This window comes from Pseudoalteromonas sp. PA2MD11 (assembly GCF_017808125.1).
GTDB lineage: Bacteria > Pseudomonadota > Gammaproteobacteria > Enterobacterales > Alteromonadaceae > Pseudoalteromonas > Pseudoalteromonas simplex.
The window spans coordinates 57,672-102,557 of record NZ_JADKNF010000009.1 but is presented as its reverse complement, the minus strand read 5'-3'; the positions used below and the strand labels follow the sequence as shown (position 1 = coordinate 102,557).

Genomic DNA, 44,886 nt, shown 5'->3' with positions numbered 1-44,886 from the left:
GTTTTAACGCCGAATAGATCTGACCTATTCACGGCTAAAGCCGTTCCTACGAGGTGCGAGGTATTGTAGGCGTGAAATTTATTTCGCGCGATGTTTTTGGATTTGCCGTCAGGGTATTGATGTAAAACGCGCCAAGCAAGCGTGACGCCTACACGGTAGGTGGCGTTTTAACGCCGAATAGATCTGACCTATTCACGGCTAAAGCCGTTCCTACGAGGTGCGAGGTATTGTAGGCGTGAAATTTTTTCACGCGCACTTATAGCTTATCGCTCAAACCTTAACACAAAGATACTTCTCTTCTAGGTACTCATCTAACCCTTGGTGGCCGCCTTCTCGGCCTAAACCAGACTGTTTAACGCCGCCAAATGGCGCTACTGGGTTTGAGATAAGCCCTTCGTTAATACCTATCATGCCGTATTCGAGTGCTTCGCTTACGCGATAAACTTGCTTGATGTTTTCACTATAAAAATACGCAGCTAAACCGTAAGGTACGTCGTTCGCAAGCTGAAGAACTTCTTCTTCATCATCAAAGGCGATGATGCTGACTACAGGGCCAAACACTTCATCATGATAGATATCCATCTCTGGAGTAACATCAGTTAAAATTAATGGCGCTTGAAAGCTACCTTCAAGCTCGCTGTTGTCACCGATTAACGACGCCCCTTTATCAACCGCATCTTGCACAAGCGTTTGAACTTTCTCTTTTGCTTTAGGGTAAATTAATGGGCCAATATCTACCCCATCATCAAGACCATTACCCACCTTTAACTCAGCCACTTTGTCTGTGAGTTTTTCGAGCACCGTTTCAAGCACTGAGCGCTGAACAAAAATTCGGTTTGCGGCGACACAAGTTTGCCCTGCGTTTCTAAATTTAGCCCCCATAAGGCCAGCAACTGCCTCATCTAAATCGGCATTATCGAAAATAATAAACGGGGCATTGCCGCCAAGTTCCATAGACGTTTGTTTAATTGTTGGAGCGCACTGCGATAGTAACTGCTTACCCACACCGGTTGAGCCTGTGAATGTGAATTTACGCACACGCTCAGACTCAGTCATGATCTCACCCACCATTTTAGCGTTTTCAGAGACCACTACGTTCAGCGCTCCTTTTACAAATCCTGCTTTATCAGCAAGGTAGGCTAAGGCAATGGCACATAATGGCGTATGCTCCGAAGGTTTTATGACAAAACTACAACCCGCGGCATAAGCGGGTGCCACTTTACGAGTGATCATCGCAATCGGGAAATTCCAAGGTGTAATACCAGCTACCACACCAATTGGCTGCTTTATCGTTGTTAAACGATGCTTGCTGTCAGTAGCCGGAATGGTGTCGCCATAACTACGCTTTGCCTCTTCACTAAACCATTTAATAAAGCCTGCACCGTATTCCACTTCGCCCAAGGATTCTTTTAAAGGCTTACCCTGCTCTTTAGTCATTAACTCAGCAAGCTGTTGCTTGTGCTTAATAACTAAGTCGTACCAACGGCGCAACGTTTCACTACGTTCGGTTGCAGTTGTTTGCTTTAGTTTGCTAAATGCCTCGTCAGCACTTTTTATAGCCAGCTCAACCCCTGCTTCATCAATATCAGAGACATGGGTGATCGCCTCTGCGGTTGCGGGATTATCTACACTAAAACGCTGGCTCGTAGAGTAAAAGTCACCGTCGATAAACGAATCAGAAAAAACCAAATCAGACATAGAACCTCCAAGTAAAAGCTATCAGCTATCAGCTATCAGCTATCAGCTATCAGCTATCAGCTCTAAAATAAAAAAACCGCTGTAGAGACCAAGCAACTACAGCGGTTTTTACGAAATCAAAGCCGTTAAAAATTAATGCTCTTCATTAACGATATTGAGATTATACTTTGGAATTTCAACCACTAAATCTTCATCTTTGATCACCGCTTGGCAACCAAGGCGTGACTCAGGCTCAAGACCCCATGCTTTATCTAGCATATCGTCTTCAAGCTCATCGCTCTCATCTAAAGAGTCAAAGCCTTCACGGATGACTAAGTGGCATGTTGTACATGCACATGATTTTTCACATGCATGCGGAATGCTAATACCATTCTTTAGCGCAACATCTAATACAGTTTCACCTGCAGGAGCTTCAATAGCAGCGCCTTCTGGGCATAACTCTTCGTGTGGAAGAAAAATAATTTGTGGCATACCTTACCTCGTTAAACTTCGTCTACTGACTGCCCTTGCAGCGCTTTTTTGATTGATGCATCCATTCTGCGAGCAGCAAATTCGCTACTTGCATTGTCTACAGCTTCAATCGCTGCTTTAATTTCTGCAGGTGTTGTTGCACTTTCGCGTACGGCAACAAGTTTAGCAATTTCTGCTTTTAACGCACCTAATTCTTGTTCATCAAGTAATGCACTGTCGGTTGCCAGTGATGCTTCAAGCGCTTCAACAACACGTAAAGCTTCAACTTGCTGCTCTTTAAGCATACGCGCTTGCATGTCGTCTTTCGCGTTAGTCATTGACTCTTTGAGCATATTTGCAACTTGATCATCCGATAAACCAAATGATGGTTTGACCTGAATTTCAGCCTGCACACCCGTTGATTTTTCCATTGCCGATACACTTAATAGGCCATCAGCATCAACTTTAAAGGTTACGCGAATATGCGCAGCACCGGCTGCCATGGCCGGAATACCTTTTAAGCTGAACTTAGCCAATGAACGACAATCGTCAACTAACTCACGCTCACCTTGTAGTACATGCAGTGACATAGCCGTTTGACCATCTTTGAAAGTGGTAAACTCTTGTGCACGTGCAACAGGGATCGTGGTGTTACGTGGAATAATTTTCTCAACCAAGCCACCCATGGTTTCAAGACCTAGCGACAGTGGTAATACGTCTAATAGCAACATGTCTGAATCTGGCTTATTGCCAACCAATACATCTGCTTGCAGTGCTGCACCGAGTGCAACTACGCGATCTGGGTCGATAGAAGTCAGTGGCTCTTTATCAAAAAATGCAGCAACTTGAGAGCGTACAATTGGCATACGAGTCGAGCCGCCAACCATTACAACTTGTAGTACTTCTTCGTTCTCGATACCGGCATCTTTAACCGCACGGCGACAAGAGCGTAGTGTTTTCTTAACCAGGCTAAGAGCAAGCTCATCAAACGTTTCGCGGGTTACTTCAACTTTGTGGCTTTGACCATCAAACTCTAAACCAACATTTACAGTTTGGTATTGGCTTAGTGCTTCTTTACACGCTTTTGCTTTATTGATGAATAAACGCAATACCGATGCAGAAAGCTCGCTCACACCCGTTTGTTTTTTGAAGTAATCAACTAGTAGCGAGTCAAAATCGTCACCACCAAGGCTTGAGTCACCGCCAGTCGCAAGCACTTCGAATACACCTTGGTGTAAACGTAAAATAGAAATATCGAAGGTACCGCCACCTAAATCGTATACGGCGATAATACCTTCTTGGCCTGAATCAAGACCATAAGCAACAGCCGCAGCCGTTGGCTCGTTTAATAAACGTAATACCTTAATACCAGCAAGCTCGGCAGCATCTTTGGTGCTTTGACGCTGTGCATCATCAAAATAAGCTGGCACAGTAATAACTGCACCTAAGATATCTTGACCTGCAAAGCTGTCTTCTGCGCGCAGTTTCAATGCTTTTAAGATTTCACTCGATGCAGTAACAGGGCTAATTGCACCTGCAACTGTGCTGATTGCTAATGAGCCATCATGCTCACAAAATTCGTACGGCAGTTGACCATAGCTTTTTTCGATTTCAGCCTGAGTTTTACCTAAAAAACGCTTAACCGAGATGAGTGTGTTTGCAGGGTCTTGAGTAGCAGCTGCAGCCGCTCGCTCACCAACCACAATGCTATCTGCTTGGTATTGAACAACCGATGGTAGCATCGCATTGCCTGCTAAATCAGTCAGTGTACGCGCTTCGCCGCTTTGCACTGTTGCAACTAACGAGTTAGTTGTACCAAGGTCAATACCGACTGCTAATTTGTGCTCATGTGGTGCCGCGCTCTGCCCCGGCTCAGCAATTTGCAATAATGCCATAATGCTCTTTTTAAACTCTTAAATAGCTGTTGTGTAACAACTAACGATTAATCATCAAATAAACTGTCTTCAATACGCTCTAGTTCATCGCGTAACTTATAAACAAACTTCAATTTACGAATATTGTCAGCGGCAGCTTGCCATTGTTGCTCATCATTACTTGCCAACTGAGCGGCTAATTCACTGCTGTATTGTTTATCGAGCTGTTTAATTTGCGCTTCAAACTGGGCAATTGCTGCATCAGGATCTGCGGCATTTTCAAGTTCTTCTAATTCTTCACGCAGCTCCATTTGCTGCATTAAGAATAGCGGGTCTTGTAATGTTTGTTGCTCGGCGCGAATATCAACACCAAGCTCGCTTAGCATGTACTCAGCACGTTTTACCGGGTGTTTTAAGGTTTGTAATGCATCATTGATTTCTGCTGCATTTTGCACAGCAAGTAATTTATCACGGCTGCTAGAGCTTGCGTGGCGATCTGGGTGAACTGCACGTTGCAGCTCAAGGTAGTGTTTATTAATAGTCGCTAAATCAATGTTGTAATCTACTGGAATTGCAAATAACTCAAAGTAACGCATTACATAGTCCAACTCGGTAAACAGGAAAGAACAAAGCCCTACATAGGCAGGGCTTCAAGCAAAGAAAGTTTTATAAGCTTAAACGGTGAAGCTTTCGCCGCAACCACACTCATCGGCTTGGTTCGGGTTGTTAAATTTAAACCCTTCGTTCAAACCTTCTTTGGTGTAATCAAGCTCAGTACCATCAATGTAGACTAAGCTTTTGGCGTCAACGATCACTTTCACACCACGGCTTTCAAAAATTTCGTCGCCGTCTGCTAACTCATCAACAAATTCAAGAACATAAGCAAGACCTGAACAGCCCGTCGTTTTAATGCCAACGCGTAGGCCAATGCCTTTGCCGCGATTTGCTAAAAATGATTCTACGCGGTTTGCTGCCGCATCTGTCAATGTCACTGCCATGAATTTATCTCTTACTTCGCTTGTTTGCTTTTGTAGTCAGCAATTGCTGCTTGAATCGCGTCTTCTGCTAAAATTGAACAGTGGATTTTCACTGGCGGTAATTCAAGCTCAGCACTGATATCAGTGTTTTTGATTGTTGCAGCTTCATCTAATGTTTTGCCTTTTACCCACTCAGTTACAAGTGAAGAAGAAGCGATTGCGCTACCACAACCATATGTTTTGAATTTTGCATCTTCAATTACACCTTCTGGTGATACTTTGATTTGCAATTTCATTACGTCACCACATGCTGGTGCACCCACCATACCTGTTGCAACTGACGGATCATTTTTGTCTAAAGCACCCACGTTACGTGGATTTTCAACATGATCGATTACTTTATCACTATAAGCCATAATACTATCCTCACTACCTGCTAGCGGCGGCGATCACTGATTAGTGATGCGCCCACTCAACTGAATCTAAATCAATACCTTCTTGATGCATTTCCCATAGAGGAGACATCTCACGTAAACGGCCGATCGAGTTTTTGATTAGTTCAACGGTGTAATCAATCTCTTCTTCAGTCGTAAAGCGGCCAATGCTGAAACGAATTGAGCTGTGTGCTAACTCGTCATTACGGCCTAATGCACGTAGTACATAAGAAGGCTCTAAGCTTGCTGAGGTACAGGCTGAACCTGATGAAACAGCAATGTCTTTAACAGCCATTAATAACGACTCACCTTCAACAAAGTTGAAGCTGATATTTACAATACCTGGAACTGAGTGACTTGGTTCACCATTGAAGTAAACTTCGTCCATATCAGCCATGATGCCATCAATCAGACGCTTACGAAGTGCGCTGATGTGTGCATGGTCTTTTTCGAAATCTTCTTTAGCGATTCTAAATGCCGCACCCATACCAACTAATTGGTGAGTAGCTAGTGTGCCTGAACGCATACCACGCTCATGACCACCACCGTGCATTTGCGCTTCTAAACGTGCACGTGGCTTACGGCGAACATAAAGTGCGCCTACACCTTTCGGGCCATATACTTTGTGGCCAGAGAACGACATGAAATCTACTTTTAACTGTTGCACGTCGATAAGTACTTTACCTGCGCTTTGTGCAGCATCTACGTGGAACATAATTTTGCGCTCACGGCACATTTCGCCGATTGTCGCGATATCTTGGATAACACCTAGCTCGTTATTTACGTGCATTACGCTCACAAGTACTGTGTCGTCACGCATTGCAGCTTCAAGCTTTTTAAGGTCAAGTAAACCGTTTTCTTCAACGTCCATATAGGTAACTTCGAAACCTTGACGCTCTAGTTCACGACACGTATCAAGCACTGCTTTGTGCTCTGTTTTAACCGTGATAACGTGCTTGCCTTTCTTCTTATAGAACTGCGCAGCACCTTTAATTGCTAGGTTGTTTGATTCTGTAGCACCTGAAGTGAAAACAATTTCACGCGGGTCAGCGTTGATCAGATCAGCAATATCTGTACGCGCTTGATCAACGGCTTCTTCTGCTTGCCAACCAAAACGGTGTGAGCGTGATGCAGGGTTACCAAAATTACCGTCCATAGTCAGGCATTGCATCATTTCTTTTGCCACACGTTCATCAACAGGCGTGGTTGCTGCGTAATCTAAATAAATCGGTAACTTCATTTCTCTCTCCGCTTTCGTCAAGCTACAGTTGACAGCTTACTTGAATGTTTTCCAGTTGCTTAATTGCATTGTTGATGCTGTTATCTTGGCGCGATGCGACTTCTTTCACATCTGACTTTTCCACCAATTCAGCAAGGGTAATACTATTTAAAAACTCTTCGATACGTGCGCTTAAGTCCGACCATAAGGTATGAGTCAAACAACGCATGCCGCTTTGGCAGCCACCCGTTGCATTGTGGCAACGTGTTGCATCAACAGACTCATCAACGGCGTTAATCACATCGCCGACAGAAATTTCGTTCGCTTCTCGACCTAGTAAATATCCGCCACCTGGGCCACGCACAGAGGTCACAAGGCCATTTTTACGTAAACGGGCGAATAGTTGTTCAAGGTAAGATAACGAAATCTCTTGGCGTTCAGAAATATCGGCAAGAGGCACTGCACCCACATTTGTATGTAGTGCAACATCCAACATGGCGGTTACTGCGTATCTGCCTTTTGATGTTAACTTCATGGAGCCCCCGATGTTACTGCACGCTAAGGTGTGCAAATTTTAATTACCAGACCAAAATAGTCAAGTATTATCACTTGATAAAAATTGATACTTGCCATTGATAAAACCGAATACTTGACAAAAACAGTCAAGTACTGGGTACATTGTAATTACCTGAGTAATTTAGTCAAGTATTATACTTATAACCTGTGATTATTTAATAGACTTATTAATAGAGGTAAGAATACCGCGTAAAATGTTCATCTCAGCTTCTTCTGGACGTGCGCGGTTAAATAAGCGACGTAGTTTAGTCATCACCATGCCTGGGTGCTGTTTGATGATAAAACCTGTGTTGTTTAGCGTTTGCTCTAGATGCTCATAGAAAAGCTCAGTTTGCTTCGCATTTGGGTAGGTTACTTCGTCTTCTTCTTGTACTTTTGGCTGTTTATTTAAATATGCCATACGTGTTTCATAACACAGTGTTTGCACGGCCATCGCGAGATTTAGTGAGCTGTACTCAGGATTTGCAGGAATACATACGTGGTAGTTACATTGTTGTAGTTCTTCATTCGTTAAACCACTATTTTCGCGACCAAATACGAGTGCAACAGGACCCTGTTCAGCCTCAGCTACTAACTTTTCACCACATTCACGCGGCTCAACCATTGGCCAAGATAAAGTACGTGAGCGTGCGCTAGTACCAATTGTTAAACCACAATCAGCAATCGCATCTGCCAGTGTATCAACAACCACTGTTTTACCTAAAACATCTGTTGCACCGGCTGCAAGCGCACTCGCATGACTATCAATTTCACAAGCAGGATCAACAAGATATAAATTTGATAAGCCCATCGTTTTCATAGCACGTGCCGCTGAGCCAATATTACCAGAATGTGATGTGTTAACTAATACGATACGAATATCATCAAGTGTCATTGCGTTGTTACTTACTGAAAGTCAAAAATTGCGGGGATTATAACATGGCTACAAGCGCTAGGCGATATGCTTTGAACGGTAAGCGGTAAGGCGCGATATTACATCGCGCAATAATTCTATGACTCACAAAGAGGATAAGAGACGCTGCGCTATAGAGGAAGAAAAAACTGTAGTTTTCTCTTTGTCTTCTCGTTCACTTCTCTTTGTGCATATTTTACAAAAACAAATTTGAACCACCGAGAACACAGAGGCGCTGCGCGCTACGCAGAGAAAACCAAATTTTCACATAGAGATAAAGAGACGCTGCGCTATAGAGGAAAAAAATCTGCGGTTTTCTCTTTGTCTTCTCGTTCACTTATCTTTATGCAAAAACATATTTGAACCACTGAGAACACAGAGGCGCTGCGCGCTACACAGAGAAAACCAAATTCTCACAAAGAGATAAAGAGACGCTGCGCTATAGAGGAAGGAAAAATCTGTAGTTTTCTCTTTCTCTTCTCGTTCACTTCTCTTTGTGCATATTTTACAAAAACAAATTTGAACCACCGAGAACACAGAGGCGCTGCGCGCTACACAGAGAAAACCAAATTTTCACATAGAGATAAAGAGACGCTGCGCTATAGAGGAAGGAAAAATCTGTAGTTTTCTCTTTCTCTTCTCGTTCACTTCTCTTTGTGCATATTGTACAAAACATATTTGAACCACAGAGAGCACAGAGGCGCTTCGCGCTACACAGAGAAAACCAAATGTTCACAAAGAGGATAAGAGACGCTGCGCTAAAGAGGAAACAAAAGCATGATTGTCACTTCCTCATTTTCTTCTCGTTCATTTCTCTTTGTGTAAATATTTTCGGCACTAAAGTGCCCCCTACGAAGTAGGTCTTTGGCAAAGACCTAAACATAACACCGTTCGTCTTCAAACTTTAAGCTTACCGCTTGTTGTGTAATAGGATCCCCTTGCATTTCAACCCTGTACAAAAAACAACCTAATTTATTCGAGTTTATTGTTTACTTTACGCTAGAAATCGCTAGAATACGCCGGCTTAAATATATTCGTTCTTTTACAACCCAAAGGTAATGCTATGCATCCAATGTTAAACATTGCGGTTCGCGCTGCGCGTAACGCAGGCAAAATTTTACTTCGCGCAAGTGAAGATTTATCAAAAGTTGATGTACAACAAAAAGGCACTAACGACTTAGTGACTAACATCGACAAAGAAGCTGAAGCCGCAATTCGTGACACTATTTTAAAATCTTACCCAGATCACACTATCGTAGGTGAAGAGCTAGGTGAGCATAAAGGTAAAGATGCAGATTACCAATGGATTGTAGACCCTCTTGATGGCACAACTAACTTCATCAAGGGTATCCCTCATTTCGCAGTATCTATTGCACTTAAAGTTAAAGGTCGTTTAGACCAAGCTGTTATCTATGATCCAATCCGCGGTGAATTATTCACTGCTTCTCGTGGTCAAGGCGCACAGCTTAACAGCAAGCGTTTACGCGTAACTAAAACTAACGAGTTAGCAGGTTCTGTTCTTGCAACTGGTTTCCCATTCAAACAAAAGCACCACTTAGACGCATACTCTGAAGCGTTTAAAGCACTTTTCGTGCACACTGCTGATATTCGCCGTGCAGGTTCTGCTGCATTAGATATGGCTTATGTTGCAGCGGGTCGTGTTGATGGTTTCTTTGAAATTGGCCTTAAGCCATGGGACACAGCAGCAGGCGAGCTTTTAGTTAAAGAAGCTGGCGGTATGGTTGTTGATTTCGCAGGTGGTATTAACTATAACCAAAGCGGCAACATCATTTGTGGTGCACCTAAGTTAACTCAAGCGATCATTCGTGAAATTCGCCCAGTGTTAACTGAGTCACTACTTCGCTAATAGCGGTTGTAATGTAAAAATGCAAAAAAGGAGCTAAGGCTCCTTTTTTTGTGGCTGAAAATAATCGTTGTCGAGTTTTATCTCTATGACTTCACCTTCTTTAAATGGCAACTTAGCTAAGTCTTCAGCAAAGTAACTGGCAAATAATTGCTCAAATTCGCCCGAGCTTTTCATCGTGTTGAGCCCTTTTAATAATACCTCAGCTAGTTCAGGCTTGTGGTTACTGACAAAAAAATAAAATGCTGTTGGATAACTAATATAAAGGTTAGGCACTATAACCAGCTCGTCACTTTTGATTTGTTCAATTTCAGACATGACTTCAATAAACGAACGTGGAAAATAATCAACTCGCCCTCTAATCACTAAGTTAAACATCGCTTGATAATTTGCCAGTGGCCTGACTGTTAAGCCGTTTTGCGCAAGGATTTTTGTATCGGGCCAATCATGGCCTTGAATAGCGTTAAATGGGGCTAAATCTTGTTTCGTTTTTATACCTTTGAAGCGCGGTAAAAACGCCCGTTTAGTGAGTAATGCGCGTTTACCAATATAACCCTTAAACAAAGGGACTGGCACAGCAATGGCTAGGTGTTCACGCTCTGGGCTTGTCATACTCCAAAACACATCGGCCTGCTTTTCATCAAGCATTAGTAAGGTACGTTGTTGATGGGGGTGAACCAACACTTCGTTAATTGCTGCTTGATAATTACTGGCGCGTAAAGCCGCTGCCAGCAATTCATGAAGGTAATAATCGCGTTTATAAAGTGGGCGTTGTTCAATCGCTAAATTGACCACATTTTTAGCTTCTGTGGTAAGGCTGTATCCTAGGCTTAGCAATACTAGGATTGCACTACATAGTCGCTTCATTGTTATTTTGTTTATTGTGTTTTTTTTAAGCTACACCCAGTTAAACAGGGACACAAGTAAAATTAAGCAAACTTAAAATTTCTTCATGAGCGGGCAGATATCGCTTCATCTTTATGGCTGCTTAAACGTACCACTGCGGGGGCTGGTCGGCTACGTTTACATACAAACAAGTGGCTACTCTGATAACGTTTGGCCTCTTTTTTCGCATCAGTTGCCAGCGCTGCGACTTGGTGGCTGTTAATACATAGCTCTAAATCAGGCTTAACTAAACCAATTGATAATGTAAGCAGTGGCACAAACTGCTTTTTACCTTCTCGATTGCTTGCCCAATAACCCCCTTGCTCAATATGTTCTGGTGTGAAAAAGGCCCGAGACTGCAGCTCAAACTTACTAATAATGTTATGGCAAACTTGCTCTGCATCATTTTTATCAAACACCACCATAAAGTCATCACCGCCAATGTGCCCGACAAACCCTTTGCTAGTACTACAGGCCTCGACGATGACTTCAGCAAGTAATTTTATAACGCTGTCACCACTGGCATAACCGTACAGGTCATTGAATTGTTTGAAGTGGTTTAAATCAACGTATGCGAGTGAGAACGGATAGTTATTACGAAGTCTCAGCTCAATTGCTTCGTTAATCGCGACATTACCCGGCAGCATAGTCAGCGGGTTGGCATGTTGTGCATGGCGGATTTTTTCTTCGGTAATGTGTTTTAAGATATTACGCAATGGCGCCAAACCTAAGTATTCACCATTTCGAGTGATCACAATATGGCGTCGAATATCAAACTCAAACTCGGTAATTTGCTGACTCACCGTATCGAGTAACTCGTTTTCGTCAACGATTAACGGCTGTTTATCCATTAAAGAAGTAACTGGCTGCTTATCATAAAGTGCATGGCCATAGGGAGCAGCAAACACTTCAGTGAGTTGATCTCGGTGTAATAAACCAACAGGAATATTGTGCTCTAATACGGCAAGACTAGTTAGCGTTTTATCTTGCTCAAAGATACTGTGGGCATCTTTACAGCGTGTTGTTGATTCAATGCTGGCGTGCTCGACTGCCAACCAACCAATCGCCATAGACTGCTCAAAAGTATTGCTATTGTCTGATGACTCTAAGTGTTTTAAGCAGTGAATATTTATTTCGTAACTTGGCTGTAAGCTCGGCCTTTCAAGTAAAAAGCCTTGTGCATGTTGCACACCTAAGCTTTCGAGTAAACGAAGCTCCTCTGCCCGTTCTATGCCTTCTGCGATAACTTGCGTATTGGTGGCTTTTGCAAGCTCTATAATTGACTTTAAAAACTCTTTTTTAACCACACTCTGATCGCAGTGGTCGATAAAGTAGCGGTCTATTTTTACAAACTCAGGACATAACTCAGACCACTGCTTTAAGCCAGAATAGCCAGCCCCTAAGTCATCAATAGCAATCGAAAAACCTAACTCACGATAATGAGCAATGGTTTTTAACAATAAAAAACCATCATCGACTTTTTCTTGTTCTGTAACCTCAATAACGACCCGATTGGTTGCAAGGCCAAAGTGTTCAACTAGGTGTAATGTTTCACCTGTAGGGTGGCAAGGGTCGAGTAAGGTTTTAGGGCTTACATTTAAGAATAACTTGCCTTGTAAATTGAGTTTCACAAAGTTCTCAATTGCTCTACTGCGGCAAAGTAGCTCCAATTCAGAGATCTTATGGCAAGCAATTGCTGCGCTGAATAATGCACTCGGCATTTCTAATTCAGACCCTTTTGGGCCGCGGCTTAATGCCTCATAACCCAAAATATGTTGATTAGAAATATCAAAGATAGGTTGAAACAAGGTTTCAATTGCACTGTTATCTAAGATCTGCTGTAGTTGTGCGTTCACCTTACACCTAGCGTTAGTAATACAAATAGGTGGGTAAATTATCAACCTTGTATGACAATTTTATGGCAAGGCTATGACGAGTGCAGACTACTCAATAGCGGTGATGAGCTCAAGTTGCTTAATGCGGGCAAAACTATCAGTCATTTTTAATTTAGCATTTTGGTAATCACTCGTAGCTAAATCAGCTTGTTGCGCTAATTTATAAACTGCAAGTGGATTAAGTAATAACTGCTGTGCGTGATAACAGCTTGGCGCCGCAAACTCAGGTAGTTCAGGCTCTACATTAATTGTCATTTCATTCTGCAATGCATCTGCGTCATCACTTTGTTGTTGAAACTCTGTTGCGTCTGCCAGCGCATGCAAACTTGCCTCACACTCTGGCAATTGTGCTTTTAGGTTTAAAAACAAACCTGTTGATGAAGTAATTAACTTGAACGTCAGGTCTTGTAATTGCTGAGCAGTTGATTGATTTTGTAGTGCTTCTACGACTTGCCAAGCCAACCCTTTATAGCTGTCAAACTGCTGCTGAAGTGTTACCTCAGGTATTTGCTGCACATCAGTCTGTTCTGGCTCAGGCTTATCGTCACAAGCACTGAGCATTAAAAGTATAAACACGCTAAACATCAGGTGTTTCATAATGTCTCCCATAAAAAAACCGCCCTAATTAGGGCGGTTTCTTTTTGTATCACTTATTAAGGCATAGGATCGAGATCCGCGCCTTCTTTTTCAATTACTTCAGGAATTAAGTCTTCTTTACTTACACCCATTGCAATTGCTACAGCTGAAGCAACATAAACAGATGAATAAGTACCGATGAACACACCAAACAGTAATGCGGTTGCGAAACCGTGGATCGTTTGACCACCCCAGCCAAATAACGCAATCAATACTAGGATAGTGGTGATTGATGTTACTAGGGTACGGTTTAACGTTTGCGTTAATGAAATATCGATAATTTCAATCGTGTCATCAATGCGCACTTTACGGAAGTTTTCACGGATACGGTCAGATACAACGATGGTATCGTTGAGTGAGTAACCTATTACCGCCAAAATCGCCGCAAGAATCGTTAAGTCAAACTCTAGGCCAAGTACAGAGAATAAGCCTAGTGTGATGATAACGTCGTGTAATAGTGCTGATACAGCACCTACCGCAAAACGCCATTCAAAACGAAACGCAACGTAAATTAAGATACAGATAAGCGCAGTTAACATGGCAAGGCCACCCTGCTCTTTTAGATCTTCACCAACACTTGGGCCAACAAATTCGATACGACGCATTTCTACTGTCGACTCAACTTTTTGTAATGCCGTAATGATTTGGTTGCCAATTACTTCTGCTTTTACGCCAGCACCTTGCGGAGCAAGACGCACTAGAATTTCTTTACTTGAGCCAAACAGTTGCACTGAGAAATCTTCAAAGCCACTTTCAGTGATTGCATCACGTACTTCTTTAAGATCAGGTGCTTGTGTAAAGCCTACCTCAACAGCGGTACCGCCAGTGAAGTCGAGACCAAAATTTAAGCCTTTAGTAAAAAACGACACGAAAGAAGCCAAAATCAACAAAGTTGATAATGTCATGGCAAACTTTCTTAACTTCATAAACGGGAGTGTTTTACCACCGAGTTTTAAAATTTGCATGCTGACTCCTAAATCGACAACTTATCAATACGCTTACCGCCAATGAACAAGTTGATTACCGCACGGGTACCAACAATGGCTGTAAACATAGAGGTGATAATACCAATCGCTAGCGTTACTGCGAAACCAGCAATAGGACCTGTACCCACTGCAAATAGAATCACTGCTGCGATAAGCGTTGTGATGTTAGCATCTAAAATGGTGCTAAACGCGCTGTCGTAACCAAAATGAACGGCTTGTTGTGGACTACGGCCATCAGCAAGTTCTTCACGAATACGTTCGAAGATAAGTACATTGGCATCAACCGCCATACCTACGGTTAATACGATACCTGCAATACCCGGTAACGTTAACGCAGCACCCGGAATAAGCGACATCACACCAACAATTAATACTAGGTTGGCACCCAGAGCGATATTCGCCACCATGCCGAAACCTTTGTAATAAATAAGCATAAATACCAGTACAAACACGAAACCAAGCACAACGGCAGTCATACCCGCTTCGATGTTCTCTTGACCTAGGCTTGGACCTACCGTACGCTCTTCAACGATTTGAATTGGCGCAACCAGTGCACCAGCACGAAGTAATAGGCTAAGGTTATGTGCTTCAGCTGGGTTATCGATACCTGTAATACGGAATGAACGGTCAAGACGCGCTTGAATGGTCGCCACGTTAATCACTTCTTCCACTTTAATTGGCGGAAGTGCTTTACCGTTTTCATCTGTTTTACCTGATGGCTTGTATTCGATAAATACTGTAGCCATGCGTTTACCGATAGCACGCTTAGTGAACGCATTCATTTTTGCGCCACCTTTGCTATCTAGCGTAATACTAACTTGTGGACGTTGATACTCATCCATACCTGATTGCGCGCCAGTGATGTGGCTACCTTCAAGAATGATGCGCTGCTTAAGAACCACTGGGTAACCTTCACGCGCCATGATCATTTCTGTACCAGGCGGTAAACGGCCTTGAAGCGCTGCACTTGCATCTGCGTTTTCGTCAACTTCACGGAACTCTAGAGTTGCTGTTGCACCTAGAATCTCTTTAGCACGCGCTGTATCTTGTACACCCGGAAGTTGCACGATGATACGTTCAGCACCTTGGCGCTGTACGTTAGGCTCTGCAACACCGATTTGGTTAATACGGTTACGGATAATTGTTTCGTTTTGCTTGATAGCGTAGTCACGAATTTCTTTTAGCTTTTGCTCGCTCATGCTCACGTAAAAAGCATTGTCGCTGCTGCTATCATCAATGTAAACGTTTAATGGGTAACGAGTTGATAAGAAACGCTCTGCTGCGCTTTTATCTTCTTCGTTACGCATTTCAACACGTAATCGCTCGCTGTTCGCTACGCGGCGAATGGTGCGATAACGCAGTTTTTCTTCACGTAAGTCACTTTTGAAATCTTGTTCCATTTGCTCAAGCTGAGTATCAACCGCCGTCGCCATGTCGATTTCCATAGTAAAGTGAACACCACCGCTTAAATCTAGGCCTAGTTTCATTGGGTTACCACCCAGTGACTTTAACCACTCTGGTTGAGCAGGTGCCATATTGATTGCAGAGATATAATCTTCACTAAGGGAATCACGCAGTAGATCTTGCGCTTTTAGTTGGTCTTCAACATTCTTAAAACGAACGAGGATTTGTCCATCTTCAAGTTTGCTTGATTTAACAGTAACGTTATGTTCTTTGAAAGTCGCATTTACTTTATCGAGTACGCTGAGGTCAGCATCAGTACCTTTAGTGCCCGATACTTGTATGGCCGGGTCTCGGCCATACAAGTTAGGAGAGGCATATAAAATACCAACGACTAACACTACAAGAACAAGTAAATACTTCCATAATGGAAACTTGTTTAACACGTGTGAGTCCTTATTTTTATTGTTATAGCGACTTCATAGTGCCTTTTGGCAATACTGCAGAAACAGCTGATTTTTGTACTGTTACTTCTGCTTGGTCGTTTAATGAAATCACGATGAAGTCTTTGTCATCAGCGATTTTAGCAATCTTACCTACTAAACCACCTTGCGTTAGTACTTCGTCGCCTTTAGCCATTGCGCTCATTAGGGCTTTATGCTCTTTTACACGCTTAGCTTGTGGACGGTAGATTAAGAAATAAAATACCAGACCGAAAATACCCAACATGATTAGCATTTCCATGCCACCACCCGCTGGTGCTGCACCTGCCGCACTTGCGTGGGCGTTTGAGATGAATAAACTCATTTCACTTCCTCTTTAATTTTTCTAAAAATTTAATCTGATGTATCTGCAAGCTCTGGCACTTCTTGGCCGCGGCGTGCATAAAAATCTGCAACAAATTCGTCTAGTTTGCCATTACTGATGGCATTACGTAAGCCTTCCATCACGCGTTGATAATAACGTAAGTTGTGAATCGTGTTTAGACGTGCGCCTAAGATTTCATTACATTTATCAAGATGATGCAAGTATGCACGTGAATAGTTTTTACACGTATGACAATCACACTCAGGATCCAATGGACCGGTGTCTGTTTTATGTACTGCATTACGAATTTTAACAATGCCGCCAGTTACGAATAAATGACCATTACGTGCGTTACGCGTAGGCATCACACAGTCAAACATATCGATACCACGGCGAACTGCTTCAACTAAGTCTTCTGGTTTACCAACGCCCATTAAGTAACGAGGCTTGTCTTCAGGCATTTTGTAAGCACAGTGGTCAAGAATGTTGATCATCTCGTTTTTCGGCTCACCAACCGATAAACCACCTAATGCATAACCATCAAAGCCGATTTCTTCTAGGCCATTTTGCGATTGTGCACGAAGCTCAGGGTACATACCACCTTGGATAATACCAAACAGCGCAGCTGGGTTATCACCATGACCTTCTTTTGAGCGTTTAGCCCAGCGAAGTGACAACTCCATAGAATCTTTCGCTTCTTTTTCAGTCGCAGGGTATGGCGTACATTCGTCAAAGATCATCACGATGTCAGAGCCTAGATCACGCTGAACTTGCATCGCTTTTTCTGGCGAAAGCATGATTTTTTCACCATTAACGGGTGAACTGAACATCACGCCTTCTTCAGTGATTTTACGCATTGCGCCTAAGCTGAATACTTGGAAACCGCCTGAATCAGTTAGAATTGGACGATCCCAATTCATAAAGTCGTGTAAATCGCCGTGCTGCTTAATGATTTCTGTGCCAGGACGCAGCATTAAGTGGAAAGTGTTACCTAGGCAAATTTGTGCACCAGTATCTTTCACTTCGTCAGGCGTCATACCTTTTACAGTACCGTAAGTACCTACCGGCATAAATGCTGGCGTTTCTACAACACCACGTTCAAAAATCAAGCGGCCGCGGCGCGCTTTACCGTCAGTGCGGTCTAATTCAAATTTCATATTATCCTCAGTGTCGGAAAAACAGTCCAACAAGCTATAATTTAACCGCTCGATTCTACCCTGTTTGCAGGTTTATTACTATTAATTGAGCTAAATTCGAAAATAAAAAGCCCAGTTCAAAAACTGGGCTTTTTAACGTTATTTGCGCGTTAAGAACATCGCATCACCATAACTAAAGAAGCGATACTTCTGCTCAATAGCCGTATGGTAAGCCCCCATTATGTTCTCTTGGCCTGCAAAGGCACTTACTAACATGATTAACGTTGATTCAGGTAAATGGAAGTTTGTCACCATGGCATCAACCACATTGAACTGATAACCCGGATAAATAAAGATATCGGTATCGCCAAAGTAAGTATCTAGTTTGCCGCCGTGCACTTTAGCTGCTGACTCTAATGAGCGGACTGATGTAGTCCCTACAGCGATTACACGACCACCTTTTGCTTTCGTTTCGGCTACCGCTTTAACCACTTCATCTGGTACTTCGATGTACTCTGAGTGCATAACATGCTCATCAACTGAGTCAACGCGCACAGGCTGGAATGTACCAGCGCCCACGTGCAAGGTCACAAAGGCCATGTTAATGCCCTTGTCTTTTAAGGCTGCCATTAATTTATCATCAAAATGCAGGCCAGCTGTTGGCGCGGCTACGGCACCTGGCTTTTCACCATAAACAGTTTGATAACGCTCACGATCTGACTCATTATCAGGGCGGTCAATATAGGGAGGTAATGGCATGTGACCGATCTCGTTTAAGATATCGAGTACATTTTCGTCTTTGGCAAATTCAAGCTCAAAAAGCTCGCCATGACGCGCAACCATGGTTGCTTCTGCTTTACCTTCTAGAATGATTTTTGAGCCTGGTTTTGGCGATTTACTAGCTCGTACATGCGCAAGCACACGGTGTTCGTCAAGTACACGCTCTACTAACACCTCAAGCTTACCGCCTGATTCTTTTTGCCCAAACATGCGAGCAGGGATCACTTTGGTGTTATTAAAAACTAATAAGTCATTTTCATTAACGAGCGATAAAATATCACTAAATACTTTATGCTCAACTTGCCCTGATGGGCCATCAAGCGTCAGTAAACGACTGCTAGTTCGATCTGCTTTCGGAAAACGAGCAATTAATTCATCAGGAAGGTCAAAGCTAAAATCAGCTACGCGCATAGAGCATATCTCTCATTAATAAAAACGCGCCAAGTTTACTCTGATACGTCCACTACCTCAAGCAAAGCCCTAGACCAAGTGAATGGCCGTTTACAGGTTTACAGACTTAAGTACTTATTAACCGCTTTTAGGTAAAGTTTGCTTGTAGATTAGGCAAAATGTCATTATTCTAGCCTATTCAATAAACATGGGTTAGGTAAGAGGTAGTAGCGCCATGGCAAAGCAGTTGAAACTGCTAATTTTAAACGCAAGCGTTGCTGAGCGTGAAACAATTAAGACCACATTAAACAAACTTAATGTCTTCACGTTTATCGAAGCCAGTGACTCTCAAGATGCGCTAAAAATTCTTAAAAGCCACCCAGTGGATATTATCATTACCGGTCTTGAGGTTGGTAAGATTGATGGTTGGCGTTTTTCGCGCATGATCCGTTCAGGGTTATTAAAAACACCAAAAAACACACCTATTTTACTTACTCCACCAATTTATTGTGAACGTATAGCCGAAACCACGGCTCGCAGCTATGGCATTGATGCCGTATTGCCATTTGAACGCCAAGATATGCTGCCGCAAATGCTAGCCAACGTGTTATCAACCCATCTTGAAAAAAGTAGCCGCCTCAATTTATTGCTACTTGAAACCGATAGTCGCAAAGCAAAAGATATTAGCGAGCAGCTTAAACTCAGTTTTGCTATTACTCACACCACGTCTACAAAAGCGACGCTAGCTACTTTTTTACAACAAAAATTTGCCATTGTATTGATTGACGCCACCGAGTCTCATTCTGATACCGCAGCTGGGTTAATTAGCGAAATATTACAACACAACCCAAAACAGGCGATTGTAACCATCATTGATAACAATGATGCAGATTACGCGGAGCAGTTGTTACTTTCTGGCGTTACTGATTTTATTCGCGCCCCTTACGATCACTCGTTATTAAGCAAAGTGTGTGACCACGCTGCTCGTCGTGAAGATTTCATGGTGAGCTACGCAGAGTTTGCACAAAAAGTAGAACAACTAAGCCAAAGTCAAAGCCGTTATAAAGAGCTGTTTTCTGCCCACCAACGTATTTTATTACACCTAAATACGGTGGTACTTGAGTTTAACCAAGAGGGTAATATTCGCTTTATTAACCCAGCTTGGGAGCATTTAACGGGCTATGGCATAAAATCTAGTTTAGCAAAGTCACTAACAGACTTTTGCTTACCGGAGTGCAAAACAAAGCTACAAGATACCATTCAGCGTATTTTGCTTGGTGGTGAGCAACAGCAACAGGTAGAGATCCAGCTAAAACATAAAAATGGTAATGCCATTTGGGTTGAATGTCGCTTACAACTAATAAAAAATAGCCAAAACTCAGCGACTATTACCGCCACTATCGATAACATTCATGAGCGTAAACAGGCAGAGCTACAACTTCGTCATTTAGCCTTGCACGATACGCTCACAGAGCTGCATAACCGTTATTACTTTGACCAACAATTACAACGTATTTGTAAGGCCAAGTACACCAGTAAAGATACCGAGCATGCGCTGATTTATATCGACTTAGATCACTTTAAAATTATCAACGACAGTAAAGGTCACCAACAAGGCGACATCGTTCTAAAAGAAGTTGCTCAGTTATTTACAGCGAATATCAGTGATGAGCACTTGGTGTGCCGCATCGGTGGTGATGAATTTGCCGTGATCTTAAAAAATACTAACTTACTCGATGCACACTTGGTGGCAGAAAGTATTTGTATGGCGATTGAAAAGCACCGTTTTCATTCAGAAGGCCAAGAGTACTCAATTAGCTGTTCAATTGGTTTAACACAAATCACTGAGCAAAATAACGACCCAAGTGAATGTTTAAAACAAGCTGATATCGCTCTTTATGTAGCAAAAAGCTTAGGCCGCAACTTAGTACACTGTTATTCAAAAGAAGATAGTCATCACAATAGTTTACAAGCCGGTCTTGAATGGGGTCATAGCATTCGCCAAGCATTACAACATGATGCTATCGAACTGCACTATCAACCGATTTGGGACTTTAAACGCGGCCACGTCGCCTACTTTGAAGCGCTATTACGCTTAAAGCTTGATAATGAACTCATCTACCCTAATCAGTTTATTCCTGCTTTAGAGCTTCTAAACGATACTTTCTTGATGGACCAATGTGTTATTCGTAATGCCATTAAGAGCGTTGCCGAGTACCCAGAGCTTAATCAAGTCGCAATTAACTTATCAGCACAGTCGTTTTTAGATGAACGCTTACTGCCTCATATAGAGTCGAGCTTAAAAGAATATGCTGTTGAACCAACACGTATCATTTTTGAGATCACAGAGTCTGCGAGTATTAATAACCTCGTTGCAACCCGTGCCATGATCGAGCGTTTGAACGGCTTAGGGTGTCACTTCTCAATTGATGACTTTGGTACAGGCTTTAGTACCTTCAACTACCTTAAACAATTACCGGCTCAACATGTAAAAATTGATGGTTCATTTGTTCGCGACATGCTGAACGACCCAATCGATTTAGCGCTGGTAAAAGCAATTAATGATATTAGCCGTTCCCTTGATAAACGATCTGTTGCTGAATATGTTGAAAATCAAGAGATATTTTTAGCGCTAAAAGATATCGGCGTAGATTATGGGCAAGGTTACTTCATTGCTCGCCCGATGCCTGTTGAAAAAATAACGGCTGAACTTAAAAAAATATCTGAAAATAATCTGTTTAACTAACAATTATCTAGCCTATTTAGAGCAAAGCTTGATACATTTTTAAACATTTTTTCTAAGAAATTTTGCTTCCATACTGACAATACTCATCTATACTTAAATCCACAGCAAGATTAAATGTCGTGCTTTTATAGTGATTATCTATAATAAACATGACATTACTTATTATATTAAACATACTAAGCATAACTTAACATCGTTAAGTCCATGTATTGGCGGTATAATGGAGAAAAGTGATGACACAACTAATCGTTTTGTTGCTGATTGTAAATCTAGGGATAGCGTATCAATGTTACCGTAATGCGAGCTTAAAAGGGTATCCGGTAAAAACCTTTACAGGGTTAGGTTTAGTACCTTACTTTAACTTAGTCGTGTGGGTTTACTTGTTGTTTTTACCCGACTTAAAACCATTTTCAATGAATGAAAAGCAGCCACTTTAGGCTGCTTTTTTAGTTGGGAGAATTTAAAAACTATAACTTGATGCTTTTTCGAGTAATTGCGCGGCTTTTATATCGCCAACCACACACTTTTTAATGTCAGACTTTTTAAACACTTTTACTTGTTCAGTTTTACCTTCGCTAACACCACGGATGATAAAGCTCACATGTTCATCGTTAGGTAAACTTCTTAAACCGCTACCATAATCACATAGAGTCAGAGATAAGCTTTTATCTACTTGCTGTGCTAGGGCTGCTAGCTGTTGCTTTTGCTCTTTTACGCGGGCTTGTTTTTTCTCAGCTAACTCTTTGCGCATTTGCTGCTGCTTTTGTGATAACTTTAGCTGTTGCTTTTCAAGCTCTTTAATCGATGCTTGTAATGCTTGTTTACGTTTTTCGAGCTCTTGCTCTTTGGCATCTTTATCGTGACGACGATCAAATTCAAGGTCGCGCTTTTCACGCTCAAGATCACGAATTTCACGACTTACATCGCGCTCTTGCTCAGCGACTTCACGTACTCGCTCAGCGCTTTCGCGCATCACTTCCATAGCCTGCTGGTAGGCTTCTTGCGTTTTCACGACTACTGCATCGCTGATCACTTGCACATGTTCGCCTAACACTTCGATTTCAGTTAGTTCTTCAAAATCGATATCTGGCATGGGTGGCAGCGGCGCACCGGGTACAGAGGCAAACACGGTAGACCAGCGTGAACTACCTCGTACATCAAAGCTAAACACCACACCTTGATGCTGCAAATAACTCGAAGACACATTTCTTACCTTGTTATCGGTATCTTGTTTTAACGCCGCAGTGAGGATTTTTTCCATAATCCCGACTTCACGCTGAATTTTATCTAATTCATCACTTGCTTGTGCCTGTAAGCTTACTGCTGTGCAAAGCAATAAGGCTGCCGTAGTTGATTTGTATTTTGACATCTTAATACTCCAAATTGTTGGCAACGGTTGGCAATGGTCCGCCTTCCACTTGCTCTGCTAAATCATTTAACTGCATACGTAAGTACGCTTGGTCTTGGGCACGCTGTGTTTTGATATAAGCCAGCACGCTGGCAATATCTTCTTGGCGCTCTACTCGCCCGGTTTTAATCGCTTCTTTGGCCAGTTGGTACATCTGCTGTTGCTGCACTTCGTTTTGCGCAGTAATGATATTTTGTAACTGATCAATTTGCTTTTGTTGTGACTCTAATAAATTGGTTTGCTTGGCCACTTGCTCTAGTAACTGCTGGTTTCCTTGCTGTGGATTACTAACAAAAACCCATGCGCAAAATACTATTGACGCAGCCACTGCCCACACCCCAGCACCAAAAAACAGACTTTGTTTTTGTACTTTGGGCATCGTAGATTCTCGATCCCAATTTGGTACGGGTACCGTTTCATAATGTTGACTTTGTTGTTGCCACTGCATTGCATTGTTCATCATTGATGCATACTCAGCATTGGCTTGTAGCAACGCAATTTGCTCTTCAGTGAGGCTTTCGCCCTCTAACCATGCGGTAAATAATGAATCTAAATTAGCCATCTACGGCCTCCAAATGCACTTTTAACTTGCCTAGAGCACTGTATAGTCTTGATTTAGCTGTATTGGTTGAAATACCTAATTGCTCAGCGATTTCTTCAAATGTACAGTACTGAAAAAACTTTAACTCCACCACCAAGCGTTGCTCCCAGGGTAAATTGTTCATCATTGCTTTGAGTTCATGATGCTGCTCAGATTGCAGTTGATTCGTTTCTAACTCACTATGCTCGCAGCTTTCTTCAGGTATACCATCTAAACCTTGATGCAACTTACGACGACGATAATATTCAACACTGCGCCGGTGCACAATTTGATAGAGCCAAGTATTAAAACTCGATTCACCACGAAAGCTCGGTAAGCTTTTATAAACAGAAATAAACACTTCTTGCATTAAATCCATTGCATCATCAGGGTGACTTAACATCCTTAGGCAATAGTTATATACCTGTGTTTCGTGCTGCTTGACTAATTTCAACCACGCCCGTTTATTGCCCTGTTGCGCTTTAGCAATTAGTGTCTCAAGTGATTGAAAAAACACGTTAGCCTCGTCATCTGATCTGCCTTTAATGGTTTTGTTATTATGTTAGTCGAGGGAAGGAAAAAAATAGTTTGCTTAAATAACAAAAAACCCCAAATATTTTTTATTTGGGGTTTTTTATTATTTATTCGTTGTCACACTGACCGTCTAAGCTACATTGCTTATTGAGAAACAGCTCTAGCTGCTGACTAAACAGCCTAAAGTCTCTGATCCGGCCCGTGGTTTTACGCCACACGATACCAATATCTCGGTATGCATCATTTTGCGATGGTGTTGCGACCATCTCTTTTTTATCTAAAATGCCCGCATTGATAGCCATTTGTGGTAAAAAAGTAACACCAAGCTGGTGTTCAACCATACTTAATAGCGTATGTAAGCTTGCCGCTTCAAATGGGTTAATACAACTTGAGCGATTCAAGTGGCAAGCACTTAGTGCATGGCCAGTCATGCAGTGCTCACGTTCTAGTAAGAACACACTCGCATCCGGTAAAAGATTAAAATCTTCCACACCATCTGCTGGAGTATAATCTTTATGATGCACTAGGCTGAAGTGGTCTTTAGCAAGTACTTGTGTATGAAACTTTTCAGTGTCATACGGTAAAGCCAGCAATGCCATATCAATTTGCCCATGTTCAAGTTTGTCGAGCAGTTTGTCACTGGTGTCTTCAACTAGCACTAGCTCTAACTCGGTAAAGGTCTGTTTGCAGAAATGATATAAAGGTGCAGCAATAAAGCTGGCAATCGTCGGGATCACACCAAGCGTGAGAGTGCCACTCAAAGGCGTTAAAAAACTCTTTGTCAGCTCTTTAAGGCTAAGGGTGTCGTCAATAATCTTACGTGCTTTTTCGACAACCTCTTCACCAATTGCGGTAAACATTAAGCTGCGGTTTTCACGCTCTATAAGTTGGCAACCTAAGGTTTCTTCTAAGTTTTGAATTGCACTACTTAAGGTTGATTGACCGATAAAACAGGCGCTTGCTGCGCGGCCAAAGTGTTGATGTTGGTGGACTGCTAATAAATACTGTAGTTGTTTAATACTTGGTAAGTTATTCATTCTCTACCTGCAAATAAAAAGACCCCAATACCTAAGGCATTGAGATCTTTTCAAGCTAAAAGTCTTTTAGTACTTTTTATACCCCGAAGGCAGTTCTCAGTACATAGAAAATAACAATAGCAAGGGCTGCGCCAACTGGCAATGTAATTACCCAAGAAACTACAATGTTTCTTACAACACCCATGTTAAGAGCCGCAATACCGCGTGCCATACCAACACCTAGTACCGCACCTACAAGTGTTTGCGTAGTAGAAATAGGTAAACCAGTACCTGATGCGATAACAACTGTTGAAGCAGCAGCAAGTTCAGCAGCAAAACCACGGCTTGGTGTTAAGTGTGTGATACCTTCACCGATGGTCTTAATTACCTTCTTACCTAAGATAGCAAGACCAGCAACAATACCTAAACCACCTAGTGGTAAAATCCACCATGCGATAGCCGCTTTCTTAGCGATTTCACCGTTGTGCTCAACAATGTTTACAACAGCAGCTAATGGACCAATCGCGTTAGCAACGTCGTTTGAACCGTGTGCGAATGCCATACAACATGCTGTTAGTACCATAAGTACTGCGAACACTTTCTCAACGTTGTTGAACTGCATTTTCTTATCAGCTTTAGGATCGATTTTAAGGCGAGCAATCGCAATCTTACCGATGATAGCAACTACAACAGCAATCGCGATAGAAAGCGCATAACCTTCAACAGCACCTAAGTTAATACCGATATGCTTCAAGCCTTTCTTGATTGTTACAAGTGACATGATGAAGCCCGCTAGACCCATATAGATAGGTACGAAACGCTTAGCATTTTTAAGTGGTGCATCAGTGTCAAAAATTAGCTTTTGCGCACTCATGAAAATCAAATAAGCAATAAAACCAGAGATAGCAGGGGTAACAATCCAGCTACCTACGATACCCATTACCTTGTTCCATTGGATTGCTTCACTACCTACTGCAACCAATGCGAAACCAATGATGGCACCAATAATTGAGTGGGTCGTAGATACTGGCCAGCCTAAGAAAGAGGCAATTAATAACCAGCTACCTGCAGCGAATAATGCTGCAATCATACCGAGTATCATTAACTCAGGTATGTCCATAAATGGCGTGGCATCGATAATCCCTTTACGGATTGTAGATGTAACCTCACCACCGGCAAGGTATGCGCCAGCGAACTCAAACACCATCGCGATGATGATTGCTTGTTTAATTGTAAGTGCTTTTGAGCCTACTGATGTACCCATCGCATTGGCAACGTCATTTGCACCAATACCATAAGCCATAAAGAAACCGACTGCGGCGGCAGTTAAAACCAATAACGTGCCGTAATTTGCAATGATATCCATTGTGTGAACCTTTAATTTTTTTCGTGTTTGAACTGATTTTTAATTAACGAGCTAACATCAGCTCAAGACGAGAACCTACGCGCTCTGCAATATCTGCAAGCTCGCCCACCCACTCAATGATCTTGTATAAGAACATCACGTCAACAGGGTTAAGTTCATTTTCGATGGCGCGCAATTGACGGCGAATTTTGATCTGCATGTCATCCGTGTCTTGTTCAATAGCGTCCAATTCAACGAGCATTTTTTCAACTAAAGTCACTTCGCGACCTTTGAAGCCCGTTTCAAGCAGCTCATCTAGCTCATTGATTGCTTTTGACGCTTGTTTAGTCGCATCAACACAACGAATTACATAAGCAAGGAAATCTGTTTGGATTTCGGTAGGTATGATCATCTCACGACCAACTACACGACCTGCGATATCTTTTGCTTTATTAGCAATTTTGTCTTGTTGAGTAACAAGCTCTAGCAAATCGGTACGCTCAACTGGCATAAATAAGCCACGAGGTAGTTGAAGGCGGATGTTACGTTTCATTTCATCAGCTTCACGCTCTAAATTACGAATGTTTAAACGGATTTCTTCCGCTTCTTGCCATTCTTCTTTAAACACGTGATTAAAGAAAGGGATCAATGCTTTACTTGCTTGATGTACTTTCTTAATGTGATCTTCCATAGGCTTAATAGGTGATTTAGCAAAAACCCCTAAAAATGCATTTGTAGGCATAACTGACCCTTTATAAATTAGTATGCTTTGGCAGCTGCGAATTTTACAGCATTGTGTTCGATTGTGAACGCTTTTTCTGCCTTACATCAGCAATAAAACACAAAGCGGCCCTAGGGCCGCTCGATTTAATAATGAAAAGTAGCGGCTTAATTACAGCGACTTTTCTATATCTGCTTGAGATGTATGACGAATATCTTTACCGTTTACAAAATAGATGATGTATTCAGCAATATTTTGGCAGCGATCGCCAATACGCTCTAATGAACGTACTGACCACACTAAATCCATAATTTTCGGAATTGAACGTGGATCTTCCATCATATATGTCATGATTTGACGAGTAATTGCTTCGTATTCACGATCAACTTTAGCGTCTTCTTTATGTACTTCAAACGCACATTGCACATCCATACGTGCAAATGCATCAAGTACATCATGAAGCATTTTTGATACTAGACGCCCCATGTTTTCAATGTTTACCAGTAAGTCTTGCTGATCTTTAGTAAATGAGTCTAGCGCAACTTTAGCAATACGCTCAGCTTCATCACCAATACGCTCTAAGTCGGCAATTGTTTTTGCAATGGCAATGACAAGACGTAAGTCACTCGCTGCCGGCTGACGACGAGCGATAATGCGTGTACATTCTTCATCGATGTTCACTTCCATTGCATTTACTTTATAGTCGTTTTCACGAACTTTTTGTGCAAGATCTGCATCACCATTGCTAACAGCATCCAGTGCACTGTTTAATTGTTGTTCAACTAAACCACCCATGTTTAATACATGGTTACGCACATTTTCAAGCTCTTCATTAAAGCGGCCCGAAATGTGTTTATTGATATTATGTTCCATTGTCTACCTCTATAAATTTCGTTTACGGTACCAAGTAACTTTATTAACTAACCGTAACGGCCTGTAATGTAGTCTTCTGTCTTCTTCTTGCTTGGTGTTGTAAATAACGTATTGGTATCTGAATACTCAATCAACTCACCCATGTACATAAACGCAGTTTGGTCGGATACACGAGCAGCCTGTTGCATGTTGTGAGTAACGATTACCACGGTAAACTTATTCTTTAAGTCGTTAATTAGCTCTTCGATAACTAAAGTAGAAATTGGATCTAGTGCCGATGTAGGCTCATCCAGAAGTAGTACTTCAGGCTCGATAGCAATTGAGCGAGCAATTACAAGACGCTGTTGCTGACCACCCGATAGGCCAAATGCACTATCGTGTAAACGGTCTTTAACTTCATCCCATAACGCCGCGCCACGTAAAGATTGTTCAACCACTTCGTCTAGTTTACGCTTTTCTTTAATACCTTGTAAGCGTAGGCCATAAACGACATTTTCGTAGATTGATTTTGGAAATGGATTAGGACGTTGGAATACCATCCCAACATTTCTTCGTAATGCAGCAACATCTACATTCTTATCATAGATATTGTGACCATGTAGTAAGATCTCACCCTCGATACGACAGCTATCAACAAGGTCGTTCATACGGTTTATACAACGTAAAAGTGTTGATTTACCACAACCCGATGGACCGATAAATGCTGTTACCTGACCTTTCGGGATGTTCATATTTACGCCGCTAAGGGCTTGTTTATCACCGTAGTATAGATCTAAGTTTTTAATCTCTAACGCTGTTTGCTCTGCAGTTAGGTTATCTAAATCTAGCTTTGCCGCGCTTTTCGCTTGGTTTACTTGTGGTGCAACTGTAATCATCTCTGTCTACCTATAAAAATTCTGTATTAATGCTCAAGAGCTCTAAACTTTTCGCGTAAGTGGTTACGAATACCAATCGCGGTGATATTCAGGGCGATAATTACTGATACCAGTAAGAATGCCGTGGCATATACCAGCGGACGTGCCGCTTCTACGTTAGGGCTTTGGAAACCAACATCGTAAATGTGGAAACCTAAGTGCATAAATTTTCTATCTAAATGTATGTATGGGAAGTTACCATCAAGAGGCAGTGTTGGTGCCATCTTAACAACACCAACAAGCATGAGTGGTGCTACTTCACCGGCTGCACGTGCAACCGCTAAGATTAAACCTGTCATAATCGCTGGGCTTGCCATCGGAATGATGATGCGCCATAGCGTTTCTGCTTTTGTTGCGCCAAGTGCTAATGAACCATGACGAACCGTACTTGGTATACGTGATAAACCTTCTTCTGTCGAAACAATAACAACAGGCAGCGTTAAAATTGCGAGCGTTAATGCAGACCAAATCACACCTGGCGTACCAAATACTGGGCTTGGCGACGACTCAGGGTAGAATAATTGGTCAATGCTGCCACCGAGCATGTATACAAAGAAACCTAGGCCAAATACACCGTATACAATCGAAGGTACACCCGCAAGGTTGATTACCGCGATACGGATCATCTTAGTCACGGCATTTTTTGCTGCGTATTCATGCAAGTAAATCGCTGCAACCACACCAAATGGCGTCACAATCACTGCCATTAGTAATACCATGAATACCGTACCGAAAATTGCCGGGAATACGCCACCTTCAGTGTTTGCTTCACGTGGGTCATCCGCTACAAACTTACCAAGTTGTACAAAATAGTGACCAAGCTTAGCAAAGAAGCCCATGTCATTAGGGAACCACACATCAAGAACTTGATACAGAGGTAAAGTAACCACTTCACCGCGCATGTCTCTCACAGTTACTTGGTCACGCTTTGCTTCTTTACGAAGTGCAAATAACTGCTTTTCTAACACTGTGTATTCAGCACGTAACTCAGCACGAGTTTGTGCAAGCTCAGCAACACGCTCATCGGTTAGTTCGTTATCAAGCTGGTATGCTTTTTCTTTTAAGCGTAAACGCTCAAGTTCATAGTTAATATGACCAATATCACCATTTTGTAAGTCTAACGCTTGGTCATTCAGGTCAACAGCACGCTCTACAAGATCATAAAGCACATCGATTTTGTTATCTGTGATAACTTCACCGTCTTTAATAACCTGCTCAACATAACCGTAAAAGTTACCGTTTTTGCTACGTTCGAATACTGCAAGCTCTGCTGGCGCAGTACGCGATGTAATGTCTGTCTCTAGTACCCAACGGAAATCGAGATCAACATACTCACGGTTACCGGTTTTGATCAGTAAGCGCTCTAGCTGCTCTTTGTCGTAATGAGATAAATCAACGCCCGTCGCCTCAATACGAGATTTTGCAACTAGTTCGCGGTCATAAATTTCACCGATCACTGTTTGTTTTGCAACAGAGCCTTGCAGCTCAAATTGCACTACTTCTGATGGCCAGAAAAAGCTTAAACCTTTCCAAGCAATCATGGCTAGTAAGCCAAGAACCGAGATTAAACTGATGCTTACCGCACCGCCGGTCATCCAAATCCAAGGAGAACCAGACTTAAACCACTGCTTTACCATGTCGTGTCTCTCCACCTACATTGAACTATATTTTTCACGCAGTTGCTGACGAACAAATTCAGCCACTGTGTTGAAAACGAATGTGAATATGAATAATACAAATGCTGCTAAGAATAGGATGCGATAATGCGAGCTACCTACCTCAGACTCTGGCATTTCTACCGCGATATTCGCTGCAAGTGTTCTCATACCCTGGAAGATACTCCAGTCCATAATAGGTGTATTACCTGTTGCCATTAGTACAATCATTGTTTCACCTACCGCACGACCTAGGCCCATCATTACTGCTGAGAAGATACCCGGGCTTGCTGTTAGTAGTACTACGCGAACCAATGTTTGCCATTGCGTTGCACCAAGTGCTAATGAACCGTTTGATAAGTGCTTAGGAACACTGAATACCGCATCTTCCGCAATTGAGAAGATAGTTGGGATAACAGCAAAGCCCATCGCAATACCAACAACTAGTGAGTTACGTTGGTCGAATGTCATACCTAATTCATTGGTTAGGTACTGACGCACATTACCGTCAAACATCCAAAGCTCAATTGAGTTACTCATCGCAAACGATAACCAGCCAATAAAGATAACCACTGGGATAAGTAAAATTGAATGCGAACCTTCAGGAATACGGTGACGAATTGACGCCGGTAGTTTGTTCCAGCCGAATGCAGTTAATAAGATACCAATTGGCAGCAACACCAATAATCCGACAATCGCTGGTAAATGTTCTTCAATTAATGGTGCTAACCAAAGACCTGCTAAGAAACCTAAGATTACCGTTGGTAATGCTTCCATAATTTCTACAGTCGGCTTAACCACTTTACGTAATTCACTCGACATAAAGTACGCCGTGTAAATTGCCGCTGAAAGCGCAATGGGTACCGCAAATAACATTGCGTACATTGCAGCTTTAATCGTACCGAATGAAATTGGCACTAACGAGAACTTAGATTCAAAGTCATCACTCGCAGACGTTGACTGCCAGATATAACCCGGCTCTGGATAGCCTTCGTACCACACTTCTTGCCATAATGCAGACCAGGTTACTTCTGGGTGCTCGTTATGGATTTCAATCACTTTTAACGCGTCATCAGCAAGAATCAGTGCCGCATTTGAACGTGGTGAAATAGCAAAGTTTTGAATTGGACCTTCGCTTACTTTACCTTGCCATAGTTTTGCATCACTGGTTGTGTAATAAATACCAAGCTCACCGTTAGCACCCGCTGTGAAGAAGGTACGACGATAGAACTCAGTAAAAATATTTAGCTTCGATTGCTTGCTGGTTTCAAATGCACGAATCTTTTGGAACTCACGGCCATCTTCAGTGTTTACTTCAAACCACTGTGATACTTCGCCATTATCGTTAGCAAGCATCAGTGAGTTGGCACCCGCTAATAGCTGAGTTGAAACTAGGTTCGCGTTTTCTTCGTTCGCTGCAAGCAGTTGGATTTGCTCAACTTCAGAAGGGTAACGCGTATCGTAAACGTAAATTTGATTTGCTGAACGCACGAATGTACGTGTTGTATCAGGTGAAATTAATAGCTCATCAACACGGCCTTCGATATCAAGCTCAGTACGCTCAACAACCCACTCTACTTCGCCGGTGAACATGTTTTCTTCACCCACAAAGCTGCTAAATAAAACGCGCTTGTCAGCGGTTAAAGCAACAACAGCTGTTTTATCTTCGTAGTGGCTAAATGCAAATTTAGTGATTGCCGCACCTTGATCGTCAACCTCAAGCGCCATATCACCCAACGGGTAATCTAAACGCGGTGTTAATTGGCGTTGGTTGTTCGGGAATGTCACTAAGAATTTTGGCGCAACCACAACAACAGAGCCATTCTCTAGGCCGTATGCGTATTGCCCCTGAAACGGTGCAGAGCTTGCAAAGCTGCTTACATCGCTTGGTAATTCTGTATTAAGAGTGGTGATCTTTTTACCAAATTGCTCTTTTTCAACATTGTAAAAGTCCACATTACCTTTTTCACCGAGTAAAAAGGCAACTTCTGTTTGCTCTTCAATGCCAAGGCCAACAACTTCTGACGCATTTTGTAGCTTTACACTATTACGTGTTTCTACTTTTGCTGATTCAAAAATAGGTTGAACAACATAAAGAAGGTAAAAGAATATGAGTAGCAGTGCTACAAGCACCATTACGCCACCCGCGGAAATACCCCACTTGGCAAACCTGTCTTTAAATAGACGGCTTCTATCCGTATGAAAGGTAGGTTTATTCGGATTGGAAGTCATCAAAACACCCTTAAAACTTAACGTTGCGCGAATTATATTTCACCAAGATGACAGTAATGTTACAAACGTCATAATTCAGTGTAATAAAGCGAGTATTTCAGGGACGTATTTTAAAGTTAAAAAATGACCAAAATAAGTCATTGTGGAGCACTTTTATTACAGTACCACAATCAAGCTAACAAATTGTTATAACTAATTTTTTATAACTACAGTGAAAAAATTGGACAAACATTAAAACAGCATCAATACTCAATGAGACTTATTTTTTTCAACAATAAGAATCATTTTTAACCAACGCCTCCTCCCTTTTATTGCATTTTTCTGAGGCTTTTTTATAGAGATTTAAGTATGAAGCAGTTAGTAATTACTATTTTAGGGCCAGACAAACCCGGCCTAGTTGAAGATATTTCTGCCACAATTTTAAACCATCATGGTAACTGGCTGACAAGTAATTTGAGCCACCTTGCAGGTCATTTTGCCGGAATTATCGAAGCCGCAGTACCTGAAGAGCATTTGCAAGAATTACAAGATGCTCTTCACAGCTTACCTTATCTTGAAGTTCGAATTGAACGTGGAACTGATACCTTGCCTGATGTTCCATCTGAGGAAATTAACTTCGTGATTACTGGTAACGACAGACCAGGCATTGTACAAGAGCTAGCCAGCGTTATACGTCACAAAGGGGCGAATATCACTCACCTAAATTCAAAACAACAAAGTGCACCTAACTGGGGCGTGCCAATTTTTAGTGCTGTTGCGACCGTTGCTTTGCCAATAGGCATGAACAAAGACGAAGTGATCAACGCACTTGAGTCTATTACCACAGACCTAATTGTTGATATTGAGGACGCATAACAAGCAAGTTTATAGGGATATTTAAACTTAAACTAAGCTTTAAAATTAATGACATACATGTCACAAAACTGACATGTATGTCATAAAAGTGATAAATACGTCATATAAACGTCATCTGCATCCTCTATATTCTAACTAGCTATAAACGTTGGAAAACCAGATGAACGCATCACATTCTTCTTCTCAAGCCGTTAATTACTTTGCCAAAGAGCTAAGTTGGCTGTCTTTTAATGAACGCGTGCTGCAAGAAGCCAAAGACAAATCGAACCCGATTATTGAGCGCATGCGCTTTTTAGGTATTTACTCAAACAACATGGATGAGTTTTTCCGTGTTCGTGTTGCCGATGTAAAACGCCGCATATTACTTAATAAAATTCCTGATGCGAACTTTGAAGAAGACGAAATATTACTTCATCAGATCCAAAGTAAAGTGCTCCAGCTTGGTAAAAAGTTTAACCAAATTCATAAAGATATTTTAAATGACTTAAACGAGCATAATATTCATGTTGAACAACCAGAAGAGTTGTCTGAATTTCATTTGAGTTGGCTGAAAAAATTCTTCCACGACAATGTGCTACAACACATATTGCCGATTTTACTCTCTGAAAAGAAAGACTACTCAGATCAGATCAACGACACCATGACTTATTTGTTCGTCGAGATGACCAATCAAAAAAGTCATTATGCCATGATGGAAGTGCCTACTGACCGCGTATCTCGCTTTGTTATTTTGCCACCAGAGAAAACACGCCGTCACAAAACCATCGTGATGCTAGATGACATCATCGCCTACTTTATTCGCGATGTGTTTAGCAGCTTTTTTAGTTTTGATGATATTCAATGTTACGCCATCAAACTCACCCGTGATGCCGAATACAATTTGGATGATGAGCTAGAAGAAGGCTTGCTTGATAAAATGTCAAAAGGCCTAAAACAACGTATTTCTGCTGAGCCTGTACGCCTTGTTTATGACGAGAGCATGCCAGCTGAAATGCTTAAAGTGATGAAAAAGCGCCTTAATATTAGTCAACATGATGCGTTGATCCCCGGCGGTCGTTACCGTAATTTCCGCGATTTTATTGCGTTTCCGAATGTTGGTCGTCAGTATTTAGAAAACAAACCACTGCCTGCATTACAAAGCACGGCTTTTAACAATCACTCAAGTGTGTTTGATGCCATTTCAGAGCAAGATATTTTACTGTATTACCCTTATCACACCTTTAACCATTTACTTGAGTTTGTACGCCAAGCCGCTTTTGACCCTGATGTTACCCAAATTAAGGTCAATATTTATCGCGTTGCGAGTCAATCTCGTCTTATCTCTACACTTATTAATGCAGCAAAAAATGGCAAACATGTCACCGTAATGGTTGAGCTGAAAGCGCGCTTTGATGAACAAAACAATATTGAATGGGCAAAAACTCTGAGTAATGCCGGTGTTAAAGTAATCTTTGGTATTCCTGCATTGAAAGTGCACAGCAAGTTATGCGTTATTCATCGTAAAGAAAAGAACAACATCGTGAAGTACGCCCATATAGGCACGGGTAATTTCCATGAGAAAACTGCCAAAATTTATACTGACTTTAGTTTATTTACCAGACATGAAGGTATTAGCGAAGAGTGCGATAGCGTTTTTAGATTCATCGAAAGTAGCTATAAACCATTTCAGTTTGATCACTTGATGCTATCACCAGTCAACGCACGACAAACTATTATGTCGCTAATTGATGCTGAAATAACCAATGTAGAGCATGGTAAGGCTGGCAAAATTACGCTAAAAATAAACAACCTTGTTGATAAAGAGCTGGTTGATCACCTCTACTTTGCCGCAAGACGCGGCGTAAAAATTCGCATTATTGTGCGTGGCATGTGTTCATTAGTGCCCTCTGCCGTGAACGATAACATTCGTATTATTAGTATTGTTGACCGCTTTTTAGAGCACCCTCGGGTGATGGTGTTTCATAATAATGGCGAAGAAAAAGTGTATATTTCATCAGCGGATTGGATGACTCGAAATCTTGATCACCGTGTTGAAGTCGCCACACCGATTTATGATGAAAAATTAAAACAGCTTATTATTGATATTCTTGAGCTACAGTTTAAAGATAGATCAAAAGCGCGCATAATCGATAGCGAACAAAAAAACAGCTATGTGCGCCGTGGCAATCGTAAAAAAATTCGCTCGCAAATTGCCATTTATGACCACCTTAAGAAATGGGAAAGTAACTATAATAATGAATGATTATCCCTCAATTGCTGCCGTTGATTTAGGCTCAAACAGTTTTCATTTAGTGGTGGCAAGAGAGGTCGATGGCTCTTTGCAAATCTTACACAAAGAAAAGCAGCGCGTTTATTTAGCTGATGGTTTAGATGATAAAAATCACTTAAGCCAAGAAGCTATAGAGCGCGCGCTGGCGATTCTTAAGCAGTTTGCTACTACCTTACAGGACTTTCCCCTTGAGAATGTCAAAGTGGCGGCAACTTACACATTACGCCGCGCGAAAAATATTCATTCGTTCTTAACGCAAGCAAGTAAGGTGTTTCCTTACCCGATTGAAGTTATATCAGGGCAAGAAGAAGCACGTTTAATTTACCAAGGTGTTGCCCATTATATTCATCACGATGAAAACCGCTTAGTTATTGATATCGGTGGCGGCAGTACTGAACTCATCATTGGTAAACACTTTAAGCACAAGTTACTTGCTAGTCGCAACATGGGCTGTGTTAGCTATACCAAGCAGTATTTTGCAGATGGACAAATCACTGCTAAGCGCTTCGCTAAAGCAGAAGTTCGCGCAGAACAAGAACTCGAAGTAATTTTTGCCAATTACTTATCGGCTGGCTGGCAATCTGTGGTGGGAACATCAGGCACAATTAAATCTATCCTTGCCATGATCAATGCCAATGATGCAGAGCAAGAGCTAATTACTTTAGAGCGGCTATTAGAACTAAAAACCCAGTTTATTGCAGCTAAACAAATACAAGCGCTGCAAATTGAAGGTCTTACGCCTGAGCGGCAAGTGAGTATTTGTGGTGGTTTAGCCATTTTAATCGCGGTATTTAGGCTGTTTAAAATCGAAGCGATGCAGTACAGCGACTTTTCACTGCGTGAAGGCCTGCTTCATGAAATGCAGCAAAAGCTCGCCCATAAGGATATTCGCACAAATACCATAGAGAATTTATCTGAACGTAACGCCATAGATAAAGAGCATGCTAATCGTGTCTCGACAACTGCAAAGTGGCTGTTTGAACAAGTAAGAGAGACATGGCATCTGACCGACTCAGATCACATAAATTTATTGGATTGGGCTGCGCAGCTGCATGAAATTGGCTTAGGGGTTAATTCATCAGGGATACATAAGCACAGCGCGTATATCGTGGCGAATAGCCAATTACCTGGCTTTACGCAGCAACAACAAACCTTGCTTAGTTGCATGATACGTTTTTATCGGAAAAAGATCCGCTTAGAAGAGTTTCCTACACTGCATACCATGCAGCATTATGAAATATTGCAACTTATTGTGATTTTGCGCTTAGCAGTACTGCTAAATCAAAAGCGTATTACCGATCAAGGTTTTAAACTTGAGGTAACAGCCAAGCAAAATAGTATGTTCTTAAAGTTTCACAATAAGTGGCTTAAAGAACATACCTTGCTTTTAGCTGACTTACAGCAAGAGCAAAAATACCTTAAAAAAGTCGGCTTCTTACTCGATTCTCATTAAGCTGATTAATAGATTAATCGATTAATCGATTACATATCCATATGACGGTTTGAGCTTTGCATCATTTGCTTAAGGCCTTGATGTTCAAGCTCAAGTAAACGTTCGAGCTTTTCTTTGCTTTGCTCTGTATCAGCTCGCGATACCAAGTACTCGTATAAGTCGATGACTTTTTGGTGTTGCGTGGTTAAGTAAACCTGAATCGCCTTTTCATCAATTTGCTGATCTGTGCTGATATCGTTAAAAGTAATTAGCTCTGGGTTTTCAGCAAAATACTCATAGCAATAGGTATCAAGCGTGTTTATTTCTGTAATGGCTTTAAAGCCAACGAGATCTTCTGCTAGTTTCTTCTCATATTGCAGGTAATAATCCACCAGCATTTGATTATGCTCGTCCAGTAAGTCTTTAACACTGTGGAAATTGGCTGCCATTTGAGTATGAAATAACACTGTCCAATCATAAACTTGTTGTATTGTTTTAACTTGCATGTGCATTCCTTATTAAAATCAATTTAATATGACTTTGCATAAATCACACCAGCAACAAAAACAATAAATATCAACAACTTAAAAATAAAATGTGTAACTTGCAGCCAGTAAAAGCGTACAAGTTACACACTGGCTGTAAGATTTATAGGTCGCGTTTACGCCATATAAAATAAAGCGCAGGTAACACAAGTAGCGTTAAAACTATGGCACTGAGCATCCCGCCGACCATAGGCGCTGCTATTCGGCTCATCACTTCACTACCCGTTCCAGTGCCATAAAGCACTGGCAGTAACCCTATGATAATAGTGGCAACTGTCATCATCACTGGTCTAACCCGAAGGCCTGCACCATTGATGATTGCTTGGCGCAGCTCTGTAACCGTGAACTGTGCTGATTGCGCTTTAGCATCTTGATAAGCTTGGTTGAGATAAACCAGCATGATCACGCCAATTTCCACAGCAACTCCAGCTAAGGCAATAAAACCAACCCCAACTGCAACCGAGAAGTTAAAGCCTTCAAGGTACATCAGCCAAATACCGCCTATCATTGCAAGCGGTAAGGTTAGCATGATCATTGCCACCTCAATAAAGCTTCTAAAATTGAGGTATAACAGCACCACAATAATTGCCAAGGTAAGTGGCAACACGTAACTGAGTTTAGCTTTTGCGCGCTCCATGTATTCATATTGCCCCGCCCACGTAATTGAGTAACCAGCAGGTAGCTCGAGTTGCTCATGCAGCGCTTGTTGCGCACGCTCAACATAACTGCCGATATCACTGCCTTCAATGTCGATTAAGCTCCAGCCATTAATACGTGCATTTTCACTTTTAATACCCGGCGGGCCATCTTCGATAAAGACATGGGCAACATCAGCCAATGCGATACGCTGTCCGTTTGGTGTCACTATCGGTAACAACTTAAGCTCTTCTGGCGAGTCGCGATAATCTTGCGGGTAGCGCAAGTTAACTGGGTAACGCTCTTGCCCTTCAACCGTTTCGGTCACATTCATACCACCGATAGCGGTGGCAACTACCTGTTGCACATCAGCAATGTTCAAACCGTACCGTGCTGCTTTTTCACGGTTGATATCAACTTTGATGTAGCGACCACCGGCAACACGCTCTGAGTAAACCGACGCTGTGCCCGGTAAATCTTTTAGGATGACTTCAATTTGCTCACCGATTTTTTGAATTTCACTCAGCTTTGGCCCTGCTACTTTGATCCCCACAGGCGTTTTAATACCAGTGGCAAGCATGTCGATTCGCGTTTTAATTGGCATAACCCACGCATTAGTAAGCCCCGGGAACTTAACCAGATTATCGAGCTCTTTTTTCAGTTTCTCGGTTGTCATGCCCTCGCGCCACTGTGACTTTGGCTTTAACTGAATAAAGGTTTCGATCATGGTAAGCGGCGCAGGATCTGTGGCAGTGTCTGCGCGACCTACCTTACCAAACACCGACTCGACCTCTGGCACACTGGCAATTAACTTATCGGTCTGTTGTAAGATTTCACGGGCCTTACCAATTGAAATACCTGGGTAAGTCGTTGGCATATACATTAAGTCGCCCTCATCGAGAGGAGGAATAAACTCACTGCCAATTTTATTAACCGGATAAAAGCCGATAGCAGCCAACACCAAGGCCAGTACTAATGTCGTTTTCGGCGCTTTTAATACCGCACTTAATAAAGGTTTATAGGCTGCCACCAATAAACGGTTTACAGGGTTTTTCTGCTCAGAAATAACCCTACCGCGAATAAAGTAGCCCATTAATACCGGCACCAGTGTAATCGCTAAACCCGCCGAAGCTGCCATCGCATACGTTTTTGTATAAGCCAGTGGCGAGAACATGCGCCCTTCTTGTGCTTCAAGAATAAACACGGGCATAAAGCTGACGGTGATAATCAATAAACTAAAGAATAACGCAGGCCCGACTTCTGCGGCTGAGTCCATCACCACTTGCCAGCGATTCTCGTCGGTCAGTGGGGTTTTCTCCATATGCTTGTGCATATTTTCTATCATCACGATAGCACCATCGGTCATTGCACCAATAGCAATCGCTATCCCGCCAAGCGACATGATATTGGCGTTTATACCTTGCCAATACATCACCACAAAAGCCGTTAAAATACCCATTGGCAACGTGATAATGGCTACGATCGATGAGCGTATATGGAATAAAAACACTACACACACTAAGGCCACCACGATTAATTCTTCAATTAACTTTGAGCTTAAGTTATCAAGCGCTTGGGTAATAAGGTTTGAGCGGTCGTACACAGGGATGATTTCAACCCCCTCTGGCAGGCCTTTTTTGAGCGACTCGAGTTTTTCTTTTACTAGTTTGATGGTCGCTTCGGCGTTTTCTCCAAAGCGCATCACAACTACACCACCTGTTACTTCACCCTCGCCGTTTAGTTCGGCAATACCACGGCGCATTTGCGGCCCAAGTTTTATATCAGCCACATCACGTAATTGCAGTGGCGTGCCATTGGCATTAGTACCCAGCGGAATGGCTTCTAAATCTGCCACACTCTTAATATAACCTGTGCTCGATACCATGTATTCAGCTTCTGCCATTTCGACCACTGAAGCACCACGCTCTTGGTTACCTTGCTTAATCGCTGTTTGAATTAAACTTAGCGGAATACCATAAGCACGCAATTTATCGGGGTCGACATTCACCTGATACTGCTTAACCATACCGCCAACAGACGCTACTTCTGATACGCCCGGCACCGTTTGCAGCTCAAACTTTAAAAACCAATCTTGCAGGCTTCGTAGCTGGCTAATATCGTGCTTACCAGTTTTATCCACCAGCGCATACAAGTAAATCCAGCCTACCCCTGTTGCATCAGGGCCAAGTTCAGGCCTCGCTGAATCCGGTAAGCGAGCACTTACTTGACTCAAATATTCTTGTACTCGACTACGGGCCCAGTAAAGGTCGGTGTCTTCATTAAAAATAACGTATACATAAGAGTCACCAAAAAACGAAAAGCCCCTTACCGTTTCAGCACCCGGCACCGACAACATGGCTGTAGTGATAGGAAACGTTACTTGGTCTTGCACCACTTGTGGCGCTTGTCCTGGGTAAGATGTTTTTACAATAACCTGTATATCAGATAAGTCAGGCAAGGCATCAACTGGGGTACTCTTTAAAGAAAACATCCCAAAACCTGCCAACATTAAAGACAGCAGTAATACAAAGAAGCGATTACCGACTGACCAACGGATCACGGCAGCTATCATTGCATTTCTCCTTGCATAGGGTGGCTCATGGTCATGATGTCAAAAATCACAAACTCACCTTCCACCAATTTAAAGGTAAAATGCACTTCATCATCGCTTTGTAAACTAGACATATCGATGCGCGGCGAAAAGTGAAACTCCATAGTTGCAGCCCCGCGCCCCCACTTAGGGATGGCTTCGCGACTAATCACGGCAGTACGGGCTTCGCGATCAATGCTGTTGATCACGCCATTCACCATTGCGCTGTCACTATCCGGTTCTTGCATACGCATAAAGTCAGAACTCTTACTTGATTCTGAATCTATTAAGAACTGCGCTGAAACCACAACGTTATCGTCTTTCAGTAAGCCTGATAAAATTTCGACATCATGATTATCACTACGGCCTAGCGTCACTGCGACTGACTTAAAGCGCCCTTCACCTAAATCAATCACGACACGGTCTTGGCTACCTGTGCGGATCACCGCTTCTTTGGCTATCACTAATTGCGGCTCAGTTGGCTTAGTAGTAATGCTCACTTCAGCAAACATATTCGGTTTTAATAAGCCATCTTGGTTAGCAAAGCGTAAACGCACGCGCAGGGTACGGTTTTTCTCATCAAGGGTTGGATAAATATAATCGACCTTGCCTTGCCAGCGTTTGCCCGGTAAGTAGTCTAAGCTCATCGTCACTGGCAAGCCTTTATGAATAAGCCCGGCTTGACGCTCAAAAACTTCAGCCTCAACCCAAACCTCTTCTAGGTGAGCAATACTCATCATGGTTGTGCCTGGCTTCACAAAGAAGCCTTCGCGGATATTTAGCTCATCCAATACGCCACTTTGCTTGGCATAAAAGGTAATGTTCTGTCTGACCTTTTGGCTTTGCTCTAATCGCACAATAAAATCGTCAGAAACATTCAGTGAGGCTAAGCGTGCTTTTGCCGCACGTATAAGCACCGCATTGTTACGTTTTAGTGCAAGCAGTAGCTCTTCTTGCGCATTCACTAGCTGTGGAGAATACAAGGTATAAAGTGGCTCGCCTTGCTTAACTTGGTCACCTGCAGCTTTTACATATAAGGTTTCTATCCAACCTTCGACACGAGGGTGAATATGCACGAGTTGGTCTTGGTCGTATTGCACATAGCCAACCGTATCAACCGTCGTTTGTAATGATTTAAACCTTACAGGCGCTGTTCTTACCCCTAAATTATTAACGACCGCTGGTGAAACTCTCACAGTTCCCGGGCTGTCTTCAGCGCTACTTTGCTCCTCATAGACAGGGACTAATTCCATACCCATTGGTGATAACCCCGGTTCATCACGGCGGTAATTGCTGTCCATAGGCGCCACCCAATATAGCGGCTTTTTCTCAGCGCTTGGCATAGCTCCATGATCTGGCTCAGCTAGTTTATTTACAGCTGTTGCCAATGCCGCACCTACCGCCAAGGCGATAACTAATTTCACTGTGTTATTCATTGCTAGCTCCTTGGCTTTGTGCTGCATTTATTTGGTTATCTTTTGCTGCTGCGTAATAGTTAAGGCGAGCGAGGGTAATTTGTTTATCAATTTCGATATTCAACGCATCAATTTTTGCGTTAAGTTCGCTGATGCGTGCGCGCATCACTTCTGAAAAGTCACCATCATCATTGGTGTAAGCATTTAATGTCGCTTCGGCTTGCTCTGCCATTTGCGGTAATAGCTGCTGTTGATACAGTGCTTTGCGCTGAGCAAGTCGGCTTAGTTGGCTAAGCTCTTTAAAATACTGACCTTGCAGTTTTTGCAGGGTAATAAGCTTGTTGGTTTTTACCGCCTCGGCATTAGCTATTGCGGCATTAACTTGTTGATCTTGACGGTTATCAGTAAACAGCGGTAAATCAATACTCACCCCAATAGAGAATAAGTCAGCGCGAGAGTCACCCATCGGGGTATCATCACGATAGCCATAGCCTAGGTTCATACCAAATTGCGGCTTATACGCCTCTTTAGCCACTTGCACTTGAGTGTTTTTAGCACGCATTGCATGATCAATAGCAATAATTGCCGGGTGACTCATCAACACTTCAGTCACCCCCGATGGTGCAAGCTCTTGATAAGCCATGACTGCGGTCACCTTGGTGTTTTCATCGCTCACTGCACCGTTTAGCATTTCAATAGGTAGCCATTGTGCTAGTCGCTTTTTGGCACTATCAAACTGTTGCTCTAACATCACCAGCTTATCTTCAAGCCGAGTCAGCTCTAGCTGGGCGCGAATAATATCCTGCTGGCGAGTCGCACCAAGTGTATTGGCATAGCTTGCTTCTGTAATATCAATAAGTTGATTAAATAAGGCTTTATCTTGGTTGATCAGTTGAATGCTTTTTTGTGCGCGATAGGCATTTAGCCATGCTTCGCTAACAATAGCTTTAACCTGTGCTTGGCGGTCTGCTCTAAGCCAAGGGTATTGCTCAGCCGATTGTTTTAAAGCTTGTTGCTGTAAGGCAAGACTATCACCTCGGCTAAATTGTTGTGACAAGCCCACTTTGAATTGCGTCATACCCTCTTGGTCAAAGGCAAAGCCATCGGTTGGTAAGTTCATGAGTCCAACGGTTAACACAGGATCTGGCAAGGTACCTGCCGCAATGCTTTGCGCTTCTATCGCCTGTTGCTGGTATTTATTTGCCTGTAACCAAGGCTCGTGAGTCAATGCATAATCAATCACCTGATTGAGTGCTAACGGCTCTGCTTTCACTAAACTTGAGGTTATCAATACTGCGCCTAGAGAAAGCGACTTAATCAATTTGCTGTGAATCATCACATGCTCCAAAAATCTTAAAAATGGTTAAAAAACAATAGATTTTGGGTGCAGAATGAGGTGTATTTCAGCGTTTTACTGAATTTTAGACAGACCTATCCTGCTTAAGCAGTAATAGGTGGACGATATAAAGAACTGACGTGAAAACTAAGCTGGCTGGCGCCTAACATGGTGACTTTTTCTGATTGCTTAATTGATTTAACAACTAAATCATTTAACGGCAGGAGTGAGTGAGCTGTACAGGCATTGAACGGACACGCACAATCGCTGTTATCCATTACGTCTTCATGGCAACAATCCATATCACTCATGTCGCTGTCAGCATTCATATTAGCATGATGATCCATTTGCATGCTGGCATGTGGCATATCACATACCATAGCAACAGACGCAACTGACTGACCCACAAAAGTGAGCAGCATCATAGCTATCAATAAGTAGCTTGAAAGTCGCGTCATCATCATACCTTAAAAATTAAGTGCCCAAATTGTAGCCCGAAATTTACGAACTCGACAAGGGTTTATCTATTTTTATGCTACTGCTGGCAGCAATAGCAAACAAGCAATAACCTGTAAAATACCAAAATCCATCACCCAATTCAGCATGCATTTTTATCAACTCGCCCATTTGCCCATCGGCATTACCTGCTAAATAAGACACGATCAATGCAATCACAAACACATCGACCATGCTCCATTTACTTAGGCCTTGTATGAGTTGACCGAGCAAATACTTAAACCTATTCACTGGTAAGAAACAATAAAGCAATTGCATCAGGAGTTTTAAGGTGGGAATGACAATCGAGAACACTGCTACAAGCGCGGCAACAAGGTAGTTTTTGTTATTAGCAAGCTCATTCACGGTGCCCCAAATGCTGCGTGTTT

39 protein-coding genes (1 of these 39 cut by a window edge) are annotated in these 44,886 nt (G+C 42.3%); 6 read left to right on the top strand and 33 right to left on the bottom strand.

The genetic code is table 11. The features are described from left to right. Positions 1–270 precede the first annotated feature (270 nt). The 9 genes from ISP07_RS11520 to trmJ all read right to left on the bottom strand — a co-directional run bounded on the left by ISP07_RS11520 (position 271) and on the right by trmJ (position 8,102). Positions 271–1,698, bottom strand: coding sequence for an NAD-dependent succinate-semialdehyde dehydrogenase (locus tag ISP07_RS11520; protein WP_209327684.1), 1,428 nt, complete (start codon positions 1,696–1,698; stop codon positions 271–273). 132 nt (positions 1,699–1,830) lie between these two features. Next, positions 1,831–2,169: an ISC system 2Fe-2S type ferredoxin gene (gene fdx, locus ISP07_RS11515; protein ID WP_054563549.1), complete on the bottom strand. Its 339-nt coding sequence runs from the start codon at positions 2,167–2,169 to the stop codon at positions 1,831–1,833. Positions 2,170–2,180: 11 nt separating this feature from the next. After that, the gene (gene hscA, locus ISP07_RS11510) at positions 2,181–4,043 is read right to left on the bottom strand and encodes a Fe-S protein assembly chaperone HscA (protein WP_063529989.1); all 1,863 of its coding nucleotides are present in this window, start codon (positions 4,041–4,043) and stop codon (positions 2,181–2,183) included. Between the two features lie 47 nt (positions 4,044–4,090). After that, positions 4,091–4,618 (bottom strand): co-chaperone HscB, encoded by a 528-nt coding sequence (gene hscB, locus ISP07_RS11505; protein ID WP_054552503.1) that lies wholly within the window; start codon positions 4,616–4,618, stop codon positions 4,091–4,093. Between the two features lie 78 nt (positions 4,619–4,696). Further along, entirely contained in the window at positions 4,697–5,020 is a 324-nt protein-coding gene (iscA, locus tag ISP07_RS11500) for an iron-sulfur cluster assembly protein IscA (protein ID WP_054552502.1), read from the bottom strand. A gap of 11 nt (positions 5,021–5,031) precedes the next feature. Next, entirely contained in the window at positions 5,032–5,415 is a 384-nt protein-coding gene (gene iscU / locus ISP07_RS11495; RefSeq protein ID WP_054552501.1) for a Fe-S cluster assembly scaffold IscU, read from the bottom strand. Positions 5,416–5,455: 40 nt separating this feature from the next. Continuing rightward, positions 5,456–6,673, bottom strand: coding sequence for an IscS subfamily cysteine desulfurase (locus ISP07_RS11490; RefSeq protein ID WP_054552500.1), 1,218 nt, complete (start codon positions 6,671–6,673; stop codon positions 5,456–5,458). A gap of 22 nt (positions 6,674–6,695) precedes the next feature. After that, a complete protein-coding gene (iscR, locus tag ISP07_RS11485; RefSeq protein WP_054552499.1) occupies positions 6,696–7,187 on the bottom strand; it encodes a Fe-S cluster assembly transcriptional regulator IscR in 492 nt (163 codons plus the stop codon). 192 nt (positions 7,188–7,379) lie between these two features. Then, positions 7,380–8,102 carry a tRNA (cytosine(32)/uridine(32)-2'-O)-methyltransferase TrmJ gene (gene trmJ, locus ISP07_RS11480; protein WP_209327683.1) on the bottom strand — a complete coding sequence of 241 codons (723 nt, stop codon included), beginning with the start codon at positions 8,100–8,102 and terminating at the stop codon, positions 7,380–7,382. A 1,081-nt stretch (positions 8,103–9,183) separates the two neighbouring features. Between trmJ and suhB the strand changes: the two genes are divergently transcribed. After that, on the top strand, positions 9,184–9,987 hold the full coding sequence (gene suhB / locus ISP07_RS11475) for an inositol-1-monophosphatase (protein ID WP_054552496.1): 804 nt from the start codon (positions 9,184–9,186) through the stop codon (positions 9,985–9,987). Between the two features lie 33 nt (positions 9,988–10,020). Here suhB and ISP07_RS11470 read toward each other — a convergent pair whose 3' ends face one another. The 8 genes from ISP07_RS11470 to queA form a co-directional block, all read right to left on the bottom strand. Continuing rightward, complete coding sequence (locus ISP07_RS11470) at positions 10,021–10,851, bottom strand: substrate-binding periplasmic protein (RefSeq protein ID WP_209327682.1); 831 nt, start codon at positions 10,849–10,851, stop codon at positions 10,021–10,023. A gap of 83 nt (positions 10,852–10,934) precedes the next feature. After that, entirely contained in the window at positions 10,935–12,725 is a 1,791-nt protein-coding gene (locus tag ISP07_RS11465) for a GGDEF domain-containing protein (RefSeq protein WP_209327681.1), read from the bottom strand. A gap of 87 nt (positions 12,726–12,812) precedes the next feature. Continuing rightward, positions 12,813–13,361, bottom strand: coding sequence for a hypothetical protein (locus ISP07_RS11460; protein ID WP_209327680.1), 549 nt, complete (start codon positions 13,359–13,361; stop codon positions 12,813–12,815). Positions 13,362–13,417: 56 nt separating this feature from the next. After that, positions 13,418–14,365, bottom strand: a complete 948-nt coding sequence (gene secF, locus ISP07_RS11455; RefSeq protein WP_054552488.1) for a protein translocase subunit SecF — start codon at positions 14,363–14,365, stop codon at positions 13,418–13,420. 8 nt (positions 14,366–14,373) lie between these two features. Then, the gene (gene secD, locus ISP07_RS11450; RefSeq protein ID WP_209327679.1) at positions 14,374–16,233 is read right to left on the bottom strand and encodes a protein translocase subunit SecD; all 1,860 of its coding nucleotides are present in this window, start codon (positions 16,231–16,233) and stop codon (positions 14,374–14,376) included. 22 nt (positions 16,234–16,255) lie between these two features. Continuing rightward, entirely contained in the window at positions 16,256–16,594 is a 339-nt protein-coding gene (gene yajC, locus ISP07_RS11445; RefSeq protein WP_036973302.1) for a preprotein translocase subunit YajC, read from the bottom strand. A gap of 29 nt (positions 16,595–16,623) precedes the next feature. Then, positions 16,624–17,751: a tRNA guanosine(34) transglycosylase Tgt gene (gene tgt, locus ISP07_RS11440; protein ID WP_209327678.1), complete on the bottom strand. Its 1,128-nt coding sequence runs from the start codon at positions 17,749–17,751 to the stop codon at positions 16,624–16,626. Between the two features lie 138 nt (positions 17,752–17,889). Then, entirely contained in the window at positions 17,890–18,921 is a 1,032-nt protein-coding gene (gene queA / locus ISP07_RS11435) for a tRNA preQ1(34) S-adenosylmethionine ribosyltransferase-isomerase QueA (RefSeq protein WP_166339883.1), read from the bottom strand. A 214-nt stretch (positions 18,922–19,135) separates the two neighbouring features. On the opposite strand from queA, the gene ISP07_RS11430 reads away from it, so the two are divergent. Together ISP07_RS11430 and ISP07_RS11425 are read left to right on the top strand one after the other, a co-directional pair. After that, the gene (locus ISP07_RS11430) at positions 19,136–21,646 is read left to right on the top strand and encodes an EAL domain-containing protein (protein ID WP_209327677.1); all 2,511 of its coding nucleotides are present in this window, start codon (positions 19,136–19,138) and stop codon (positions 21,644–21,646) included. Between the two features lie 233 nt (positions 21,647–21,879). After that, a complete protein-coding gene (locus tag ISP07_RS11425; protein ID WP_054552483.1) occupies positions 21,880–22,083 on the top strand; it encodes a hypothetical protein in 204 nt (67 codons plus the stop codon). 23 nt (positions 22,084–22,106) lie between these two features. Here ISP07_RS11425 and ISP07_RS11420 read toward each other — a convergent pair whose 3' ends face one another. From ISP07_RS11420 to ISP07_RS11375, 10 genes are all read right to left on the bottom strand, one after another. Then, positions 22,107–23,015: a hypothetical protein gene (locus ISP07_RS11420; protein WP_209327676.1), complete on the bottom strand. Its 909-nt coding sequence runs from the start codon at positions 23,013–23,015 to the stop codon at positions 22,107–22,109. A gap of 1 nt (position 23,016) precedes the next feature. Then, a complete protein-coding gene (locus ISP07_RS11415) occupies positions 23,017–23,616 on the bottom strand; it encodes a hypothetical protein (RefSeq protein ID WP_138600189.1) in 600 nt (199 codons plus the stop codon). Then, positions 23,609–24,151 carry an RNA polymerase sigma factor gene (locus ISP07_RS11410; RefSeq protein ID WP_209327675.1) on the bottom strand — a complete coding sequence of 181 codons (543 nt, stop codon included), beginning with the start codon at positions 24,149–24,151 and terminating at the stop codon, positions 23,609–23,611. Before ISP07_RS11410 ends, ISP07_RS11415 begins: the two co-directional genes overlap by 8 nt. Positions 24,152–24,275: 124 nt before the next feature. Then, positions 24,276–25,205 (bottom strand): hydrogen peroxide-inducible genes activator, encoded by a 930-nt coding sequence (locus ISP07_RS11405; RefSeq protein ID WP_199529794.1) that lies wholly within the window; start codon positions 25,203–25,205, stop codon positions 24,276–24,278. Between the two features lie 76 nt (positions 25,206–25,281). After that, entirely contained in the window at positions 25,282–26,550 is a 1,269-nt protein-coding gene (locus ISP07_RS11400) for an inorganic phosphate transporter (protein ID WP_209327674.1), read from the bottom strand. Positions 26,551–26,593: 43 nt separating this feature from the next. Next, positions 26,594–27,271: a TIGR00153 family protein gene (locus ISP07_RS11395; protein ID WP_209327673.1), complete on the bottom strand. Its 678-nt coding sequence runs from the start codon at positions 27,269–27,271 to the stop codon at positions 26,594–26,596. A 150-nt stretch (positions 27,272–27,421) separates the two neighbouring features. Beyond that, a complete protein-coding gene (phoU, locus tag ISP07_RS11390) occupies positions 27,422–28,123 on the bottom strand; it encodes a phosphate signaling complex protein PhoU (protein WP_138616855.1) in 702 nt (233 codons plus the stop codon). Between the two features lie 47 nt (positions 28,124–28,170). Further along, the gene (pstB, locus tag ISP07_RS11385) at positions 28,171–28,998 is read right to left on the bottom strand and encodes a phosphate ABC transporter ATP-binding protein PstB (RefSeq protein ID WP_209327672.1); all 828 of its coding nucleotides are present in this window, start codon (positions 28,996–28,998) and stop codon (positions 28,171–28,173) included. A 26-nt stretch (positions 28,999–29,024) separates the two neighbouring features. Then, positions 29,025–30,674, bottom strand: coding sequence for a phosphate ABC transporter permease PstA (pstA, locus tag ISP07_RS11380; RefSeq protein ID WP_054552474.1), 1,650 nt, complete (start codon positions 30,672–30,674; stop codon positions 29,025–29,027). Positions 30,675–30,689: 15 nt separating this feature from the next. Continuing rightward, on the bottom strand, positions 30,690–32,924 hold the full coding sequence (locus ISP07_RS11375) for an ABC transporter permease subunit (RefSeq protein WP_209327671.1): 2,235 nt from the start codon (positions 32,922–32,924) through the stop codon (positions 30,690–30,692). Positions 32,925–33,272: 348 nt separating this feature from the next. Here ISP07_RS11375 and ISP07_RS11370 point away from each other — a divergent pair, with 348 nt between their 5' ends. The 3 genes from ISP07_RS11370 (at position 33,273) to ppx (ending at position 37,501) form a co-directional block, all read left to right on the top strand. Further along, entirely contained in the window at positions 33,273–33,779 is a 507-nt protein-coding gene (locus tag ISP07_RS11370) for a glycine cleavage system protein R (protein WP_054552472.1), read from the top strand. Between the two features lie 160 nt (positions 33,780–33,939). Beyond that, positions 33,940–36,021: a polyphosphate kinase 1 gene (ppk1, locus tag ISP07_RS11365; protein ID WP_194442160.1), complete on the top strand. Its 2,082-nt coding sequence runs from the start codon at positions 33,940–33,942 to the stop codon at positions 36,019–36,021. Further along, positions 36,014–37,501 carry an exopolyphosphatase gene (gene ppx / locus ISP07_RS11360; protein WP_209327670.1) on the top strand — a complete coding sequence of 496 codons (1,488 nt, stop codon included), beginning with the start codon at positions 36,014–36,016 and terminating at the stop codon, positions 37,499–37,501. The genes ppk1 and ppx overlap by 8 nt, the downstream gene beginning before the upstream one ends. 29 nt (positions 37,502–37,530) lie before the next feature. Here the strand turns inward: ppx and ISP07_RS11355 are convergent, their stop codons facing one another. From ISP07_RS11355 to ISP07_RS11330, 6 genes are all read right to left on the bottom strand, one after another. Further along, positions 37,531–37,986, bottom strand: a complete 456-nt coding sequence (locus ISP07_RS11355; RefSeq protein ID WP_054563522.1) for a hypothetical protein — start codon at positions 37,984–37,986, stop codon at positions 37,531–37,533. Positions 37,987–38,128: 142 nt separating this feature from the next. After that, positions 38,129–41,233, bottom strand: a complete 3,105-nt coding sequence (locus tag ISP07_RS11350; RefSeq protein ID WP_209327669.1) for an efflux RND transporter permease subunit — start codon at positions 41,231–41,233, stop codon at positions 38,129–38,131. Continuing rightward, entirely contained in the window at positions 41,230–42,687 is a 1,458-nt protein-coding gene (locus tag ISP07_RS11345; RefSeq protein ID WP_209327668.1) for an efflux RND transporter periplasmic adaptor subunit, read from the bottom strand. Before ISP07_RS11345 ends, ISP07_RS11350 begins: the two co-directional genes overlap by 4 nt. Then, positions 42,680–44,002: a TolC family protein gene (locus ISP07_RS11340; RefSeq protein ID WP_209327667.1), complete on the bottom strand. Its 1,323-nt coding sequence runs from the start codon at positions 44,000–44,002 to the stop codon at positions 42,680–42,682. Before ISP07_RS11340 ends, ISP07_RS11345 begins: the two co-directional genes overlap by 8 nt. 104 nt (positions 44,003–44,106) lie before the next feature. Next, positions 44,107–44,460 carry a hypothetical protein gene (locus tag ISP07_RS11335; protein ID WP_054552465.1) on the bottom strand — a complete coding sequence of 118 codons (354 nt, stop codon included), beginning with the start codon at positions 44,458–44,460 and terminating at the stop codon, positions 44,107–44,109. 43 nt (positions 44,461–44,503) lie between these two features. Further along, positions 44,504–44,886: the 3' portion of a paraquat-inducible protein A gene (locus ISP07_RS11330; RefSeq protein WP_138600179.1), read on the bottom strand. The gene runs 232 nt beyond the window's last position; only the last 383 of its 615 coding nucleotides appear in the window; its start codon lies off the right edge, out of view; its stop codon occupies positions 44,504–44,506.

What these genes read in the sequence shown, in the direction of transcription:
- iscU (WP_054552501.1), bottom strand. Translation starts at nt 5,415, where the DNA reads ATGGCTTATAGTGATAAAGTAATCGATCATGTTGAAAATCCACGTAAC.
- hscB (WP_054552503.1), bottom strand. Translation starts at nt 4,618, where the DNA reads ATGCGTTACTTTGAGTTATTTGCAATTCCAGTAGATTACAACATTGAT.
- ISP07_RS11420 (WP_209327676.1), bottom strand. Translation starts at nt 23,015, where the DNA reads ATGTCAAAATACAAATCAACTACGGCAGCCTTATTGCTTTGCACAGCA.
- ISP07_RS11355 (WP_054563522.1), bottom strand. Translation starts at nt 37,986, where the DNA reads ATGCAAGTTAAAACAATACAACAAGTTTATGATTGGACAGTGTTATTT.
- ISP07_RS11430 (WP_209327677.1), top strand. Translation starts at nt 19,136, where the DNA reads ATGGCAAAGCAGTTGAAACTGCTAATTTTAAACGCAAGCGTTGCTGAG.
- iscA (WP_054552502.1), bottom strand. Translation starts at nt 5,020, where the DNA reads ATGGCAGTGACATTGACAGATGCGGCAGCAAACCGCGTAGAATCATTT.
- queA (WP_166339883.1), bottom strand. Translation starts at nt 18,921, where the DNA reads ATGCGCGTAGCTGATTTTAGCTTTGACCTTCCTGATGAATTAATTGCT.
- iscR (WP_054552499.1), bottom strand. Translation starts at nt 7,187, where the DNA reads ATGAAGTTAACATCAAAAGGCAGATACGCAGTAACCGCCATGTTGGAT.
- ISP07_RS11415 (WP_138600189.1), bottom strand. Translation starts at nt 23,616, where the DNA reads ATGGCTAATTTAGATTCATTATTTACCGCATGGTTAGAGGGCGAAAGC.
- ppx (WP_209327670.1), top strand. Translation starts at nt 36,014, where the DNA reads ATGAATGATTATCCCTCAATTGCTGCCGTTGATTTAGGCTCAAACAGT.
- ISP07_RS11470 (WP_209327682.1), bottom strand. Translation starts at nt 10,851, where the DNA reads ATGAAGCGACTATGTAGTGCAATCCTAGTATTGCTAAGCCTAGGATAC.
- pstB (WP_209327672.1), bottom strand. Translation starts at nt 28,998, where the DNA reads ATGATTACAGTTGCACCACAAGTAAACCAAGCGAAAAGCGCGGCAAAG.
- ISP07_RS11405 (WP_199529794.1), bottom strand. Translation starts at nt 25,205, where the DNA reads ATGAATAACTTACCAAGTATTAAACAACTACAGTATTTATTAGCAGTC.
- ISP07_RS11370 (WP_054552472.1), top strand. Translation starts at nt 33,273, where the DNA reads ATGAAGCAGTTAGTAATTACTATTTTAGGGCCAGACAAACCCGGCCTA.
- pstA (WP_054552474.1), bottom strand. Translation starts at nt 30,674, where the DNA reads ATGGTAAAGCAGTGGTTTAAGTCTGGTTCTCCTTGGATTTGGATGACC.
- ISP07_RS11520 (WP_209327684.1), bottom strand. Translation starts at nt 1,698, where the DNA reads ATGTCTGATTTGGTTTTTTCTGATTCGTTTATCGACGGTGACTTTTAC.
- tgt (WP_209327678.1), bottom strand. Translation starts at nt 17,751, where the DNA reads ATGAAATTTGAATTAGACCGCACTGACGGTAAAGCGCGCCGCGGCCGC.
- fdx (WP_054563549.1), bottom strand. Translation starts at nt 2,169, where the DNA reads ATGCCACAAATTATTTTTCTTCCACACGAAGAGTTATGCCCAGAAGGC.
- suhB (WP_054552496.1), top strand. Translation starts at nt 9,184, where the DNA reads ATGCATCCAATGTTAAACATTGCGGTTCGCGCTGCGCGTAACGCAGGC.
- ISP07_RS11350 (WP_209327669.1), bottom strand. Translation starts at nt 41,233, where the DNA reads ATGATAGCTGCCGTGATCCGTTGGTCAGTCGGTAATCGCTTCTTTGTA.
- ISP07_RS11345 (WP_209327668.1), bottom strand. Translation starts at nt 42,687, where the DNA reads ATGAATAACACAGTGAAATTAGTTATCGCCTTGGCGGTAGGTGCGGCA.
- ISP07_RS11340 (WP_209327667.1), bottom strand. Translation starts at nt 44,002, where the DNA reads ATGATTCACAGCAAATTGATTAAGTCGCTTTCTCTAGGCGCAGTATTG.
- ISP07_RS11375 (WP_209327671.1), bottom strand. Translation starts at nt 32,924, where the DNA reads ATGACTTCCAATCCGAATAAACCTACCTTTCATACGGATAGAAGCCGT.
- ppk1 (WP_194442160.1), top strand. Translation starts at nt 33,940, where the DNA reads ATGAACGCATCACATTCTTCTTCTCAAGCCGTTAATTACTTTGCCAAA.
- yajC (WP_036973302.1), bottom strand. Translation starts at nt 16,594, where the DNA reads ATGAGTTTATTCATCTCAAACGCCCACGCAAGTGCGGCAGGTGCAGCA.
- secF (WP_054552488.1), bottom strand. Translation starts at nt 14,365, where the DNA reads ATGCAAATTTTAAAACTCGGTGGTAAAACACTCCCGTTTATGAAGTTA.
- ISP07_RS11395 (WP_209327673.1), bottom strand. Translation starts at nt 27,271, where the DNA reads ATGCCTACAAATGCATTTTTAGGGGTTTTTGCTAAATCACCTATTAAG.
- ISP07_RS11490 (WP_054552500.1), bottom strand. Translation starts at nt 6,673, where the DNA reads ATGAAGTTACCGATTTATTTAGATTACGCAGCAACCACGCCTGTTGAT.
- hscA (WP_063529989.1), bottom strand. Translation starts at nt 4,043, where the DNA reads ATGGCATTATTGCAAATTGCTGAGCCGGGGCAGAGCGCGGCACCACAT.
- trmJ (WP_209327683.1), bottom strand. Translation starts at nt 8,102, where the DNA reads ATGACACTTGATGATATTCGTATCGTATTAGTTAACACATCACATTCT.
- ISP07_RS11425 (WP_054552483.1), top strand. Translation starts at nt 21,880, where the DNA reads ATGACACAACTAATCGTTTTGTTGCTGATTGTAAATCTAGGGATAGCG.
- ISP07_RS11460 (WP_209327680.1), bottom strand. Translation starts at nt 13,361, where the DNA reads ATGAAACACCTGATGTTTAGCGTGTTTATACTTTTAATGCTCAGTGCT.
- phoU (WP_138616855.1), bottom strand. Translation starts at nt 28,123, where the DNA reads ATGGAACATAATATCAATAAACACATTTCGGGCCGCTTTAATGAAGAG.
- ISP07_RS11335 (WP_054552465.1), bottom strand. Translation starts at nt 44,460, where the DNA reads ATGACGCGACTTTCAAGCTACTTATTGATAGCTATGATGCTGCTCACT.
- ISP07_RS11400 (WP_209327674.1), bottom strand. Translation starts at nt 26,550, where the DNA reads ATGGATATCATTGCAAATTACGGCACGTTATTGGTTTTAACTGCCGCC.